Origin of the sequence: Pseudomonas sp. AE27 (assembly GCF_037113495.1) — a bacterium.
Classification (GTDB): domain Bacteria; phylum Pseudomonadota; class Gammaproteobacteria; order Pseudomonadales; family Pseudomonadaceae; genus Aquipseudomonas; species Aquipseudomonas palmensis.
The window spans coordinates 1,085,911-1,141,733 of record NZ_CP146966.1 but is presented as its reverse complement, the minus strand read 5'-3'; the positions used below and the strand labels follow the sequence as shown (position 1 = coordinate 1,141,733).

52 protein-coding genes and 2 pseudogenes (1 of these 54 running past the window's edge) are annotated in these 55,823 nt (G+C 65.6%); 32 read left to right on the top strand and 22 right to left on the bottom strand.

Features of this window, described 5'->3' with window-relative positions:
* Positions 1-34: 34 nt before the first annotated feature.
* A complete protein-coding gene (locus V9K84_RS05390) occupies positions 35-2,356 on the bottom strand; it encodes an acylase (RefSeq protein ID WP_338794228.1) in 2,322 nt (773 codons plus the stop codon).
* Positions 2,357-2,564: 208 nt separating this feature from the next.
* Between V9K84_RS05390 and V9K84_RS05385 the strand changes: the two genes are divergently transcribed.
* Positions 2,565-2,951, top strand: a complete 387-nt coding sequence (locus tag V9K84_RS05385) for a fe2+ zn2+ uptake regulation protein (RefSeq protein ID WP_088515161.1) — start codon at positions 2,565-2,567, stop codon at positions 2,949-2,951.
* 40 nt (positions 2,952-2,991) lie between these two features.
* Here the strand turns inward: V9K84_RS05385 and V9K84_RS05380 are convergent, their stop codons facing one another.
* Positions 2,992-3,180 carry a hypothetical protein gene (locus tag V9K84_RS05380; RefSeq protein ID WP_043860879.1) on the bottom strand — a complete coding sequence of 63 codons (189 nt, stop codon included), beginning with the start codon at positions 3,178-3,180 and terminating at the stop codon, positions 2,992-2,994.
* Between the two features lie 455 nt (positions 3,181-3,635).
* Between V9K84_RS05380 and V9K84_RS05375 the strand changes: the two genes are divergently transcribed.
* Positions 3,636-4,016: a Mor transcription activator family protein gene (locus V9K84_RS05375; protein WP_043860880.1), complete on the top strand. Its 381-nt coding sequence runs from the start codon at positions 3,636-3,638 to the stop codon at positions 4,014-4,016.
* A 79-nt stretch (positions 4,017-4,095) separates the two neighbouring features.
* Here the strand turns inward: V9K84_RS05375 and V9K84_RS05370 are convergent, their stop codons facing one another.
* The 3 genes from V9K84_RS05370 to V9K84_RS05360 all read right to left on the bottom strand — a co-directional run bounded on the left by V9K84_RS05370 (position 4,096) and on the right by V9K84_RS05360 (position 10,223).
* A complete protein-coding gene (locus V9K84_RS05370) occupies positions 4,096-7,770 on the bottom strand; it encodes a translocation/assembly module TamB domain-containing protein (protein ID WP_088515162.1) in 3,675 nt (1,224 codons plus the stop codon).
* Entirely contained in the window at positions 7,767-9,506 is a 1,740-nt protein-coding gene (locus V9K84_RS05365) for an autotransporter assembly complex family protein (RefSeq protein ID WP_043860882.1), read from the bottom strand. Before V9K84_RS05365 ends, V9K84_RS05370 begins: the two co-directional genes overlap by 4 nt.
* A gap of 66 nt (positions 9,507-9,572) precedes the next feature.
* A complete protein-coding gene (locus tag V9K84_RS05360; RefSeq protein ID WP_088515163.1) occupies positions 9,573-10,223 on the bottom strand; it encodes a GNAT family N-acetyltransferase in 651 nt (216 codons plus the stop codon).
* A gap of 148 nt (positions 10,224-10,371) precedes the next feature.
* Here V9K84_RS05360 and xthA point away from each other — a divergent pair, with 148 nt between their 5' ends.
* From xthA to V9K84_RS05345, 3 genes are all read left to right on the top strand, one after another.
* A complete protein-coding gene (gene xthA, locus V9K84_RS05355; RefSeq protein ID WP_043860884.1) occupies positions 10,372-11,184 on the top strand; it encodes an exodeoxyribonuclease III in 813 nt (270 codons plus the stop codon).
* Positions 11,185-11,269: 85 nt separating this feature from the next.
* Positions 11,270-12,580 (top strand): phosphate ABC transporter substrate-binding/OmpA family protein, encoded by a 1,311-nt coding sequence (locus V9K84_RS05350; protein ID WP_088515164.1) that lies wholly within the window; start codon positions 11,270-11,272, stop codon positions 12,578-12,580.
* Positions 12,581-12,740: 160 nt separating this feature from the next.
* Positions 12,741-13,739 carry a TerC family protein gene (locus tag V9K84_RS05345; protein WP_058541225.1) on the top strand — a complete coding sequence of 333 codons (999 nt, stop codon included), beginning with the start codon at positions 12,741-12,743 and terminating at the stop codon, positions 13,737-13,739.
* An 84-nt stretch (positions 13,740-13,823) separates the two neighbouring features.
* On the opposite strand, the gene V9K84_RS05340 is transcribed toward V9K84_RS05345, so the two are convergent.
* Positions 13,824-15,053 carry an acyl-CoA dehydrogenase gene (locus tag V9K84_RS05340; RefSeq protein WP_043860887.1) on the bottom strand — a complete coding sequence of 410 codons (1,230 nt, stop codon included), beginning with the start codon at positions 15,051-15,053 and terminating at the stop codon, positions 13,824-13,826.
* Positions 15,054-15,203: 150 nt separating this feature from the next.
* On the opposite strand from V9K84_RS05340, the gene V9K84_RS05335 reads away from it, so the two are divergent.
* The 3 genes from V9K84_RS05335 to V9K84_RS05325 all read left to right on the top strand — a co-directional run bounded on the left by V9K84_RS05335 (position 15,204) and on the right by V9K84_RS05325 (position 17,613).
* The gene (locus V9K84_RS05335; RefSeq protein ID WP_043860888.1) at positions 15,204-16,130 is read left to right on the top strand and encodes a LysR family transcriptional regulator; all 927 of its coding nucleotides are present in this window, start codon (positions 15,204-15,206) and stop codon (positions 16,128-16,130) included.
* Positions 16,131-16,291: 161 nt separating this feature from the next.
* Positions 16,292-16,693 (top strand): MerR family DNA-binding transcriptional regulator, encoded by a 402-nt coding sequence (locus V9K84_RS05330; protein WP_043860889.1) that lies wholly within the window; start codon positions 16,292-16,294, stop codon positions 16,691-16,693.
* 20 nt (positions 16,694-16,713) lie between these two features.
* Positions 16,714-17,613 carry a hydroxymethylglutaryl-CoA lyase gene (locus tag V9K84_RS05325; RefSeq protein WP_088515165.1) on the top strand — a complete coding sequence of 300 codons (900 nt, stop codon included), beginning with the start codon at positions 16,714-16,716 and terminating at the stop codon, positions 17,611-17,613.
* 551 nt (positions 17,614-18,164) lie between these two features.
* Here the strand turns inward: V9K84_RS05325 and V9K84_RS05320 are convergent.
* Complete coding sequence (locus V9K84_RS05320; protein WP_043860891.1) at positions 18,165-18,683, bottom strand: MgtC/SapB family protein; 519 nt, start codon at positions 18,681-18,683, stop codon at positions 18,165-18,167.
* A gap of 139 nt (positions 18,684-18,822) precedes the next feature.
* Between V9K84_RS05320 and V9K84_RS05315 the strand changes: the two genes are divergently transcribed.
* From V9K84_RS05315 to V9K84_RS05300, 4 genes are all read left to right on the top strand, one after another.
* Positions 18,823-19,062, top strand: a complete 240-nt coding sequence (locus V9K84_RS05315; protein WP_088515166.1) for a DUF3203 family protein — start codon at positions 18,823-18,825, stop codon at positions 19,060-19,062.
* A 121-nt stretch (positions 19,063-19,183) separates the two neighbouring features.
* Positions 19,184-20,596, top strand: a complete 1,413-nt coding sequence (ccoG, locus tag V9K84_RS05310) for a cytochrome c oxidase accessory protein CcoG (protein WP_043860893.1) — start codon at positions 19,184-19,186, stop codon at positions 20,594-20,596.
* A 39-nt stretch (positions 20,597-20,635) separates the two neighbouring features.
* Complete coding sequence (gene mapR, locus V9K84_RS05305; RefSeq protein WP_043860894.1) at positions 20,636-22,045, top strand: GntR family transcriptional regulator MpaR; 1,410 nt, start codon at positions 20,636-20,638, stop codon at positions 22,043-22,045.
* Positions 22,046-22,153: 108 nt separating this feature from the next.
* Entirely contained in the window at positions 22,154-22,987 is an 834-nt protein-coding gene (locus V9K84_RS05300) for a hypothetical protein (RefSeq protein ID WP_088515167.1), read from the top strand.
* Between the two features lie 14 nt (positions 22,988-23,001).
* Here V9K84_RS05300 and V9K84_RS05295 read toward each other — a convergent pair whose 3' ends face one another.
* From V9K84_RS05295 to V9K84_RS05275, 5 genes are all read right to left on the bottom strand, one after another.
* A complete protein-coding gene (locus tag V9K84_RS05295; RefSeq protein ID WP_168186851.1) occupies positions 23,002-23,430 on the bottom strand; it encodes an actin depolymerization factor/cofilin-like domain-containing protein in 429 nt (142 codons plus the stop codon).
* 150 nt (positions 23,431-23,580) lie between these two features.
* The gene (locus V9K84_RS05290) at positions 23,581-24,201 is read right to left on the bottom strand and encodes a cell wall hydrolase (RefSeq protein ID WP_054915118.1); all 621 of its coding nucleotides are present in this window, start codon (positions 24,199-24,201) and stop codon (positions 23,581-23,583) included.
* Between the two features lie 64 nt (positions 24,202-24,265).
* Positions 24,266-25,570 carry an FAD-binding oxidoreductase gene (locus V9K84_RS05285; protein ID WP_088515169.1) on the bottom strand — a complete coding sequence of 435 codons (1,305 nt, stop codon included), beginning with the start codon at positions 25,568-25,570 and terminating at the stop codon, positions 24,266-24,268.
* Positions 25,567-26,655: a polyamine ABC transporter substrate-binding protein gene (locus tag V9K84_RS05280; protein WP_043860898.1), complete on the bottom strand. Its 1,089-nt coding sequence runs from the start codon at positions 26,653-26,655 to the stop codon at positions 25,567-25,569. The genes V9K84_RS05285 and V9K84_RS05280 overlap by 4 nt, the downstream gene beginning before the upstream one ends.
* A gap of 48 nt (positions 26,656-26,703) precedes the next feature.
* A complete protein-coding gene (locus tag V9K84_RS05275; RefSeq protein WP_043860899.1) occupies positions 26,704-28,062 on the bottom strand; it encodes a glutamine synthetase family protein in 1,359 nt (452 codons plus the stop codon).
* A 173-nt stretch (positions 28,063-28,235) separates the two neighbouring features.
* Between V9K84_RS05275 and V9K84_RS05270 the strand changes: the two genes are divergently transcribed.
* The 4 genes and pseudogenes from V9K84_RS05270 to V9K84_RS05255 form a co-directional block, all read left to right on the top strand.
* Positions 28,236-29,150 carry a helix-turn-helix domain-containing protein gene (locus V9K84_RS05270; RefSeq protein ID WP_088515170.1) on the top strand — a complete coding sequence of 305 codons (915 nt, stop codon included), beginning with the start codon at positions 28,236-28,238 and terminating at the stop codon, positions 29,148-29,150.
* Positions 29,140-29,349, top strand: a complete 210-nt coding sequence (locus tag V9K84_RS05265) for a DUF6434 domain-containing protein (protein ID WP_043860901.1) — start codon at positions 29,140-29,142, stop codon at positions 29,347-29,349. The genes V9K84_RS05270 and V9K84_RS05265 overlap by 11 nt, the downstream gene beginning before the upstream one ends.
* Positions 29,350-29,446: 97 nt before the next feature.
* On the top strand, positions 29,447-29,878 hold the full coding sequence (locus tag V9K84_RS05260) for a hypothetical protein (protein WP_173925090.1): 432 nt from the start codon (positions 29,447-29,449) through the stop codon (positions 29,876-29,878).
* A 9-nt stretch (positions 29,879-29,887) separates the two neighbouring features.
* Positions 29,888-30,081, top strand: a pseudogene (locus V9K84_RS05255) (hypothetical protein); the annotation flags it as partial.
* Positions 30,082-30,205: 124 nt separating this feature from the next.
* Here V9K84_RS05255 and V9K84_RS05250 read toward each other — a convergent pair.
* Complete coding sequence (locus V9K84_RS05250) at positions 30,206-30,667, bottom strand: GNAT family N-acetyltransferase (RefSeq protein ID WP_058541365.1); 462 nt, start codon at positions 30,665-30,667, stop codon at positions 30,206-30,208.
* Between the two features lie 79 nt (positions 30,668-30,746).
* On the opposite strand from V9K84_RS05250, the gene V9K84_RS05245 reads away from it, so the two are divergent.
* Positions 30,747-31,685 (top strand): AraC family transcriptional regulator, encoded by a 939-nt coding sequence (locus V9K84_RS05245; RefSeq protein WP_168186852.1) that lies wholly within the window; start codon positions 30,747-30,749, stop codon positions 31,683-31,685.
* Positions 31,686-31,809: 124 nt separating this feature from the next.
* Positions 31,810-34,002, top strand: coding sequence for a TonB-dependent siderophore receptor (locus V9K84_RS05240; protein ID WP_088515172.1), 2,193 nt, complete (start codon positions 31,810-31,812; stop codon positions 34,000-34,002).
* A 74-nt stretch (positions 34,003-34,076) separates the two neighbouring features.
* On the opposite strand, the gene V9K84_RS05235 is transcribed toward V9K84_RS05240, so the two are convergent.
* A complete protein-coding gene (locus V9K84_RS05235; protein ID WP_088515173.1) occupies positions 34,077-34,640 on the bottom strand; it encodes a GNAT family protein in 564 nt (187 codons plus the stop codon).
* A 159-nt stretch (positions 34,641-34,799) separates the two neighbouring features.
* Between V9K84_RS05235 and V9K84_RS05230 the strand changes: the two genes are divergently transcribed.
* The 3 genes and pseudogenes from V9K84_RS05230 (at position 34,800) to V9K84_RS05220 (ending at position 37,855) form a co-directional block, all read left to right on the top strand.
* The gene (locus tag V9K84_RS05230; RefSeq protein ID WP_088515174.1) at positions 34,800-37,214 is read left to right on the top strand and encodes a membrane-bound PQQ-dependent dehydrogenase, glucose/quinate/shikimate family; all 2,415 of its coding nucleotides are present in this window, start codon (positions 34,800-34,802) and stop codon (positions 37,212-37,214) included.
* Positions 37,201-37,432: pseudogene (locus V9K84_RS05225) on the top strand (TetR/AcrR family transcriptional regulator); the annotation flags it as partial. The gene V9K84_RS05230 and the pseudogene V9K84_RS05225, both read left to right, overlap by 14 nt.
* Positions 37,415-37,855, top strand: a complete 441-nt coding sequence (locus V9K84_RS05220; RefSeq protein WP_236177151.1) for a TetR/AcrR family transcriptional regulator C-terminal domain-containing protein — start codon at positions 37,415-37,417, stop codon at positions 37,853-37,855. The pseudogene V9K84_RS05225 and the gene V9K84_RS05220, both read left to right, overlap by 18 nt.
* 81 nt (positions 37,856-37,936) lie before the next feature.
* Here V9K84_RS05220 and ppnN read toward each other — a convergent pair whose 3' ends face one another.
* Both ppnN and V9K84_RS05210 read right to left on the bottom strand, forming a co-directional pair.
* Positions 37,937-39,310, bottom strand: a complete 1,374-nt coding sequence (ppnN, locus tag V9K84_RS05215) for a nucleotide 5'-monophosphate nucleosidase PpnN (protein WP_043860910.1) — start codon at positions 39,308-39,310, stop codon at positions 37,937-37,939.
* Positions 39,311-39,459: 149 nt separating this feature from the next.
* The gene (locus V9K84_RS05210) at positions 39,460-40,302 is read right to left on the bottom strand and encodes an SDR family oxidoreductase (RefSeq protein WP_043860911.1); all 843 of its coding nucleotides are present in this window, start codon (positions 40,300-40,302) and stop codon (positions 39,460-39,462) included.
* A 113-nt stretch (positions 40,303-40,415) separates the two neighbouring features.
* Here V9K84_RS05210 and V9K84_RS05205 point away from each other — a divergent pair, with 113 nt between their 5' ends.
* On the top strand, positions 40,416-41,354 hold the full coding sequence (locus V9K84_RS05205) for a LysR substrate-binding domain-containing protein (protein WP_088515175.1): 939 nt from the start codon (positions 40,416-40,418) through the stop codon (positions 41,352-41,354).
* On the opposite strand, the gene V9K84_RS05200 is transcribed toward V9K84_RS05205, so the two are convergent.
* Positions 41,293-42,045 carry an anti-sigma factor gene (locus tag V9K84_RS05200; protein WP_088515176.1) on the bottom strand — a complete coding sequence of 251 codons (753 nt, stop codon included), beginning with the start codon at positions 42,043-42,045 and terminating at the stop codon, positions 41,293-41,295. The genes V9K84_RS05205 and V9K84_RS05200 overlap by 62 nt on opposite strands.
* A complete protein-coding gene (locus V9K84_RS05195; protein WP_088515177.1) occupies positions 42,042-42,551 on the bottom strand; it encodes a sigma-70 family RNA polymerase sigma factor in 510 nt (169 codons plus the stop codon). The genes V9K84_RS05200 and V9K84_RS05195 overlap by 4 nt, the downstream gene beginning before the upstream one ends.
* Before the next feature lie 131 nt (positions 42,552-42,682).
* On the opposite strand from V9K84_RS05195, the gene V9K84_RS05190 reads away from it, so the two are divergent.
* The 8 genes from V9K84_RS05190 (at position 42,683) to V9K84_RS05155 (ending at position 51,849) form a co-directional block, all read left to right on the top strand.
* Positions 42,683-43,726 carry a catalase family peroxidase gene (locus tag V9K84_RS05190; RefSeq protein WP_054915135.1) on the top strand — a complete coding sequence of 348 codons (1,044 nt, stop codon included), beginning with the start codon at positions 42,683-42,685 and terminating at the stop codon, positions 43,724-43,726.
* Positions 43,723-44,250 carry a cytochrome b gene (locus V9K84_RS05185; protein ID WP_088515178.1) on the top strand — a complete coding sequence of 176 codons (528 nt, stop codon included), beginning with the start codon at positions 43,723-43,725 and terminating at the stop codon, positions 44,248-44,250. The genes V9K84_RS05190 and V9K84_RS05185 overlap by 4 nt, the downstream gene beginning before the upstream one ends.
* Before the next feature lie 172 nt (positions 44,251-44,422).
* A complete protein-coding gene (locus V9K84_RS05180; protein ID WP_088515179.1) occupies positions 44,423-45,679 on the top strand; it encodes an OprD family porin in 1,257 nt (418 codons plus the stop codon).
* Positions 45,680-45,812: 133 nt separating this feature from the next.
* Complete coding sequence (locus V9K84_RS05175; protein ID WP_088515180.1) at positions 45,813-46,343, top strand: sigma-70 family RNA polymerase sigma factor; 531 nt, start codon at positions 45,813-45,815, stop codon at positions 46,341-46,343.
* A complete protein-coding gene (locus V9K84_RS05170; RefSeq protein WP_088515181.1) occupies positions 46,340-47,290 on the top strand; it encodes a FecR domain-containing protein in 951 nt (316 codons plus the stop codon). Before V9K84_RS05175 ends, V9K84_RS05170 begins: the two co-directional genes overlap by 4 nt.
* 205 nt (positions 47,291-47,495) lie before the next feature.
* A complete protein-coding gene (locus tag V9K84_RS05165; RefSeq protein ID WP_256582857.1) occupies positions 47,496-49,928 on the top strand; it encodes a TonB-dependent siderophore receptor in 2,433 nt (810 codons plus the stop codon).
* A gap of 113 nt (positions 49,929-50,041) precedes the next feature.
* Positions 50,042-51,238: an MFS transporter gene (locus V9K84_RS05160; RefSeq protein WP_058541248.1), complete on the top strand. Its 1,197-nt coding sequence runs from the start codon at positions 50,042-50,044 to the stop codon at positions 51,236-51,238.
* A 62-nt stretch (positions 51,239-51,300) separates the two neighbouring features.
* The gene (locus V9K84_RS05155; RefSeq protein ID WP_043859772.1) at positions 51,301-51,849 is read left to right on the top strand and encodes a cupin domain-containing protein; all 549 of its coding nucleotides are present in this window, start codon (positions 51,301-51,303) and stop codon (positions 51,847-51,849) included.
* A gap of 66 nt (positions 51,850-51,915) precedes the next feature.
* Here the strand turns inward: V9K84_RS05155 and V9K84_RS05150 are convergent, their stop codons facing one another.
* Positions 51,916-53,406, bottom strand: a complete 1,491-nt coding sequence (locus V9K84_RS05150) for a DASS family sodium-coupled anion symporter (RefSeq protein WP_088515183.1) — start codon at positions 53,404-53,406, stop codon at positions 51,916-51,918.
* A 439-nt stretch (positions 53,407-53,845) separates the two neighbouring features.
* Here V9K84_RS05150 and V9K84_RS05145 point away from each other — a divergent pair, with 439 nt between their 5' ends.
* Positions 53,846-54,175: a hypothetical protein gene (locus tag V9K84_RS05145; protein ID WP_043859774.1), complete on the top strand. Its 330-nt coding sequence runs from the start codon at positions 53,846-53,848 to the stop codon at positions 54,173-54,175.
* Positions 54,176-54,307: 132 nt separating this feature from the next.
* Here V9K84_RS05145 and V9K84_RS05140 read toward each other — a convergent pair whose 3' ends face one another.
* The 3 genes from V9K84_RS05140 to V9K84_RS05130 all read right to left on the bottom strand — a co-directional run bounded on the left by V9K84_RS05140 (position 54,308) and on the right by V9K84_RS05130 (position 55,474).
* Positions 54,308-54,610, bottom strand: a complete 303-nt coding sequence (locus tag V9K84_RS05140; protein ID WP_043859775.1) for a hypothetical protein — start codon at positions 54,608-54,610, stop codon at positions 54,308-54,310.
* Between the two features lie 216 nt (positions 54,611-54,826).
* Entirely contained in the window at positions 54,827-55,015 is a 189-nt protein-coding gene (locus V9K84_RS05135) for a hypothetical protein (RefSeq protein ID WP_043859776.1), read from the bottom strand.
* A 138-nt stretch (positions 55,016-55,153) separates the two neighbouring features.
* Positions 55,154-55,474, bottom strand: coding sequence for a YbjQ family protein (locus V9K84_RS05130; protein WP_043859777.1), 321 nt, complete (start codon positions 55,472-55,474; stop codon positions 55,154-55,156).
* Between the two features lie 118 nt (positions 55,475-55,592).
* Between V9K84_RS05130 and V9K84_RS05125 the strand changes: the two genes are divergently transcribed.
* On the top strand, positions 55,593-55,823 hold the 5' portion of the coding sequence (locus V9K84_RS05125) for a hypothetical protein (protein WP_054915143.1). Its footprint extends 30 nt past the window's final position; 231 of the gene's 261 nt are visible here — the first part of the coding sequence; it begins with the start codon at positions 55,593-55,595; its stop codon lies beyond the right edge, outside the window.

Genomic DNA, 55,823 nt, shown 5'->3' with positions numbered 1-55,823 from the left:
TGGGAGCGGGCTTGACCCGCGATGCAGCCGACGCTCAACGTGCGCTGCTGACTACAGCTGCAGTATCCGTCTCACGTATCACCTGCACCTGGTACTGCGGGTCCGCCTTGATCTGCGCCTCGGTGAATGGAATGGTGTGCCAGTGCCCGGCCGAGAACGCACGGGTCTGGTCACTGGCATGCACCGACCCCGCCTCGCTGGACTGGGAAAACGCCAGCAGCCCCTGCGCGTGCGGCCCCTTGTCATCGAAACTGACCACCTGCAGGTAACTGGTGCCGCTGATCACGGTGCGCTTGCCCCCCTCGCCCGGCACGCTCTGCATGGCGTTGTACACCCCAAGGCTCGACGGCCCGCCATGCATCGGCGTGCCGTCGCCCGCCTGCTGGATCTGCCCCCACTGCACATTCGCACTCAGCCCGGCCTCGGCCACCTGCGCCTGCGACGCCAATGCCGCCTCACGCACGGCCCTGGCCACCTCGGCACGCTCCAGCGCAAGGCCGCGTGGGGTGTGCTGGGGGTCGGCCGGATCGAATGCCACGCGCCAGAATTCACCGTGCTCCTGCAACGCCTGCAGGATGTTCTGGAAGTGCACCAGGCCGATGCCACTGGCCAGACCGGCCTTGCCATCCCACGCCGCCAGGCTGTCGCATACGGCCTTGAGCTGCGGATCGGCCGTCGCGCCCGTGCACCACTGCAGCAGGTCGGGCAGCGCCAGCTCGGCCAGGTACACCTTGTCGTCCATGACCATGTGGTGCAGGTCCTGCGCGCTGATCTTGCCGGGGCGGTTCAACCGCTGCAGGGCAAAGCGGCTGCGCGGGCCCAGGGGCACGTCTTCGCGGCTGATGATCGGCGAGTAGCCGCGCAGCGGCTGCGCCGGGTTGACCATCCAGGCCGAATCGTTGGAGTGCTGTACGAAGTCGCCACGCAGCAGGCTGGGCTGCAGTTGCGCGGGGAAGATACCGGGCTGCGCCGCTCGCGCATCGACCTTCCAGTTGCAGGCGCTGCGCGAACCGTCGAGCACGATCAGTTCCAGGCCCGCCGCCGGGTCGCTGCACTGCGCCAGCAGCGGCGCATCCACATAGGGCACCACCGACTGGTTCAGGTACAACGCCTGCCCCCTGGCATCCACCGCCAGGGTGTTGACCCAGGGTATGCCCTGCAGGCGCTGCACCGACTGCTGCAGGGCCTGCAGGCTGTCGGCCTGGTTCATGCTGTACCACTGCTGCAGCACGCGGGTGTTGCCCAGGTTGGCATCACGCAGGCTGAAGGCCACCTGCCCGGTCCAGTCCAGCCGCCCGGGCCACTGTACCAGCGGGCCGTAGATCGTGCCGTACAGCTCGCGGGTGACCACCTGCTGCTGGCCGTCCTCAGCCTTGACCGACACGCTCACCGGCTGGCGGGTCATGGGGGTGGACACGCCGTCGAGCAGGTAGCGGGTCGAGTCTTTCGGGTCCAGTTGCAAGCGGTGCAAGGTGAAGTGCCGGGAGGTGTCGACGGTGTGAGTCCAGGCCAGATGCCGGTTGAAACCGATATTGATCAGCGGCAGGCCGGGCAACGCGGCGCCCATCACGTTCAGCTTGCCGGGGATGCTCAACTGCATCTGGTAGAAGCGCATGCCACCCACCCACGGGAAATGCGGGTTGGCCAGCAACAGGCCACGGCCATTGGCCGAACGCTCGTGCCCTATCGCCACCGCGTTGCTGCCGCGCTCAAGCGCAAAGTTGGCCTGACGCGCCTGGGCCACACTGAAGGCCGCAGCCGGCAACCCCGCCGCTGCACCGGGGGGCGCGGCACCGGCCACGGCTTCGACGAACTGCCCGGCCCCACCCTCGACCAGCAGGCGACGGGTCAGCTTGACCAGGTCCAGGGCGGTGATGGGGCGCAGCCACTCGGCCTGCTGGCACTGGGCAGGCAGGCCCTGGGCAGTGCGCTCGGCCAGCGCGCGGTTGTAGCCCAGCGCGTAGCCTTCGAGCAATGAACGGATCGGCGCCGGTTGCGCCTGCCAGTACGCAGACACCGCCGCCGGCGTGTTCAGCCAGGTGAAAAACACGTCGCTGGCCAGGTTTTCACGCTGCTCCAGGGTCAGCGCCTGCGGCCCGAAGAACCGCGAGCGCTCACCGTTGACGGTCACCACTTCGTTGGCCAGCAGGCACAGGTTGTCCTGCGCGTAGGCATACCCGATGCCATAGCCCAGGCCACGCTCATCGCGGGCCACGATGTGCGGCACACCGAAGCTGGTGCGGCGGATCTCGGCCCGGGCCTCGCCCGGCGGCGCCTCGCGGGCGTGGGCTGAACAACTCAGAGCAACCAGCAGGGCCGTCAGGCAGAACGAGGGGATCGAGCGATTGGCAAACACGCGGACTCCGGCAGCATCAGGGTGAACGAACATCCTGACTAGACGAATTTCATCATGAAAATTTACCGCTTTTGCGCCGCTCGTTCGTCTCTCTCTACATAAAGGCAATATTTTTTGCCTTGCCGATGCAGATTTGCCGTGCTCGTTCGTCTTATAGAGTGAGAGCACCACACGCAAACTGGACAGGCTCGGGAAAGGGAGTTTTCACATGTACAACCAGCAACAGCCAATCACACCGCTGCGTTTCAGACGCAAAGCCCACGCGCCGCTGCCGGAAAAGCCCGAAGCGGCTGAACCGGACCGCGCCGGCAACGAACATATCCGCGAACTGCTCAAGGCATTCGGCCTGCGCACCAGCCTGATCCGGCTGAAGGTCATCGATGCGCTGCACGCGGCCGCCAGAGAGGGGCGCAGTATCGGGGTGCGCGGGGTGCACAGCCAGCTCGAGCAGCTGGATATTCCGCTGTCGTTCCTGAGCGTTCGCGAAGTGCTCAAGCGCCTGTGCGTCGAGGGTGTGATCAGCCTGGGCAGCGACAAGTGCTACAGCCTCAACCCCGAGGCTCGCGCGGTGCTGGAACAGCCGGTTTCACGCTAGGCCAACGGCCGGGTGACGCCGGCCGCAGCCTCGCAAGCGGTCAGAACTTGACCTTGCGCCGCATGATGCCGTTCACGATCACGGCCAATACGGCTACGCCGATGGCGATGTACTGGAACACCTTTTCGCTGATCACGCCGGCGTTCTGCAGGTACGAGCCGCCCAGCATGATTGCCAGCACCACCAGGGCAACCAGGATCGAGTATTTCAGGCGTTGAGCTTGAGTCATTGAAAAATCCTTACGACAACGGGTTTGAGGGCCCTACTGCGGCCGGCGGCCATGATACAACGCCACGTCACGCAGGAGGATGTTTCCCGGTTTTTCCCGACGCGACAACCTGAAATCATCCGCCAGGTGTGCCCGTGCCCTGCGTTCAGGGTTGAGCAACCTGAACCACAGTGCTGGAGCAGGCTCGCCGTAGACACGGGGCCACGCCCTCCCTGACGCCGCTGGTTCCTACAACAGACCACCGACTTCCTCACGCAATGTGTACGGAAAGACTACCTCCCCTGACCCGCTTGCTGCCTAGATCTCCCCTTGGCGGTTGACCGAGAATTCCTTCAGGCCACTTGGCAGTTCAACGCTGTCGACGTGGGGCGCGCCGCACCTGGCAAGGATGCTCAGGCACGGACGGCACCCGATGAAGTGGCCCCTTCGCTCATACCGCCAACAAGGAAGTCATCATGGAACTGTGTGACCTGAACAAGATCGACATCGAACAACTGCCCCAGTCACTGCAGATGCTCATCGAATGCATCGGGCTGGAGCATGCCTACCGCCTGACCACCATCTACGGCGGCCGCCCCAAGTACATTCCCAAGCACCGCGAGCGCACCACGCTGGCCGAGATCCTGCCAACCGAAGCGCTGGATGCATTGATCAAGCGCTACGCCGGCATGGCGCTGGAAATTCCCAAGGCCGACCACTTCAATCGCCAGCTGCGCAACCAGCAGATCCAGCAGGAAAGCTCCAATGGCCAGTCACGCAGCGTACTGGCCGACAAGTACGGGTTGAGCCTGCGCCAGATCGGCAACATCCGTCGCCAGGAAGCGCACACGCGCTAGACACACCCTGCACACAACAACGCCAGGCGCGAGCGGTCGCGCCTGGCGTTGTTGTGTGCGCAGCCCTTGACGGGCCGTATCAGAAGTCGCGCTTGTAGAAGATATCCAGCGAGCTGGCGATACCGCTGGCAGCCTCCAGGTAGACCTTCTTGCTGAGCAGGTAGCGCAAGGCGATGGTGTTGGCCGGCTCGAACACCCCTACGCCGTAGCGCAGGCTCAGGCGCTCGGTCAGCTTGCCGCTGGCCACCACGCTGGTGTTGTCGCCGCTGCCCTGGGTGTCGAGCTGGAAGTCCTCGATGCCCAGGCTCGATGCCAGGCTGCCGGTAATCCCCGCGCTGCCCGCCAGGCCCAGGCCCAGGGCCGCCTCCGCCAGCATGTTGTTGTCTTCGCCGGTATTGCCCAGCGGACGCCCCAGCACCAGGTACGACAAGGCCTGCTCCTGGCTCATCGCCGGCTCGGAAAACACCTGGGTGGTGGGCTGTTCGGCGCTGCCGCTGAGGCGGATGCCGGCAATCACGTCGTCGGTCTGGCGAATGGCCTCGATGTCCAGGTAGGGCTGGTCGATCGGCCCGGCAAACAGCAGGCGCGCACGGCGGATGGTCAGGCGCTGGCCATAGGCGCGGTAGCGCCCATCGGCCAGGCTGAGCTCGCCACGGGTATCGAGGTTGTCGCCAATGTGCACGCGCCCCAGCAGGTTGGCGGTCAGGCCGAAGCCGCTGAATGCCAGCTTGTCCTGCCCCACCTCCACGTCGATGTCCATGGCCACGGCCATCGGCGCCTTGCCCTGCTCGGTCTGGTGGCCGATGATGACCGTGTCATCCGACACCTTGACGGTCGAAGGCGGCAGTTCGCGCACGGTGATCTTGCCCTTGGGCACCAGCACCTTGCCGGTGACCGCGAGCTTTTCGCCGATCATGTGGATCTTCAGGTCCGGCGCCACCTCCAGGTTGGCGTAGGGTTCGACGGTGACCGGCAGGCGCTGCCCCTGCAGTTGCAACTCCACCGCCAGGCCCTGGGCCCAGCCGATCTGGCCACTCAGGCGGCCCTGGCCGACCGGGCCGCTCTTCCACTCGCCGCCCAGTTGCACCTGCTCGCCTGCGATCTGTGCCCGCAGGCTGAGGTCGCTGAGGCTGATGGGCAACTCGGCCCCCGACACTTCGCCATTGCTCAGCGTCAGGTTGCCGTTGACCTGGGGCGCCAGCAACGTACCGGTGATCTGTCCGCTGCCGTTGAGCTGGCCAGCCAGGCGCTCGACCATCGGCGCGAACGGCCGGCCCACCGACAGGTCCAGCCCGCTCAGGCGGAAGTCTCCGCTCAGCGGCTTGTTGCGCGCCAGTGGGTCGATACGCGCCGACAGGGTCAGCTCGCCCAGGCGCCCGCCCACGAACTCCAGGCGCGTGTCCACGCGGCGCGGGCCCAGGGTGCTGTTCAGGCGCAGCGCCTGGTACGGAAAGTCCAGCCATCGATCCTTTTCCCGCACCCGCAAGGTGCCGCCACTGGCGTCCACCACGATCGACCCCTTGGGCCCGCTGGCCGGCAGGTCGAGGTTGATGTCGGCATTGAGCATGCCCTGCCAGGCGAAGTCCTTGGGCAACCACTGCGCCAGGCTTTGCAGCGGGAACTGCTTGAGGTGGTAGCGCAGGCGCGGGTCGGGCATCAGGCGCTGGTCTTCACCACACAGGCTGGCCTGCCCGGAGCGCCAGCAATGGGCGCCGAAATCCACCTGCCCATTGGCCAGGCGCTGCAACCTGGCCGGTGCCTGCAGTTGCCAGTCCTGCCCGCCCGCCTGCACCTGGCCGCTGGCCAGGCGTCCGCGCCAGTTGCCCTTGTCGAGCTGACCGTCCAGGCCCAGGTCGAGCTTGAGCTGCGGCCCATCGAGGGCCAGTTGCAATTGCTGCTTGCCAATGTCGCCCTGGCCTTTGGCAGTCAGGGTGCCCAGGTTGGTTTCGCCCAGGCGGATCGACCCGGCCTGCAGGTCGATCAGGGCACGCTGGGCGCTGTCCAGCCGGGCGTCCAGGTCAAGGCGTTGCACGCGGTTTTCGGCCTGGCCCAGTTGCTGGCCCTGCAAGGTCAGTTGCCCCTGCGGCGCCTTGAGCGTACCGGCCACATCGAGCCGGCCCTTGAGCTGGCCTTGCAGTTGCGGCCACAGCTGGCCCAGGCGCGGCAGGTTGAGGTCAAGCTGACCGGCCAGGCGTTGCTGCACACTGGCGCTGCCGTTGATCTTGTTGTCCCCCAGCTGGATCAGCAAGGTGCCCAGGGTCCAGTTCTCGCCTGCACCGTCGGCCTTGGCCTGCAGCACGGCGGGCTGGCCGCGCAATCGCCCCTTGAGGTCCAGATCGGCATTCAGGCGCAGCGTGTCGCCCTTGAGTTCGCCCTTGCTGCGCAGCGGGCCCGCCAGGGTGCCCGGCAGCTCGGCCAGCCAGTACGCCGGGTTGAGCGCCGACAATTCCAGTGCCGCGTCCCACGCCACGCCCTCGGCAAACTGCACGGCGACGCTGCCGGCCACCTTGCCCTGGCCGGCTTCAAGGGCCAGCTGTGGCAGGCTGACCTGGCCCAGGTCGCCCTTGAACGGGCTGCTGACCTTGAAGGCACCTGCCGGCCCGTCCAGGTCGCCACTGAAATCGCCCTGGTAGTTGCCGTCGCGGTAGTTGACCTTGGCGTTCAGGCGCCGCAGCGTGACCTGCGGAGCCTCGTCCAGCGGGTACAGGCGCAGCCACGGGAAGTCCAGCCAGTCGATGCTGGCATCGGCAACCAGACCGCTCTGCCAGTCGGCAGTGGCGCTGAGCGTGACACGCTGCTGCGCGGCGGCGCTCAGGTCCAGGGCAGCGATCTGGGCGCCCTTGGCATCCACCCGGCCACGCAGGCTCAGGCTGATCGGCCCCTGCTCGGCCGGCAGGCGACCGGCGCCCACCAGTTGGTAACCTTTTGCCAGGTCGCCATAGGCACTGAGTTCCAGCTGCTCGAACTGCAGGGTGTCCGGCAATCCGGCCGATGGCTTGAAGCCGGTGGCGCTCAGGCGTACCTGGGCCGGCAGGTGCTCGGCCAGGGGCTGCAATTGACCCGCCAGGCGCCCTTGCAGGTAGCCGCTGCTGTCGGCCTGCAGGTCGAGGCTTTTCTGCAGGTCGCCTTTTATCTGCACCGCCAGTTGCCAGGGCTGGTCGTCGATGGCCGGCAGTTGCACCTGACCCTGCAGCTGCAACGGCCAGTCACCCACCGGTTGCAGCAGGCCGCTGAGGTTCAGGCTGAGGTCTTCGCGTTGCAGGTTCAGGCTGTCGATCTGCAGGCCCTGGGCGGTCCAGTGCGCAGCCAGTTGCAACTGGCTCAACTGCTCGCTGCCGTCCAGATGCAACTGGCCGACCTGTACTTCGCCCAGTTCGATCGCCACTGGCAACTGGAGGCTGGGCAACTGCAGCGGCCCGCTGTCGGGCGCTGCCTCGCTGGGGGCGAAGTCCAGGTTGACCTGCCCGGCGCGCAGCTGGTCGATGCACAAGGTCATGCGCAACAGGCAGCCGGGCGACCAGGCAAACACCGGTGCAAGCACTTCGACCCGGTCCTCGCCCTGCTGCCAGATCAGCCGATCGGCCTGCCATTGCCCGCCAAGGCGGCCTTGAAAATTGTCCAGCTGCAAGCCCGGCACCAGGCTCAAGGCCCAGCGGCTGCCGGCCTGGGTACCCAGCAGGATACCCACGGCCAGCACCAGCACGACCAGCAGCGCCAGCAGGGCCAGCCCGCCGCGTTTCAACACCTTGCTCACAACTCGGGCCCCATGGAAAAGTGCAAACGTATGCCGCCGTCATCGTCCAGCGCCTTGGCCAGGTCGAGCCGCAGCGGGCCGACCGGCGACACCCAGCGCACACCGAAGCCGACGCCGGTCTTGAGGCTGGGAAGCTCCAGGCTGTTGAACGAGTTGCCCTGGTCGACGAAGGTCGCCAGGCGCCACTTCTCGGCGATCGAGTACTGGTACTCGGCACTGGCGGCCACCAGGTAGCGCCCGCCGATACGGTCGCCATCGGCGTTCTTGGGTGAAAGGGTCTGGTAGTCGTAGCCGCGCACGCTCTGGTCGCCACCGGCAAAGAAGCGCAGCGAGGGGGGCACCGACTTGTAGCCGTTGGTGGCGCTGCCGCCGAACTGCACCCGGCCCAGGAAGCGGTGGTTCTGCGCCACGGTGGTCAGGCCCTTGAGCAGCACGTTGCCATGCAGCAGGTTGGTGTCGGACAGCAGCCCTTCCTTGGCCACCTGCGCGTCGAACTGCAAGCGGTAGCCGTTGTGCGGGTCGATGCGGTTGTCGCTGCGCAGGTAGCTGTAGCTCACACCCGGCATCAGCAGGGTGCTCAAACCCGAATCATCACCCAGACGGTACTCTTCGCGCTGCCACTTGAGCGATACCACGCGCTGCCAGCCGCTGGGCAGCTTGCTGTGCCATTCCGGGCCCACGGTGAGCAGTTTGCTGAGGCTGTCGGTGCCGGCGATCTCTTCGTTCTGGTAGCCGCCGGCAAAGCGCAGCTTGTCGGTCAGCGGCGGGTCGAGCGGTATGTCGTACCACAGGCCGACGTTCTGGCGCGGCGCCGAAAGCTCGGTTTCCAGGCCATAGCTGTGGCCTTGCGGGTTGACCCAGTGGCGGGTCCAGTTGGCCTTGCCGCGCGGCCCGACGTCGGTCGAAAAGCCCAGGCCCAGGCCCATGGTGCGGGGCTTGCGGGTTTGCAGTTGCACCTCTACCGGGATGCTCTGCGCCACGGCGGCGGTGGGCGCAGCGTCGACCCGCACGCCTTCGAAGTAGCCGCTCGATTGCAGCGCGTTGTTCAGTTCGGCGATCAGTTCGGAGTCGTAGGGGGTGCCTTGCTTGAAGGGCACCATGCGTTGCAGCAGGCTCTCGTCGAACGGCGCGTCGCCTTCGAAGCGGACCTTGCCCAGCTGGTAACGCGGGCCGCTGTCGTACACCAGCTCGATATCCGCCACACCCGCCGCCGGGTCGACCGCCAGGCGCTGGCGCAGGAAATGCCCGCTGAAGAAACCGTAGCGCGAGGCCTGGTTCTGGATCAGCCGCTTGGCGTCCTCGTAGTTGCCATGGTTGAGCACAGCCCCAGGCCGCAGCGCCTTGCTCGAAGGAACCCGGAAGGCCGTCATCTCGCTGGCCGGGCCCTCGACGCGCACGGTCACCTCGCGCAGGCGCACCGGCTCGCCCGGCTCGATGCTGAGCACCAGTTGCGGGCCCTTGTCGGCCTTGGGCGAAGGTTTGACCTGGCTGTCGATCTGCGCCTGGTAGTAGCCCAGCGCCTGGGCGGCTTTTCTGGCCTGCTCCACGGCGCCGCGGCTGAAGCGTAGCAGCGCTTCTTCATCGCGGGTGCCAAGGCTGCCGATATAGCCTTCGACGTTGGCCTTGAGCTCGTTGTTGGCGGGCTTGATGCGTACTACCAGCTCGCTCTGTGCGTACACCGCGCAGCTGGCAACCCATAAAATCAACCCGCAGGTGAATCGTCCTGAATACGTCATAGGCGCGGATGCTACCAGAGCTTGGCGGTTGCCCGCAGCTCGCCGACGGTCTGATACACCACCCCTTCAGGCCTGTGCCTGGCGCAAACGCTGGGGATTGGGATGAAAAAACACATGCTCGCGGATTGGTCCTACAGCAATTTCACCGATTTCCAGGTAGCCCTGTCGCTTGTAGAACTCGAGGTAGTGGTCATTGCCGGTATTCAGTACCACCCCTTCGGACTGTTCGTCCTCGGCGCACCAGTCATGCAGCGCCACCAGCAACTGTTCGCCATAGTGATGGCCCTGGAACTGCGGGTGAATGCCCAGTAGCGGCAGCACATGCACCGCGTCGCCCGGCACACAGGCCATGACCGCGGCCTGGTAGTCCAGGTAGCGCCGGGTACAGCGCAGGCCGGCGCTCAGCAGCATGCGCAGGCGCCACGCCCAGCTCTCGGTGATGCCCAGGCGCCGCTGCGGCGGGGCGATCAGGGCGATGCCGATCAGCCGGTCCTGCACCAGCAGGCCCAGCGCCGGCAGGTCCTGGAAGAAATGCTGACGCACCAGCTCGCGTACCGTGGCGCGCACGCGATGGTCGTAGCCGGGGCGATCGGCCTCGAACAGGTAGCGAAAGGTCGGCTCATGCCGGTAGGCCTGGTACAGCAGCGAGCGCGCCTCACGGCTGTAGCCGCTGTCGAGCTGACGAACTTCGGCCGGTACGGCAGGGGTATCGGACATGGTGGCTCTCCTGGTGGGCTTCAATGCCTCTTTCTGAGTACTGCGCGCTGGCCAACGTTCCCTTTGACTATAGGCCAGGACGCCACGCGTGCTGACACGCCGGGCGCCATCGGCTAGCATTCCCGATTTGCTCAGGATTGCGCCCCCCATGAAGATCGTCTCGTTCAACATCAATGGCCTGCGCGCCCGCCCCCATCAACTGGCCGCGCTGATCGAAAAGCACCAGCCGGACGTGATCGGCCTGCAGGAAACCAAGGTGTCCGACGAGCAGTTCCCGCTGGCCGAGGTGCAGGCGCTGGGCTACCACGTGCACTTTCACGGGCAGAAGGGCCACTACGGTGTCGCCCTGCTGTCGCGCCAGGCGCCGCTGAGCCTGGTCAAGGGCTTCAGCACCGATGAAGAGGACGCGCAGCGGCGTTTCATCTGGGGCACCTTCGCCGACGAGCACGGCAACCCCATCACCATCATGAACGGCTACTTCCCCCAGGGCGAAAGCCGTGACCACCCCACCAAGTTCCCGGCCAAGCAGCGCTTCTACGAAGACCTGCAGGCCCTGCTCGAATCCCGATTCCAGAACGACCAGCCACTGGTGGTGATGGGCGATGTGAACATCTCGCCCGAGGACTGCGACATCGGCATCGGCCCAGACAATGCCAAGCGCTGGCTGAAGACCGGCAAGTGCAGCTTCCTGCCCGAAGAGCGCGAGTGGATGGCGCGCCTGAAGAACTGGGGCCTGACCGACAGCTTCCGCCATCTGCACCCGGAAGTGGCCGACCGCTTCAGCTGGTTCGACTACCGCAGCCGCGGCTTCGAGGACGAGCCCAAGCGCGGGCTGCGCATCGACCTGATCCTGACCTCCCAGGCACTGCTGCCGCGCATCAAGGCCGCCGGGGTCGACTACGAGTTGCGTGCCATGGAGAAACCCTCCGACCATGCGCCGATCTGGCTGGAACTGAACTGAGTCATGCGCTCGATGGCAGTCATTGGACTGTCATCGATCTGTCTTAATCTGCGCTCACCATCTTGAGTGCAGAGCACCCCCGGCAATGTTGCGATCTTTCTGTCTGCTGCTTGGCCTGCTGCCGGCGCTGTGCTGCGCCGAGCCGGCCAGCCTGCGCCTGCAAGGCTCCAATACCGTGGGCAGCGTGCTCGGCCCCGCGCTGGTACGCGGCCTGCTGCAGGCCCAGGGCGCCCGGTCGATCCAGACCCTGCCCGGCGCACGGCCCAACGAGGTGTGGGTGCAGGGGGTTTCGCCACAGGGCCAGACACTGCGCGTGAGCATTGCCGCCCATGGCTCGAGCACCGGCTTTGCCGCGCTCAAAAGCGGCGACGCCGACCTGGCGGCCACCTCACGCCCGATCAACGACAGCGAGCAGCAGGCGCTGCACGCGCTGGGCGACCTGAAAAGTGCCGACGCCGAACAGGTCATCGCCCTCGATGGCGTGGCCGTCATCGTGCACCCGGACAACCCGCTGCCCCAGCTGAGCACCACGCAACTGGCGCAGATCTTCGCCGGCCGCATCACCACCTGGGATGAACTGGGCGCCGGCAGCGGGCCGATCCACCTCTACGCCCGCGATGACCGCTCGGGCACCTTCGACACCTTCAAGGCCCTGGTGCTGGACGCCCAGCAGTATTCGCTGGCCAGCCACGCCAGGCGTTTCGAGTCCGGCGAGCAGTTGGCCGACGAGGTCAGTGCCGACCGCCAGGCCATCGGTTTCAGCAGCCTGGCGTCGGTGCACGGGGCCAAGGTGCTGGCCATCGTCGACGGCACCTCCCAGGCCATGCTGCCGACCCCCGCCCTGGTGGCCAGCGAAGACTACCCGCTGTCGCGGCGACTGTACCTGTACCTGCCGCCCGCCCAGCGCAACCCGCTGGCCAGTGCCCTGGTGGAGTTCGCCCAGAGCGCAGCGGGCCAGGCCATCGTGGCCAGCAGCGGGTTCGTCGCACAGCAGGTGCGGCCGGTCCAGGTACAGGCCTTGCCGGGCATGCCGGCGCAGTACCGCCAGTTGATCGCCAACGCCAGGCGCCTGAATGTCAATTTCCGCTTTCAGGAAGGCAGCGCCAGCCTCGACAACAAGGCGCTGCGCGATGTGCAGCGCGTGCTGGCGTACCTGCGCGAACACCAGAAGCTGCAGCACAGCGTGGTGCTGGTGGGGTTCGGCGACGCCAAGGACGACCCCGACCGCGCCGCCCTGCTCTCGCGGCTGCGGGCCATGGCGGTACGCCGCGAACTGGTGCGCGAAGGGGTGAACCTGCGCGAAGTGACGGGCCTGGGCGGTCAGATGCCCGTGGCGACCAATGCCGCCGAAGAAGGCCGAATCCGCAATCGCCGCGTGGAAGTCTGGGTCTACTGACCCACCCACCCGGGAAACCATTTGTAACAGCCTCCCCCCTCACCCTTTCCAGAGGCGAGCTAGGCTTTGGCTCAGTGACACCGGGCCCCTCTGACGGCTGATCGCCGCCATGTCGGAGTCACAGTTGTTTTCATACAACTACGACGACAAGGAGGGGCTCATGAGCGCTCTGCCGTTATTTCTCTTCGACGATTTCCTGGGCACGGCCGTGTGGCTGTGGCTGGTGTTCATCACCCTGGTGGTGGCTCTGCTGGTCCTGGACCTTGGCGTGCTCCACCGTCGCCCGCACGACATCGAAATGCGCGAAAGCCTGCTGCTGTACTCGGCCTACTTCAGCGTGGGGCTGCTGTTCGGTGGCTGGGTGTGGCTGGAGCTGGGTGCGCAGAGCGCGCTGGAGTTCTACACCGGGCTGCTGGTGGAGCAGTCGCTGTCGATGGACAACGTGTTCGTCATGGCGATGATCTTCGGCTTTTTCGGCATCCCGCGCCGCTACCAGCACCGCGTGCTGTTCTGGGGCATTCTGGGCGTGGTGGTGCTGCGCGCCCTTATGATCGGCCTGGGCAGTGCGCTGGTGCAGGAATTCGACTGGATACTGTACCTGTTCGGCGCATTCTTGCTGTTTACCGGCCTCAAGATGCTGTTCACCCGCCACGAAACGCACCCGGACCTGGCACACAACCCGGTGATCAGGTTCGTGCGCCGGCACATGCGCGTGACCGATGACCTGCATGGGGCGCGCTTCTTCGTGCGCCTCAAACCGGCTGGCCAGCCCAGGGCACTGCTGTACGCCACACCGCTGTTCCTGGCCCTGGTGCTGATCGAGCTGGCCGACCTGGTGTTCGCGGTAGACAGCGTGCCGGCCATCCTGGCGATCACCCAGGACCCCTTCATCGTGTACACCTCCAACATCTTCGCCATCCTGGGCCTGCGTGCGCTGTACTTCGCCCTGGCGGCGCTGGTGCACCGCTTCGTTTACCTCAAGTACGCCCTGGCGCTGGTGCTGATATTTATCGGCGGCAAGATCTTCGCCCACGGCCTGATCGGCAAGGTGCCGCCGCTGCTGTCGCTGTGCGTGACGTTCGGGCTGCTGGCCGGTGGCGTGCTGCTGTCGCTGTTCAAGACACGAACGGCGGCCAAGGAGGTGAAACGGGTGGAGTAGCCTCGGGCAGCGTGTCGAATACCCTCGCGGATCATGCCCGCCCCACCCGGTCAGCAGGCGATCCGCGAGGGCATCGACGCGGGCTCAGTGCCCGCTGCGCAGCATCTCCCGGGGCACGTACTTGCCGATCTCGTACTTGCCGATCGCCGCGCGGTGCACTTCATCCGGCCCGTCGGCCAGGCGCAGGGTGCGTTGCATCGCGTACATGTAGGCCAGCGGGAAGTCGGCACTGACCCCTGCCCCGCCGTGAATCTGGATGGCCCGGTCGATCACCTTCAGCGCCACGTTCGGTGCCACCACCTTGATCTGCGCGATCTCGCTGCGGGCCACCTTGTTGCCGACGGTGTCCATCATGTAGGCCGCCTTGAGGGTCAGCAGCCGGGCCATGTCGATCTCCATGCGCGAGTCGGCGATCTTGTCGATGTTGCCACCCAGGCGCGCCAGCGGCTTGCCGAATGCGGTGCGCTCGGCCGAACGCTTGCACATCAGCTCAAGGGCACGCTCGGCCATGCCGATCGAACGCATGCAGTGATGGATGCGCCCCGGCCCGAGACGGCCCTGGGCGATCTCGAAGCCGCGCCCTTCGCCCAGCAGCACGTTGTCATACGGTACGCGCACGTTCTCGAACAGCACCTCGGCGTGGCCGTGGGGCGCATCGTCGTAGCCGAACACCGGCAGCGGGCGAACGATCTTCACCCCCGGTGCATCGGTAGGCACCAGGATCATCGAGTGCTGCTGGTGACGCGGCCCGTCCGGGTTGCTCAGGCCCATGAAGATCATGATCTTGCAACGCGGGTCGCAAGCGCCGGAGGTCCACCACTTGCGGCCGTTGATCACCCACTCGTCACCGTCGCGCACCGCCCGTGCGGCCATGTTGGTGGCGTCGGACGAGGCCACGTCGGGCTCGGTCATGGCGAACGCCGAACGGATCTCACCACGCAGCAGCGGCTCCAGCCACTGGCGCTTCTGCGCCTCGCTGCCGTAGCGCACCAGGACCTCCATGTTGCCGGTGTCCGGGGCCGAGCAGTTGAACGGTTCCGGCCCCAGCAGCGAGCGGCCCATGATTTCGGCCAGCGGCGCGTACTCCAGGTTGGTCAGGCCGGCGCCCAGCTGCGACTCGGGCAGGAACAGGTTCCACAGGCCCTCGGCCTTGGCCTTGTCCTTGAGTTCTTCCATGATCGCGGTCGGCTGCCAGCGATCACCTTCGGCAACCTGGCGTTCGAACACCGCCTCGGCGGGATATACATAGGCGTCCATGAACGCGGTGACGCGTTCGCGCAGTGCCTGGACCTTGGGTGAATAGGCGAAATCCATGAGCGGTACCTGCTGGGAAAGGCGAGTGATTTAAGAGATCTGGCTTGGATGCTAGATCACCGGGCAAAATCCACCTAGCCTATTCTCGGCGTGTATAAACATTCATAACCGATATATGATCGGGCCATAACTCCAACAAGAGCGGCATCCATGAACCTCAGCAAGGTCGATCTGAACCTGTTCATCGTCTTCGATGCGATCTACACCGAAGCCAACCTGACCCGTGCCGGGCAGATCGTCGGCATCACCCAGCCTGCGGTGTCCAATGCGCTGGCGCGGCTGCGCGAGACCTTCAACGACCCGCTGTTCGTGCGCACGGCCCAGGGCATGGTGCCCACGCCCATGGCCCAGAACATCATCGGCCCGGTGCGCAATGCCTTGTCGCTGCTGCGGGTGTCGGTGCAGGAGAGCCGCATCTTCAACCCCTTGCAGGCCAACAAGACCTTCCGCATCAGCATGACCGACCTTACCGAGGCGGTGGTGCTGCCATCGCTGTTCCAGCGCCTGCGCCGGCTGGCGCCGAACGTGGTGATCGAGAGCTTTCTGTGCAAGCGCCGCGAGACCACCAAGGAACTGGCCGCCGGACGCCTGGACTTTGCCGTGGATGCACCGCTGAACACCGACCCGCAGGTGCGTCACGTCAAGCTGATGCAAGACCCGTTCGTGTGCGCGATGCGCCAGGGCCACCCGCTGGCCAGGGACAGCATCAGCCTGGAGGATTACCTGAGCCTGACCCACATCCAGATCTCCAGCCGGCGCAACGGCCTGGGGTATGTGGACCTGGCGCTCGGCAAGCAGGGGCTCAAGCGCAAGATCGCGCTGCGCTCGCAGCATTACCTGATGGCCTCGCAGGTGCTGCAGCAGACCGACATGGTGATGACCGTGCCGGAGCGCTTCGCGCGGCGCCACCAACTGAACTACGTGAGCCTGCCGGTGGGCGACGTGCCGCCTTTGGAAACTCACCTGTACTGGCATGAAAGCACCGACCAGGACCCGGCCAACCGCTGGATGCGCGAGCAGATGATCGAGTTGTGCCAGGCGGTGGTGGCGCAGGACGAGCGGGAGGCACGCGCATAAGGTGCGGGATGCGTTGCAGCCTTCGCGGGTCAAGCCCCACCCGACCTGCGCTGAAGCTGTGGGAACGGGCGTGACCCGCGACAGGCATCCCGAATGCCTGCTTGACGTATACGTCAACCAGCCAGTAGCTTAGCCGCATGCCCCCTTCCCCGAGCCATGCAATGAGCAGCCAGACCTACAGCATCTCCGACCTTTCCCGCGAACTCGACATCACCACCCGGGCCATCCGCTTCTATGAGGAGCAGGGCTTGCTCAGCCCCGAACGTCGTGGCCTGGAGCGTGTGTATTCGGCCCGCGACAAGGTCAGCCTCAAGCTCATCCTGCGCGGCAAGCGCATCGGTTTCTCGCTGGCCGAGTGCCGCGAGCTGATCGAACTCTACGACCCCACCAGCGGCAATCAGAAACAGCTGCACAGCATGCTGGCGAAGATCGCCGAGCGCCGCGCCCAACTCGAACAGCAACTGCTCGACATCCAGCAGATGCAGCTGGAACTCGACACCGCCGAGGAGCGCTGCCAGCAGGCGCTGGCCACCACCCTGAACAATCAGAAAAACGGCCATTGAGGCCCACAGGAATCCTAGCCATGTCATTGCCTACCCATGTGCGTCTGGTAGAAGTCGGCCCCCGCGACGGCCTGCAGAACGAAGCCCAACCCATCAGCGTGGCGGACAAGGTCCGCCTGGTGGATGACCTGACCGACGCCGGCGTGTCCTATATCGAGGTGGGCAGCTTCGTCTCGCCCAAGTGGGTACCGCAGATGGCCGGTTCGGCCGACGTGTTCGCCAGCATCCGCCAGCAGCCCGGCATCACCTATGCGGCGCTGGCCCCCAACCTGCGCGGTTTCGAAGACGCACTGGCCGCAGGCGTCAAGGAGGTGGCCGTGTTCGCCGCCGCGTCCGAGGCGTTTTCGCAGCGCAACATCAACTGCTCGATCAGCGAAAGCCTGCAGCGCTTCGCGCCCATCATGCAGGCGGCGCGCGAACACGGGGTGAAGGTACGCGGCTATATCTCGTGCGTGCTGGGCTGCCCCTATGAAGGCCAGGTAGATGCCGAGCAGGTCGCCCCCATCGCCCGCGAGCTGCGCGACATGGGCTGCTATGAAGTGTCGCTGGGCGACACCATCGGCACCGGCACCCCGGGCGCCACCCGCCGCCTGTTCGAAGTGGTCGGCGCGCAGGTGCCACGTGCCGAGCTGGCCGGGCACTTCCACGATACCTACGGCCAGGCGCTGGCCAACGTGTACGCCAGCCTGCTGGAGGGAATCAACGTGTTCGACAGTTCGGTCGCCGGCCTGGGCGGCTGCCCGTATGCCAAGGGCGCCAGTGGCAACGTGGCCAGTGAAGACCTGCTGTACCTGCTGCAGGGCCTGGGTATCGAGACCGGCATCGACCTGGACAAGCTGATCGACGCCGGCCAGCGCATCAGTGCCGTGCTGGGCCGCGCCAGCGGTTCGCGTGTGGCCAGGGCACGCGCTGCCCGGTAACGGTGCGCAGCAACAGGGCCAATGGGGGGGTGAGTGTTACCGCCCCCACACCCGACAGGGAAAATCCGGGTAACACGGAAACAAATCAGCACAATTTCCCGTGACGATTTTTCCACCAAACCAGCAAACCATTGATTTTATTGGGTTTTAAAAAGTTGGCACGGCACCTGCTATATCTTTCGTACAACAACAATAAAAAATGCGACAACCCAATAAAAATAAGACGTACCGGCTCTGACATAACAAGAACAACACGGCAGAGGCGCAGCTAACAGATTTTTTTGAAGTGGATGGCTTTTCGGGGGCGTGCCCCGCGACCTGACAGAGAACAATAAAACTACCCCAAGGTAGCGCCCGTCTCGGTTGGATCAGCAATGATAAAGGTCGATCAGCGCTCAAAAAAATACGTTTGCTCTTGATCCCGGATGGGGATCGCAACGCAACAAGAGGCAAGGGTCGCCAAAAACAACAATAGACCACCCTCCAATAATAAAAAGAGCACACGCAACAAAATTTGAGGGGAGCCCAGGCTCCCCTCAGTGCTTGCTGCCCTACTCGTTCTGCTGGTCATCCTCTGGCTTGCGCTTCTCCAGGCGGTCGACCACCCACGGCATCACCCCCAGCACCAGCAACGCCAGCACCGTGCTCACCAGCGCAGTGGCTTCGCGCCCCATGCCTGCGGCCACGCCGATGGCGGCGGTCATCCACAGGCCCGCAGCGGTGGTCAGGCCTTTCACATGGCCCGCATCGTCCTCCTTGCCCTTGAGTATGGTGCCCGCCCCCAGAAAGCCGATGCCGGCGACGATCCCCTGCACCACCCGACTCAACGCTGCGTCGTCCGCCCCGGCCATGCGCGGCACCAGCACGAACAGCGCCGCACCGATGGCCACCAGCATGTGCGTGCGCACTCCCGCCGCCTTGCCCTTGAGCTCGCGCTCGAAGCCCAGCACCGCCCCCAGCAGCGCAGCCATCAACAGGCGCACCGTCACCTGCGTCAGTTGCTTGGCATCGGTGATATCGGCGAATTCGGCAATCAGTGTCGACCAGACTTGGTGCCACCAGGCGTCCATGAGCAGCGTCCATCAGCAAGGGGATACTGGATGGACAACAGCCTGGCGCGCGAGTGCTGTCGACCGCTGATCGGCCACGCTCAGCAACCCGGCCGGCAACGGGGTCACAGCTGTAAGCCCCCCGTTCGAGGACACCGCCATGCCCATTGAAATCAACGAAACCACCAAGCGTTGCACCCTGATAGCCGACGACCTGAACATCGAAGGTGAAGCGGCAGAGGTGCAGATCATCACCGATGCCGACCTGCGCATGTCGGTCGCGACCCTGGCCGGGCAACGGGTGCCGATCACCGAGGCAGAGGCTGACGCGCTCACCGTGGCAGGTGCGGTGGATAGTCGCAGGCATTTGAAGACCTCCGAGGAGGGCTCGATCATATAAGGGCTGCAGGGTTTCAAGGGATAATCTGATACGGTTTTTATCCAGATATCTGCACCTGTTATGCAAACAGATGGGACGCCATAGTGCTCTGGCCTGATCGAGGCCTGATGAGCGACGAACCATGAGCGAACGAATTCCCGTCCAGATCGTTGAAATTGCCGAGCCCTCCACGTTCAAGAAGAAGGCCGCCAGCAGCGACAGACACATCCACACCCGTAGCTTCACCGGCTTTTTCCGAAACCTGCGCCTGGGTGGCGCGGGTTTTCTGTTTCTGCTGTTTTTCGGCACCGTCTGGCTGAACTGGGACGGGCGCCAGGCGGTCCTCTGGGACCTGGCCGACAGCAAGTTCCACATCTTCGGCGCCACCTTCTGGCCGCAGGACTTCATCCTGCTGTCGGCGCTGCTGATCATCTGCGCCTTCGGCCTGTTCGCCATCACCGTGTTCGCCGGGCGCGTCTGGTGCGGCTACACCTGCCCGCAAAGCACCTGGACCTGGGTGTTCATGTGGTGCGAAAAGGTCACCGAGGGCGAACGCAACCAGCGCATCAAGCTCGATGCGGCGCCCTGGGGCCCCAACAAGCTGGCGCGCCGCGCAGCCAAGCACACCCTGTGGCTGGGCGTCAGCCTGCTGACCGCACTGACCTTCGTCGGCTACTTCACCCCCATCCGGCCACTGACCCAGGAGCTGTTCACCCTGCAGCTGGGTGGCGTCAGCCTGTTCTGGATCCTGTTCTTCACCGGTGCCACCTACATCAACGCAGGCTGGCTGCGCGAGGCGGTGTGCATGCACATGTGCCCGTATGCCCGGTTCCAGAGCGTGATGTTCGACAGGGACACCCTCACCATCGCCTATGACCCGCAGCGCGGCGAGTCGCGCGGGCCGCGCAAGAAGGACGCCAACCACAAGGCCCAGGGCCTGGGCGACTGCATCGACTGCCACATGTGCGTGCAGGTATGCCCCACCGGTATCGACATCCGCGACGGCCTGCAGATGGAGTGCATCGGCTGCGCCGCCTGCATCGACGCCTGCGACAGCATCATGGACAAGATGAGCTACCCACGCGGGCTGATCGGCTACAAGTCCGAGCACACCCTGCAAGGCGGCACCACCCAGTGGATGCGTCCGCGCCTGCTGGGCTACGTGACCGTGCTGGTGGTGATGATCGGCGCCCTGGTGATCGCCCTGCAGCAACGCCCGATGGTGTCGATGGACGTGATCAAGGACCGCGGCCTGTTCCGCGAGAACGCCCTGGGGCAGATCGAGAACATCTACACCCTCAAGGTCATCAACAAGACCCAGCAGCCGCAGACCTACCGCCTGCGCCTGGTGGACGCAGAGGGCTTCGAACTGCATGGCAAGACCGAGTTCACCCTGGCGGCCAGCGAAATGAGCGATATACCGGTCTCGGTGGCGATGCTGGCCGACCGTGCGCCCAGCAGCTCCCAGGAGATCAGCTTCGAACTCATCGACACCGACCAGCCGAACGTGCGCAGCCTTGCGCGCAGCCGTTTTGTCGCGCCTTTGAACCGCTGATCACATACACTCCGCTGAGTCAGACCGCCCAGAGCCATGATGAAACGCTACGAGAAATTCGCCGACGACATTGCCGAACTGATTCGCTCCGGGGTACTCGGCCCCGGCCAGCGCGTGCCGTCGGTGCGTTACGCCAGCCAGACCCACGGGGTCAGCCCGTCCACGGTGTTCCAGGCCTACTACCTGCTGGAGCGTCGCGGGCTGATCCGGGCCCGGCCGCGCTCGGGCTACTTCGTCAACACCCACGCCCCGCGCCAGTTCAACGAGCCGCAGATCATCGAGCAGGCCAGCGAATCGACCGAGGTGGACGTCAGTGAGCTGGTGTTCTCGATCCTCGACTCGATCAAGGACCCGCAGACAGTGGCCTTCGGTTCGGCGTTCCCCAGCCCCAACCTGTTCCCGCTGCCGCGCCTGGCGCGCTCGCTGGCCAGCGCCAGCCGCGAGATGGACCCGCGCATGGTGGTCACCGACCTGTCGCCGGGCAACCCCCAACTGCGCCGCCAGATCGCCCTGCGCTACATGGTCGGCGGCTTGATGCTGCCGATGGAAGAACTGCTGATCACCAACGGTGCGCTGGAGGCGTTGAACCTGTGCCTTCAGGCGGTAACCGAGCCGGGTGACCTGGTGGCCATCGAGGCACCGGCGTTCTATGCCTGCCTGCAGATTCTGGAGCGGCTCAAGCTCAAGGCGGTGGAGATTCCGGTGCACCCGCGCGAAGGCATCGACCTGGGGGTGCTGGCGCAGACGCTGGAGCGGCATCCGGTCAAGGCCGTGTGGTGCATGACCAACTTCCAGAACCCGGTGGGCGCGAGCATGCCGGAAGACAAGAAGAAGCAGCTGGTCGAGCTGCTGAGCGTGCACCAGGTGCCGCTGATCGAAGACGACGTGTATGCCGAGCTGTACTACGCGCAGCAGGCGCCCAAGCCGGCCAAGGCATTCGACACCGAAGGGCTGGTGATGCATTGCGGTTCGTTCTCCAAGAGCCTGGCGCCGGGCTACCGGATCGGCTGGGTGGCGGCCGGGCGCTATGCGCAGAAGATCGAGCGGCTCAAGCTGATGACCTCGCTGTGTGCATCGATGCCGGCGCAGGCGGCGATTGCCGACTACCTGCAGCATGGTGGCTACGACCGCCACCTGCGGCGCCTGCGCTATGCGCTGGAAGAGCAGCAGAACGCCATGCTGGCGGCGATTGCCCGGCACTTCCCGGCGCAGACGCGGGTCAGCCACCCCAGCGGCGGGTACTTCCTGTGGTTGGAGCTGCCGGAGCAGATGGACTCGCTGAAGCTGTTCCAGATGGCATTGGCCCAGGGCATCAGCATTGCGCCGGGGCCGATCTTTTCGCCGACGCGTCGGTTTCGCAACTGCATCCGCCTCAATTACGGCAGCCCCTGGACCGAGCAGTCGGAGCAGGCGATGGAGACGCTGGGTCGGATTGTGCGGTCGTTCTGAGGGGCTGGCATGACGGCCAACGACCCATCGCGGGTCGGTGCAGCCTCTTGCCCACACCCGCACAATCGCGCACCATCCCCTCCCGCACTTGCCCACGGATGGCCCCGGATGAAACCGCTGTACCTGCTACTGGCCCTGCCCCTGCTGCCCGCCTGCAGCCTGATCGGTTTCGTCGCCAAGGAAAGCGCCGTGGGCGCCACCAGCCACTACGGCTTGAGCAGCACCACGCTGATCGCCGAACTCCCGCCTAACCACGGCGTCACCTACAACGCCAGCTACGCCCCGCTCGACCCGTACCGCTGCACCGTGGCCTCCCCCGCCACCGGCGGCATGCGCTCGCGCCCCAACCAGTACCGCACCGACCAGGCCGATGCGCACCCCGACGCGCGCACCGTCACGTTCAGGATCCCGCTGACCTACACCATCGGCAGTTGCACCCAGCAACTGGACAACATCACCGTGAGCATCAAGTCCCCCAGCGGGCGGTACAGCCTGGCGGGGGTCAAGGTATTGCCGGCACTGCCCGACGGCACTGGGCCGGTGCGCGACGCAGACCCCGAGCTGGTCGTGCGCCGCCTGTGCGGCACGGCCTACCACATCGTGCCCGGGCATGAGCGCCACGTGCTGGCCAGGGACATCGACTGCCTCGCCGCCGACAGCCAGTGGCAACCCCTGGAGCGGACCTCCAGGCACCCCGGCCCGGTCGCCAACATCGCCTACACCCAGCTGAACAAGACCGACCTGCGCTTCGTGTACCGCCTCATCGACAAGGAGTGGCCGCTTTATCCCGAGAACTGGTCACCGGTCGGCAATGGCATGAAGCCCTGCGCTTCACAATGGAAGTGGGTTGGCGAAGCCTCCTGCAGTTATCGTGACCCGACATTTTCGACTTTCCAGATGGACGGTCGTGAATGCACTCTTTATCCAGGCTGTACAGAGTAAGCCCGAATGGATATTCACCGAATTGCAAGGCCTTTACTAACCTTAGCCAGAACCAAGTCGTATTCAAGCTCATCTTTTTCAGTTGCCTGAATCTCTAAAGAAATACCAGTTAAAGCAACTTTAAGTGCATCCTTACTGGAGGCATACACCATCCTTTTTCTTTGGGAGACTGAATCAGTTATGTATGCAATAAACAAAATTTTATTTCGCCTCCCCTCAGCGGTTTCAAACTCAAAGTCGACGACAGCATATCGCGCGTCACGCGGGGTCAGCGCGCTCAGAAAATCCTCGTAGGTTGCGGACCTATCGCCTGTTGACTCAACAACAACCTCCTTGTAATCATCCGAAACCTTGAAAACAATATACCTAAGCGCTTTACTTAATTTGAGCGAATTGTAAGCATTCCGACACTCATCCGCCACTAACACACCAGTGCTTGCCATGGCCATCATCCTCGTCCAGATCAATCGCGTACCACTCCAACTCACCGCGAAGTCAGGCATCAACATACAACAGCGCCTAATCAACCGACACTGGCAAAGTTATCAGGTTACATACTGCTGAAAACATGCTGCGCCCTGCTTACCGGCCAATCACCGCGCCTCCCCGTCACGCGGTTTGTAGAAAATAAACTTCGAACTTTCGGCTGTCTTTCTATAGGCCTTCGCCCACGCGGGATGCACATGGCGGTCATGAAAGTACATCGCGCCATCGGTGCTGTCGGTCAGTTGCTGATTCAGCGCCTTGCGCGCGATTTCCTTGGCCACGGTGTACTGCACCGGCTCTTCCACATCGTCCGAGCGCCCGTCGCACCACCACGAGAACTGGCATGTGCGCTCCTTGATGCCCTGCTTGACCACCTCGCACACGGTGCCCGGAAACCCTTCGTGCCCCAGCCGGTTCATCACCACGCTGGCCACACCCTGCATGTCCGCCGCCTCACCGCCCTTGGCCTCCCAGTAGAGGGTGCGCGCCAGGCAGGTGATCGCGTCATCCAGCGCGGCCTCGCCCTTGGGGTCGACCGCCTGCACTTCGCTGCGGGTGATGGCCTGGTCGCTGGGTACGCTGGCCTCGCGCCCCTGTTCGGCAGCCTTCTGCTCCAGCACCTGGGCCTTGTCTTCGGCTACCGCCGCAGGCGGCGCCGCGGCGGCAGAGCCCGGCAGAACAGCGATCAACCACACGGCAAGACAGCAAACTGCAGCGAATGAGCGCATGACCGAGCCTTCTTGTGAGCCTCTGATAGATGCACAGTAGCTGCAACCGGCGATTTGCGCCGCCCTACCCCAGCAGCTCGCGCAGGCGGTACCACAACATGCCCAGCGCCAGCAGTGGCGAGCGCAGGGCCGGGCCGCCGGGGAAGGTCATGTGCGGCACCTTGCTGAAGATATCCAGGCCCTGGCTATGCCCGGCGTGGATCGCCTCGGCCAGCAACTTCGCCGTCCAGTGGGTGACGTTCACCCCGTGCCCCGAATAGCCCTGGGCGTAGAACACGTTGGGGTGCTGCTGCAGGCGTCCCACCTGCGGAAAGCGATTGGCGGTAATGCCGATCTTGCCGCCCCATTGAAAGTCGATGCGCACATCCGCCAGCTGCGGGAACACCTTGAGCAGCTTGGGCAGCATGTAGCCGGCGATATCCGCCGGGTCGCGCCCGGAATAATGGCAGGCCCCGCCGAACAGCAGGCGCCGGTCGGCAGTAAGGCGGTAGTAGTCCAGGCCGACCTTCTGGTCGCACAGCGCCAGGTTCTGCGGGATCAGCCCAGCGGCGCGCGGTGCCGACAGCGGCTCGGTGGTGATGATGTAGCTGCCGGCCGGCAGCACCTTGCCGCTCAGGCGTGGCTCCAGGTCGTCCAGGTGCGCATTGCACGCCAGCACCAGGCTGCCGGCCCGCACGCTGCCGCGCGCGCAGCGCACCTGCACGGTGGGGCCATGCACCAGTTCGAGCACCGTGCTGTGCTCGAACACCTGCCCCCCCAGCGACGCCGCCAGGCGCGCCTCGCCCTGCACCAGATCGAGCGGGTGCAGGTGGCCGGACCCCATGTCCAGCAGCCCGCCGGCATACACCTTCGAGGCCACCACCTCGTGCATCTGCTGCGGCCCGTAGAGTCGGGTCTGGTGCCGATAGCCCAACCCCTCCAGGCTCTGCTGTTCAGCCTGGAACGCTGCGTACTGCGCCGGGGTATTGGCCAGCTCGCAGAAGCCCCAGCGCAGGTCGCAGTCGATGCCGTCCTCCTGCACCCGGCGGCCCACCACCTCCACCGACTCGATGCCGGCGCGTTGCAGGTAGGCCACCCCTTCCTGCCCCACATAGCGGGCAAACCCCGACACCTCGTGGCCGATGCCGCGAATCAGTTGCCCGCCGTTGCGCCCGCTGGCGCCCCAGCCGATGCGCCGCCCCTCCAGCAACACCACCGAAAGCCCGCGGCGAGCCAGTTCGATGGCGGTGTTGACCCCCGTGAAGCCACCGCCGATCACGCACACATCGGCGATCAGGTCCTGCTCCAGCGTCGGGTAGTCGGCCTGGCTTCTGGCCGTCGCTGCGTAGTACGAACGGGCGTGTTGCGCATTGCCATTCACGTTGTTCATTTGTTCGATTTCACTTTGCTCCACGAGCGGGTCATCAAACGCATGATGGCCGGCGTGGGGGTGCTGGAGATATACAGTTTGTCGAGCACCGCCTGGGGCGGATACACCTCGGGGTTGTCGACCAGGTCGGCGGCCATGTACTGGCGCGAAGCCGGCGTCGGGTTGGCGTAGCCCACCAGGGTGCTGACCTTGGCGATCACCTGCGGGTCCATCAGGTAGTTGATGAAGGCGTGCGCCTCCTTGGGGTTGGTGGCGTCGGCCGGGATCGCCAGCAGGTCGAACCACAGGTTGCTGCCCTCCTTGGGAATCGAATAGGCGATGTTCACGCCGTTGTGGGCTTCCCTGGCGCGGTTGGCCGCCTGGAACACGTCGCCGGAGTAACCGAAGGCGATGCAGATATCGCCGTTGGCCAGGTCCGTGACGTACTTGGAGGAATGGAAGTAGGTGATGTACGGGCGCAGCGCCAGCAACTTGGCCTCGGCCTTCTTGTAGTCCTGCGGGTTTTCGCTGCGCGGGTCCAGGCCCATGTAGTTGAGCACTGCCGGGAACAGCTCGTCGGCCGAATCCATGAACGACACGCCGCACTGGCTGAGTTTTTTCAGGTTCTCGGGCTCGAACAGCACCGCCCACGAATCGATATGGTCGATGCCCAGCACCTGCTTGACCTTGTCGACGTTGTAGCCGATGCCATTGGTGCCCCACAGGTAGGGCACCGAGTGGCGGTTGCCGGGGTCGTTGTCCTCCAGTTTCCTGAGCAGCACCGGGTCGAGGTTCTTCCAGTTGGGCAGTTGCGAGCGGTCCAGCTCCAGAAACGCCCCGGCCTTGATCTGGCGCGCCAGGAAGTGGTTGGACGGCACCACCACGTCGTAGCCGGTGCGCCCCGCCAGCAGCTTGCCCTCCAGGGTTTCGTTGGAGTCGAACACGTCGTAGATCACCTTGATCCCGGTCGCCCCCTGAAAGTCGGCCAGGGTGGTGGGGCCGATGTAATCGGTCCAGTTGTACACGCTGACGCTCGGCTGGGCCTGTGCGGCGGCCCCCCACAGCAACCCCAGGGCCACCGGCAACACGGATTTCAACAGACGCATATCGACACCTCTTCTGATTGTTTTATCGATGATCGGCAGGTCAGCGCATCACACGCTCAGCAGCAGGAACTCGCGCTCCCACGAACTGATCACGCGCTTGAAGTTCTCGTGCTCGGCGCGCTTGACCGCCACGTAGCCACGCACGAACTTGCTGCCCAGGTAGCGTTCGATGGTCGGGCAGTCTTCCATGTGCGCCAGCGCGTCCTCGATGGTGATCGGCAGGCGCAGGTTGCGCCGCTCATACGCACGCCCCTGCACCGGGGCGCTGGGCGCGATGCCCTCGACCATGCCCAGGTAGCCGCACAGCAGGCTGGCGGCAATCGCCAGGTACGGGTTGGCATCGGCGCCGGGCAGGCGGTTCTCAACGCGCATCGACTCGGGGCTGGAGGTGGGCACGCGCAGGCCCACGGTGCGGTTCTCTTCGCCCCACTCCACGTTCACCGGTGCCGAGGTGTCGGGCAGAAAGCGGCGGAACGAGTTGACGTTGGGCGCGAACATCGGCAACACCTTGGGGATGTACTTCTGCAGGCCGCCGATGTGCTGCAGGAATAGCTCGCTCATGCTGCCGTCGTCATTGACGAAGATCGGCTTGCCGGTGGCGCTGTCGACCACGCTCTGGTGCAGGTGCATGGCGCTGCCCGGCTCGTCGCCCACCGGCTTGGCCATGAAGGTGGCGGTGACGTTGTGCTTGAGCGCGGCCTCGCGCATGGTGCGTTTGAACACGGTGATCTGGTCGGCCAGGTCCAGGGCGTCGCCGTGGCGGAAGTTGATTTCCATCTGCGCCGGGCCGTCTTCGTGAATCAGCGTGTCCAGGTCCAGGCCCTGGGCCTCGCACCAGTCGTAGACGTCCTCGAACAGCGGGTCGAACTCGTTGGCGGCATCGATGGAGAACGACTGGCGGCCACTTTCGGCGCGGCCCGAACGGCCCAGTGGCGCCTGCAACGGCAGGTCCGGGTCTTCGCAGCGCTGGGTCAGGTAGAACTCCATCTCCGGTGCCACGATCGGTTGCCAGCCCTTGTCGGCGTACAGCTTGAGGACTTTCTTGAGCACGTTGCGCGGCGACAGCTCGATGGGGTTGCCCTGCTTGTCGAAGGTGTCGTGGATCACGATCGCGGTGGGCTCCAGCGCCCAGGGTACCGGGTAGATGGCCGTCGAGTCGGGGCGGCAGAGCATGTCGATGTCGGCCGGGTCGAGCAGGTCGTAGTAGATCTCGTCCTCGACGAAGTCGCCGGTCACGGTCTGCAGCAGCACACTTTCCGGCAGGCGCATGCCTCGCTCATGCAGGAACTTGTTGGTGGGGGCGATCTTGCCGCGGGCGATACCGGTCAGGTCGGTGACCACGCATTCCACTTCAGTGATCTTGTGTTCTTTCAGCCAGGTGGACAGCTGATCGAAGGGGGTATTCATGAGAACCTCGTTGTCGTGATGCAGGGCATGCGCAAGGGTGTGTGTGGCGCGGGCGGGCAAGGCCTGGCTTCCCCTGCGCCGCGTTGAGGTCTATCTTGGTGCCGCAGCTGCGGCTGCATCTATCCACTTTGAGCAGAAGAAAATGCACCAAAGCAGTGCATTCAGAGGTTCTCATGACAACCCCGTCGCCCTTGCGGGTACAGGCCTTCACCAGTGCCGATGTGGCCGAACAGGTACGCGCCACGCCAGGCTGGGCACAGCACTACCAGCAGATGTCACCCGGGCACTTTGCCGGGATGGTGCGCTGCCTCGACCTGCAGGGCGTGGAGGTGTACGAAGAGCGCATGAACACCCGGGTGGAGCAGAGCTTCAGCGCCCCCGGCGGTTCGCTGTCGTTCTGCTTCGACCGCAGTGACAACAGCCTGTACGTGCTCAATGGCGAAAGCCGCAACATCTGGATCACCCCCGAGAACTACCAGGAAGTGGCCGTCGTGTTCGGCCCTGCGTTCGTGCGTGAGCACGGCGTGGACGTTGCGGCGCTCGAAGGTCTGTTCATGGCACCGCTCAATTCCCAGCGCAATGCCTTGTTCAGCGGCTGGCTGAGCAGTACCCTGACGCGCCTCTCGCAGAGCGAGGACGCGCCGTGCCAGCAGGTGCTGGCCAGGCAGTTGCTGGACGATTGTCTGTACATTCTCGACACCGCCTCGGTGTGCCTGGACCGCGGCGAGCTGTGGCGGCGCACCGAGGAGCGCACCATCATGCGCAAGGTCAGCGAATGGGCGGCAGATTCGCCGGAGGAGTCATTGAACCTGGTGCAACTGGCGCAGGTGGCCGGCAGCTCGGTGCGTCAGTTGCAGCATGCGTTCAAGGCGTACACCGGCATCACGCCCAGCCACTGGCTGCGCCTGCGCCGCCTCAATGGCGCGCACCGCGAGCTGCTGACCGCGCGCGGCCACACCGTGGCGGAAGTGGCAATGCGCTGGTCGTTCTGGCACCTGGGGCGGTTTTCCAGCAGTTATCAGGCGCTGTTCAAGGAGTTGCCCAGTGAAACCCTCAAACGACGCAAGGAGACACGGTATGGCTTTTGACTGGCATGGCGGGGTGATTACCCGGGATACACCGGTGGGCGAGGATTACCGCAACACGCAGAACGTGCGGCGGTTCATGCGTGAGCAGTGTGGCGAGGATTTCAGGTTCGACCGGCCGTTGATGGCGTGGATAGTCGATGGTACGGCGCGGACGATGGGGGATGTGGTGGATGAGTGGGCCAGACGTCGTAGTGCTTAGCTGAACCCGCGACATCCCTGCGCAAGTACCCACTGGCAGCCCAGGCTGGTATTGTGCCGCCCTGCAAACCCAACTGGATGACTGTGAGGAAATGACGTTGAACGCTGATGCGAACATGACCGGGGACCTGTTCGAAGTCGACAAGCGCCTGGGCCTCAAACCCGTGGTGGACTTCAACACCTACCTGCGCGCCGCATTCGCCGACGGCGCCTGCGCATGCAGCCGCTGCCTGGAAAACAAGGGCGACGAGAGCGGCTACGCCTTCGCCCATACCTTCGACTTCCAGGGCCAGGTCACCCATCGCCGCTTCGCCACCACCACCGCAAGCGATGTGCTGATGGTCCTGAAAAAAGCCTGGCTGTCCTACACCAAGGCCGAACTGGATGTCAGCGGCAACCTGGACCTGGACGCCATCAAGGCCTTCGTCGAGCCACAGCTGCACAAACGCCTGGTGCCACTGTTCGTCGCCAGCGGGCTGGTTGTCGAGGTCGACGGGCAACTGGTGCTGCAAGCCCAGGCCGCCGCCTGACGGCCATGCCTGGGGCGCAAGCGCGGGCAGCACAGACCCACCATGACCGTCACCGGCAAGGCCGGCTCCTGGGACCACTACGGCCTGCAACTGGACGCAGGCGGCCCACTGAACCAGCAAGGCACCGTGCGCGGCGCTTCGTCGCCGACGAAGACCCGAGCCCGTCGTTCATCGACTACGCATGGAGCAGTACATATTCGCTGTAGGGCGCGCTGCACGTCGACCTGAGCCCCGTCACCACCGTGGCGTGGGGATGAGGTGCTGGGGTCGCGGGCGCGATGATCCTTGTGGGAGCGGGCTTGACCCGCGATTGCAGGCGACGCGGTGTCACCTGCCCAGCGCCCTGGCCATCACGATGGTGCGCTCTTCCCCCTCCACCACCTCGCGTACCACCGCATACCCCAACCGCGCATAGAACGCCTGCGCCGTCAGCGAGGACGGTACCCGCAGCGCCTGCACCCCCGACGCACCGGCCAGCTCTTCAACATGCAGCATCAAGGCCCGACCGATGCCCAGCCCCTGCCGGTCCGGCGCCACGAACACCGTGCGCACCACGTCCCCCTCCAGGCTCGCGGTACCCACCACCTGCCCGCCCAACTGCGCCACCACCACCTGCCGGCGCGCCATCAACCCCAGCAGCGCCTCGGGGGAAAAACTCTGCTCCACCCGCGCAATCACCGCCGGCGAATAATCCTGGCTGTTGCTCGTGCGCAAGGCCTGGACAATCACCCGGCTGATCGCCGGCGCATCCGTTTCCAGTGCTTGGCGCACCTGACATGTTTCGCTCATCACCGCCCCACTCCAGCCACCCTGCATTTGAGAATGAATGCTATTATCGCCTTCCTTTTTTCGACACCCGAGCCCTGTCTTGTCCGCGCCCACCCGCTACCTGCTGAGCGACTTCCATGCCCTGGGCCAGCGCTACGACGTGCACTATAGCCTGCCCGAAGGCGACGGCGGCGAGGACGATCCGTGCCTGATGCAGGGCCATATCAGCGAACATCGCCTGGCCCCCGGCTTCAGCCTGGTGAACTCCGACGTGCAGGCCTTCCACACCTACCGCGCCGATTCGCTGGACATGCCCGACCTGACCCTCGCGCTGGTACTCCAGGGTCAGGCTTCGATCACCTACACCCGCACCCAGCCCCTGCAACCAGGCGCCTGCATCACCGCGCTGTGCGGCGATGGCCGGCCGATGTCGGCACTGCACCGCGGTGGCGCGCACCTGCGCGGGCTCAACCTGTCGCTGCGCCGCCCGCAGGATGTGGGCGAAGAGGCCTTGGCCGAGCTGATCGAGGCCCGCCTGCGCGGTCACGGCTCGGCCCTGAGTTGCTGGGCCCTGCCCGCGCACTTGCTGGCGGGCATCGAAGACATGTTGTCCGGTCGCTGGCAAGGCACCCTGCAGCATCTGTTGTGCCAGGGCCTGAGCCTGCAACTGCTCAGCCACGGCCTGGCCAGTTTCGACAGCCTGCCGGCCCCTTCGTCGGGCCTGTGCCCACGCGACCGGCTGATGCTCGAACGGGTGCGCGAGCACCTGCACCAGCAGCCCGGCGACGAGCACGACCTCACCGAACTGGCGCGCCTGGCCTGCATGAGCAGCAGCTCGCTGCGCAGCAAGTTCCGCGCGCTGTACGGCGAAACGGTGTTCGGCTACCTGCGCAACCGGCGCCTCGACCAGGCCCGCCAGTTGCTCGAACAGGGCTGGCAGATCCAGCAGGCCGCCCACCATGTCGGCTACCGCCACGCCAGCAATTTCGCCACCGCGTTTCGCCAGCGCTTTGGCCACGCCCCCCGCGAAACCGCCTGAAGTTCCCCACCCGACGCACGCTTTGGCAGCGCCCATAAGCAGTCTGGCATCTGCCAAACGTGGCCCCGCAAGCAACTGTGAATAATACGCAGACGATAACGATACTCTGCGGAGAACGATTCCCATGCAGCGCCGCCTTGCCCCCTCTACCCGACCGATCAGCAGTGTGCGTATCGCCCTGCTGGGCGGGGCCTTTGTCTCCCTGATGGCCAGTGCCGAGGAGGCCGCCGAAAAGCCGGTGCTGACACTGCAGGCCACCGACGTACAGGGCGAGGCGTACCGGCCGCAGACCACCGAAGGCAGCGCCAGCTACACCACCGGCGCGATGTCCACCGCCATCGGCTTGCCGATGTCGATCCGCGAAACCCCGCAGTCGGTCAGCGTGGTGACCCGCCAGCAGATCGAGGACGAGGGTCTGAGCAACACCGCGCAGATTCTCGACAGCGCGCCGGGCATTTCCCATGTGCGCAACGACAGCAATCGCCTTTCGTTCTCGGCGCGTGGTTTCACCATCGACAACTTCCAGTTCGACGGCCTGGCCTCGCCGATCAACGGCTTCTGGAACTTCGGCGCCACCGAGATGGACTCGGCCATCTATGATCGCGTCGAGATCGTGCGCGGCTCCACCGGCCTGCTGACCGGCGCCGGCAGCCCGTCGGCGGCGGTCAACTTCGTGCGCAAGCGCCCGCTGCCCGAGTTCGCCGCCAGCGGCTCGGCGGGCATCGGGCGCTGGGACGAGCGACGGGGTGATATGGACGTGTCGGCCCCGCTGACCGAGGACGGGCGCATCGCCGCGCGGGTGGTGGCCGCCTATTCGCAGAAGGACAGCCACGTCAGCTACCTGGACTACGGCTCGCGCACCTTGTACGGCGTGGTCAGCAGCGAACTGGGCCCGCGCACCCGGCTGACCACCAGCCTGGAGTACCAGAAGAACGAAACCGACGGCATGGGCAGCGGCTTTCCGCTGTTCTACAAGGACGGCGGGCGTACCGACTTCGGCCGCTCGGCGGCCAACAACACCAAGTGGGGCTACTTCGGCACCGAGTCCACCACCGCCTTCGTCGACCTCGAGCACCAGCTGGAAAACGACTGGAAGCTGCGCGCCGCCTACAGCCGCTTCGAAGGCAACTACCGCATGCGCTACCTGTACCGCGGCGGCTACCCGGACCGCGAAACCGGGCGCGGCATGTCGGCCAGCTTCCTCAAGTACGAGGGCGAACGCACCCGTGACGACTGGCACCTGACCGCCAGCGGGCCGTTCCAGCTGCTGGGCCGCAGCCACGAGCTGGCGTTCGGTGCGATGAGCATCGACGACGACCTGACCATCGACCAGTTCAGGCCGCTGGGCACGGTACCGGATACCGGCAACTTCATGGACTGGAACAGCAACCACATTGCCGAGCCCGCCTGGTCCAACGTGCGTGCCTCGGGCGATGCCACCCACACCCGGCAGAACGGCGGCTACGCGGTAACGCGCCTGTCGCTGGCCGACCCGCTGCACCTGATACTCGGCGCACGGGTCAGCAACTGGGAAATCGACCAGGACTACTACGGCAGCCTGCGCCAGTACCGCTACCGCAACGAAGTGACGCCCTACGCGGGGCTGGTGTATGACCTGAACTCGACCTACAGCCTGTACACCAGCTACACCAGCATCTTCAACCAGCAGAACGCGCGCGGGCCGGACGGCAGCATCCTCGACCCGGTGACCGGTGACAGCTACGAGGCCGGCATCAAGGCCGGCTACCTGGACGGTCGCCTGAACGCAGCGCTGGCGGTGTACCGCACCCAGCAGGAGGGTTTGGCCGAAGCGATCCCGGGGGTGAACGTGGAGGGGCGCCCCAATGAGCAGGCGTACAAGGCCGGCACCGGGGCGCGGGTCGACGGCTTCGACCTGGAACTGGCCGGACAGCTCACCGAGCAGTGGAACCTGTCGGCCAGCTACACCCACTTCATTGCCCGCAATGCTGACGACAAGGCGATCAACACCAACCACCCGCGCACCCAGGCCAAGCTGTTCAGCACCTACCGTCTGGGCGGTGTGCTGGACAAGCTGACCGTGGGCGGTGGCGCGACGTGGCGCAGTGGCGTGTCACGCAGCGACGTGGCGATGCCGGGCGGTTTCACCGACCTGGAGCAAGGCGGCTACACGCTGGTCAGCCTGATGAGCCGTTACGCCCTCAACGACCACCTGAGTGTCAGTGCGCATGTCGACAACCTGTTCGACAAGCGTTACTACGAGCAGATCGGCTTCTACAGCCAGGGCTGGTACGGCGAGCCGCGCAACCTGCGCCTGAGCGTGCGCGCCACCTTCTGATGTGGCCAGCCATTCTGGCTCCTGCAGGCACGGACCTGTAGGAGCCGGCATTGCCGGCGAAGAGGCCGGCCCGGTCATGCCTCAACCCTGCGCTCGAATATCCAGGTGTCATGCACCCCATGCCACGGTGTATCGCGCACACCCTCCACCACCCGCACCACCTCGAACCCCAGCGCCCTGGCCAGCCCATGGCTGGCGCCGTTCACCGACGCCGCGGTCAGGCGCAAGGTGCCGAAATCCTGCGCCGCCAGCAGCGCGCCGATGCCTTCGCTCATCAACCCCTGCCCGCTGTACCCGACGTTGGCCCAGTACCCCAGCACATGCGCATGCTCGCCCGCAGGGTCCGGGTGCAGTCCCGCACAGCCAATCACCGCGGTCTGATCGGCCGTGAGAATGAAGTAACGTTTCTCGGCCTCCACCCGCGCGTGGTCCAGCAACGCCTGGCGCAGGTTGTTGCGCGTGTCCTGCAACGCCGGTGCGGCCTTGGCCCACGGCAAAAACGGCTGGTGCAGCACAAAGCTGTCGATCAACGCCTGGTTCACCCACGGCGCCAACACCGCATCCGGCATCACCACCAACGTCCTGGGCGTACTCGCCACCACCTGCAACACCATGCCTGCACTCCCCTTGCTGTTCATCCTGATCCCGATGATTGTCACAAAAAATTTCACCGGTGCGACATTTTGTCTTTCATTGCCGCCTGAACAGGTTCAAAATAAAACTGTACCGTACAGTACTAAACATGAATCCACGCCTCCATGCCCGCGCAGCTGGGGTCGTGTCATGGACAAACAGGAATGAAAAACACAGATAACCCGGGGGCCCCTGCCCCTGCTTCAACTCGCCTTGCCTTTTATATCTTCGGTACCCTGCTCGGCCTCAGTGGCCTGGCCCTGGCGGTCGGCGGTGTGCGCCTGGCCACCCTCGGCGGCTCGTGGTACTACCTGCTGGCCGGCCTGGGCATGCTGCTGGCCGGTGTGCTCTATGCCCGGCGCAAGCCGCTGGGCGCCGGCCTGATGGCGCTGGTGTTCGGCGCCACCGTCATCTGGTCGCTGTGGGAAGTCGGCCTGCGCTTCTGGCCACTGGTGCCGCGCCTGGCGCCGTTCCTGGTGATCGGCCTGGTGGCGGCGGTGTTGCATCCGTACCTGGGCGGCGGCCGTCAACGTGGCCTCAGCCATGCCTGCGCCGCCCTGTTCGGGCTGGCCCTGGTGGCCGGCGGCGCCTCGACCTTCGTGCCGCACGGGGTCATGCACGCCACCACGGAACCTGTGCTCGACACCCCGGCCACCACGGCCGGCGCCCCCCAGGACTGGCAGCACTACAGCAACGGCCCGCAGGGCACGCGCTTCACGCCGCTGGACCAGATCAACAAGGGCAACATCGACAAGCTCCAGGTGGCCTGGACCTACCGCACCGGCGAGATCGCCGAAGGCGCCTCCGAGTCGCAGAACACGCCGATCCAGATCGCCGACACGGTGTACACCTGCACCCCGTTGAGCAAGGTCATCGCGCTGGATGCCGACACCGGCAAGGAGCGCTGGACCTTCGACTCCAAGCCCGCCAACGACAAGACCTGGAACCGCTGCCGCGGCCTTGGCTACTACGAGCCGGCCAAGGTCCAGAAGCCATTCCAGTTCGCTGACCTGGCACCCGCCCCACGCGCCACGGGTGGTGTGTGCGCCAAGCGCATCGTGCAGGTCACCATGGATGCACGGCTGATCGAGATCGACGCCGACACCGGCAAGCCGTGCGAAGACTTCGGCGACAAGGGCTCGGTCGACCTGACCCAGGGCCTGGGCCTGGTGGATGAAGGCGTGCCGTACTACGCCTACACCTCCGCGCCCACCGTTGCACGCAACCTGATCATCCTCGGCGGCTGGGTCTTCGATGGCCGCTCCACCGACGAACCGTCAGGCGTGGTGCGTGCCTTCAGCGCCGACACCGGCGAACTGGTGTGGGCGTGGGACCTGGGCAACCCGGCCATCACCAAGCTGCCACCGGAGGGCGAAACCTATACCCGCAGCACGCCGAACATGTGGTCCACCCCGGCGTTCGATGACGAACTGGGCCTGGTCTACCTGCCTACCGGCAACCAGCAGCCCGATTTCTGGGGTGGCGATCGCCCGGCGCTGACCGAGAAATACTCGTCTGCCGTGGTTGCCCTGGACATGGCCACCGGCCGCGAGCGCTGGACCTTCCAGACCGTGCACCACGACATCTGGGACTACGACGTGGCTGCCCAGCCGGCGCTGTACGACGTGCCGGACGGCAAGGGCGGCAAGATCCCCGCGCTGATCCAGCTGACCAAGCGCGGGCAGATCTTCCTGCTCGACCGTCGCACCGGCAAGCCGATTGCCGACGTGGTCGAAAAACCCGTGCCCCAGGCCCATGCCGAAGGCGACTGGGTAGCCAAGACCCAACCCTACTCGGTAGGCATGCCGGCGCTGGGCGCCGAACCGCTGACCGAACAGGACATGTGGGGCGCGACCTTCTTCGACCAGCTGATGTGCCGCATCAACTTCCGCGAACTCAACTACGAGGGTGAATTCACCGCACCGAGCACCCGCGACACCCTGATCTACCCGGGCTACTACGGTGGCTTCAACTGGGGCGGCGCGGCCATCGACGAGCGCAACGGCTACCTGTTCCTCAACGACATCCGCATCCCGCAGGTGGTCAAGCTGGTCAAGCGTGAAAACGTCGACCTGTCGCACCTCAAGTCCGGGCACGGCGTGGGCAGTACCTACCCGATGGACGGCACGCCGTTCGTGATCGACCACAAGGCCTTCAACTCGCCACTGGGCATCCCCTGCCAGAGCCCGCCATGGGGCGTGTTCGCCGCCATCGACCTGAAAACCCGCAAGCAGGTCTGGGAACGTCCGGCCGGTACGGTGCAGGACGCGGTGATCAATGGCGTGCGTGCCAACCTGCCGATCCCGCTGGGCATGCCCACCCTGGGCGGCGGCGTGAGCACCGGTGCCGGGCTGGTGTTCTATGCCGGTACCCAGGACTACTACCTGCGGGCGCTGGACATCGCCACGGGCGAGGAAGTGTGGAAGGGTCGCCTGCCGGTCGGCGGCCAGGCCACACCGATGAGCTACGTGTCGCCGCGCTCGGGCCGTCAGTACGTGGTGGTGGTGGCCGGCGGTGCGCGCCAGTCTCCAGATCGCGGGGATTACGTGATAGCGTACGCGCTCCCTGACAAAGAGTAGCGCCCATGACCCCGTTGCACCGTGCCCCGACTTCCCCTACGAGCCGAAGTGTGGAGCGCAGGCGCAACCTGCTGGTGACCGCCAGCGAGCTGTTTCTGGAGCACGGTTACGATGGCGTCAGCATGGACGCCATCGTCGCCGCGGCAGGCGGTTCCAAGGCCACCATCTACCGCTACTTCGGCAGCAAGAACGAGCTGCTGGTGGCGGTGGTGGAGTACCTGTGCGACGACTTCATCATCGACCTGCGCCAGCTGGACACCAGCACCGTGGGCCTGGCCGAGGGGCTGCGGCTGATCCTCGACCAGTTGGTGGCGGTGGTCACCAGCCCGCGGCACGTGGCGTTCTACCGCCTGGTGGTCAATGGCACGGCGCATGTGCCCGAAGTGGGCCAGACCTGGTACGAGCATGGCCCGCAGGTGTGGCATTCGCTGATTCTGCGCTTGCTCGAAGGCCAGCGCGGGCAAGGGGCAGTGGCCGCGGATGCATCGCTGTCGGAACTGCCGCACGTGCTGTTCGATGCGCTGTTCTCGCACCTCACCACACGCACCGTGATGCTCGGGCAGCACTGCACGGCCGAAGCGTTCCGGCCGATGATCGATGAGCTGACCGGGTTGGTGCTCAGGCGCTTGCAGCAGGGCTGATCGTTTTGGCCCCATTCGCCGGCAAGGCCGGCTCCTACAGGTCGTGCACCGTCTGTAGGAGCCGGCCTTGCCGGCGAAGCTTCAGCTCACCACGCGGTAGCACGGCTCATACGCCGCCCCACCCGGCAGCTTCATCCGATGCTGCTCCACGAACGCCTGCAACAGCTTGTCCAGTGGCTGCATGATCGCGGTATCGCCATGGATCTCGTACGGCCCATGCTCCTCGATCAGGCGAATGCCCTTGTCCTTCACGTTGCCCGCCACGATCCCGGAGAACGCACGGCGCAGGTTCGCCGCCAGCTCGTGCGCCGGCAAGTCGCGGCTCAGCTGCAGGCTGGCCATGTTGGCGTGGGTCGGGTCGAACGGGCGCTGGAAGCCCTCTTCGATCTTCAGCATCCAGTTGAAGTGGAACGCATCGTTGCGCTCGCGGCGGAACTGCTTGACCTGCCTGAGCCCCTCGGTCATCTGCCGCGCCACCTGGGCCGGGTCGTCGATGATGATCTCGTACAGCGCATGGGCCGCCTCGCCCAGGGTGGCGCCGACAAAATCATGCAACTGCTGCAGGTACGCCTCGGCGCTGCGCGGGCCGGTGAGGATCACCGGGAACGGCAGGTCGCGGTTTTCCGGGTGCATCAGGATGCCCAGCAGGTACAGGAACTCCTCGGCCGTGCCTGCGCCACCAGGGAAGATGATGATGCCGTGGCCCACGCGCACGAAGGCTTCCAGGCGCTTTTCGATGTCCGGCAGAATCACCAGCTCGTTGACGATCGGGTTCGGCGCCTCGGCGGCGATGATGCCCGGCTCGGTCAGGCCCAGGTAGCGACCGATGCTCATGCGCTGCTTGGCGTGGGCGATGGTGGCGCCCTTCATAGGCCCCTTCATCACGCCCGGCCCGCAGCCGGTGCAGATGTCCAGCTTGCGCAGGCCCAGCTCGTGGCCGACCTTCTTGGTGTACTGGTATTCCTCGGTGCTGATCGAGTGGCCGCCCCAGCACACCACCATCTTCGGCTCCACGCCCGGGCGCAGGGTGCGCGCGTTGCGCAGCAGCTGGAAGACGTAGTCGGTGATGCCCTGGGAGCTTTCCAGGTCGATGCCCATGCGGTCCAGCTCGCTTTCGGTGTAGACGATGTCGCGCAGGGCGCTGAACAGCATTTCGCGGGTGCTGGCGATCATTTCGCCATCGACGAAGGCGTCGGCCGGCGCGTTCAGCAGCTCAAGGCGCACGCCGCGGTCCTGCTGGTGGATACGGACTTCGAAGTCCTTGTAGGCGTCGAGAATGGTCTTGGCGTTGTCGACGTGGGCGCCGGTATTGAGGATGGCCAGGGCGCACTGGCGGAACAGGGTGTAGATGCTGCCGGAACCGGCTTCGCTCAGTTGCTGCACTTCACGTTGGGAGAGTGTCTCCAGGCTGCCTTTGGGGCTGACAGATGCGTTGATTACGTGTCTTGGGGTCATTCTGGATTCCATATGTACGACGCCAGCGAACGGCTGTGGCATCGGGGTATTAACGCCTGACGCAATGCTGCATACAGGTTTTATCAGGTGGCCGGTCGCAATGGCAAACGGTCTGCCTGAAAGAGTAGGCGCGATCCCCCGGCGATGCCTCAGATTCCGTGCGCCGCCCAGCACTGCGCCACCTGCTCGGGCTGCTGCGCCTCGACCCCGCGCAGATCCCTCGGGTAGGTGACCCCCGCCTGCTCCTCGAAGCGCGTGGCCACGAACTGCCCGTTGCTGGCGCGCAGCACCTGCCCCGTCACCTGGCACGCGTCCGACACCAGGTACACCACCCCCGGCACCACCCACTCGGGCTTGAGGTCATCCGGCTCGCCCTCCTCGCCCCACATGCGCGTGCGCGCCACCGGCGAAACCGCGTTGACCAGAATGCCGTGTGCGGCGCCCTCTTCGCTCAAGGCATTCATGATGCCCAACTGCGCCATCTTGCCGGCGGCATAGGCCGCCAGCCCGGTCTGCGCGTAGCACGCATACATCGCCCGGTCGGAGGTCGTCAGCACCACCCGCGGCGCGGCGCTGGCCTTCAGGTGCGGCCAGGCGTGCTTGCACAGCCACAAGGGCGCCTGCACGTTGATCGCCAGGGCGCGCTCGACAAAGCCTGCATCCACCTGCTCGATTGGCTGGTACCCCACCCAGCCGGCGTTGTGGATCACCCCGTCGAGACCGCCGAACTGCTCCACAGTGCGTGCCACCAGCGCCTCACAGGCCGATTCATCGGCCAGCTCGGCGCAGTGCCCGAGTACCTGGTGCCCCGCCGCCCGCAGGGCCTGGGCCGCCTGTTCGACCGGGCCGGGGTCGGTGCCGCAGCCGGCGCGGTCGGCGCCGCGGTCGGTAATGACCACCCGCGCGCCGCGTTCGGCCAGGGCCCTGGCGTAGGCAAGCCCCAGGCCGCGGGCGGCGCCGGTGACGAGAAAGGTGCGATGGGTGAAGTTCATGGGCGCTCTCCTGTAAAGTCGTCGAGCCTATCGAGCGCGCCGCGCAAAGTTGAATATTATCGAAGGCCGGTTCCGATACCCGTCAGATATCGCACCGCGCCAGGGACGCCGCCATGATCGAGACCCGCCTGTTACGCCAGTTCATCGTCGTTGCCGAAGAACTGCACATCCACCGCGCCGCCGAACGCCTGCACATGGCCCAGCCACCGCTGAGCCAGGCGATTGCGCGGCTGGAACAGAAGCTAGGTTGCACGCTGCTGGTACGTCACTCGCGCGGGGTGTGCCTGACCGGCGCCGGCCAGGCCTTCGTCGAGACCGCGCGCGCCACCCTGAGCCTGCTGGACCAGGGCGCCGAACACGCCCGCGAGGTGGCCGACGGGGTCAGCGGGCACCTGCGCATCGGCAGCCTGGCACTGGCCGGCTACCCGCCGCTGCTCGAGGCCCTGCGCCGGTTTCGCACGCAGTGGCCCAAGGTGCGCCTGAGCCTGCAGCAGCAACCCTCGGCGCAACTGGCCGAGGGCGTGCTGGGTGGTGAACTGGACGTGGCTTTCATGCGCCAGTTGCCGGGGCTGAGCGAGCGCCTGCACAGCCGGCTGATCCTCGACGAGCCGCTGCTGCTGGCGGTGCCTGCCGGGCACCGACTGGCCCACGGTGGCCCGGTGCACCTGAGCGAGGCCGCAGACGAAGACTTCGTGTTCACCCCGCCGGCCCTGGGCAGCGGCTTTCACCAGCAGATGCTGAGCCTGTGCGAACGCGCCGGCTTCACCCCGCGCATCAGCCAGCAGGCGGCGCAGATGCAGACACTGGTCAGCCTGGTGGGCTGCGGGTTCGGCGTGGCCCTGGTGCCGCAGGCGGCGGCGCGGGCCAACCGCCAGGACGGCGTGCACTTCTGTGCCCTGCACGACACCCCGCCGCTGGGCCTGTACATGGTGTGCCCGGGGGAGCAGAGCACCCCGCAGGCACGCCACTTCATGGACCTGTTCGCACCGGCTACAGGGCAATCCCCAGTGCCTGGCGCAACTGCGCGGCACGCGGCTCTGCTGCCGGGCTGACCAGCGCGTAGTTGTAGGCGCCCTGCGACCAGTAGCGGGCCTGCAACTCGCCGTCCACCCGCTCGCCACTGGGCATGCGCGCATAGTGCTCGCCGGGCGAGCGCAGGAACAGGCTGACCCGCTCGCCGCTGGCATCCTGAAACAGCAGCAGCGCCGCCGGCCCCTGCTCGTTGCTGAGCAACCGCGCGCCCACCGGCGTGAAGCCATAGGCCGAGAGGTCCGGCAACTGCCCTGCCTGGGCAAAGTGCTCGCCCAGCCAGGCCTGCAATTGCCCCGGCCGCTGCACGTTCAGGTCCAATGTGCCCGACTGGGCAAACAGGCGGTGCGCCTGCACGGCATCGGCCATCGGTGCAAGGCCCGCCTGCAGGCTCGACTCGCGCGCCTGCCAGCCGCCCAGGCCACCGATGCCCAGTGCCACCAGCAGCATCGCCGCGCTGGCCCATTGGCGGCGATGGCGCTGGCGCACGGCGCGGCGCACGGCTGCCGGGTCGAGCCGCGGGTTCGCGGGCTGCTCGGCCAGCCCGGCCAGGGCGGTGCGCAGCAGGCGTGCATCGGCGCGCCAGCCCTCGACCCGCGCCGCCTGCTCGGGGTGGGCTGCCAGGTACAGTTCCACCTCGCGGCGGCGCGCCGTCTCGAGGCGTTCGTCGACATAGGCGTGCAACTCGTCTTCGGACGGGATCAGCCGGCTCATTTCAACCTCCGCAATGCCGGGGGCGGCGTATTGCCCTCGGCCAGTTCTCGCATTGCCGCACGCGCCCGCGACAGGCGCGACATCACCGTGCCGATGGGCACGTCCAGGGCCTGGGCGGCCTCCTTGTAGCTCAGGCCCTCGACACTCACCAGCAGCAACAGCGCCCGTTGCTCGGTGGGCAGGCGCGCGAATGCGGCCAGGCCCGACTCGGCGAGCACGATATCCTCGGTGCTGCTGCCCACCGCCTCGTCGCGCCCGAACCACGCCAGCCAACGGGCATGCCGGCGCTCGCGGCGCTTGGCGTCGATGAACAGCCGGTACAGGATCGCGAACAGCCAGGCGCGCAGGCTGTCACCGCCACGCTGCTGGCCGCGCCGGCTCAGGGCGCGCTCCACCGTGGCCTGCACCAGGTCGTCGGCGCTGCTGGCCTCGCGGGTCAGCCACAAGGCAAAGCGGCGCAGGCGCTGGAGCATGTCGCGCAACTGTTCGTCATCAAGATCGTTCATGGTCGGGGTTCTGGGCGGCTGGCAGTCAGTGTACGAGGCAGACGCTCGCCGCCGAAATTTATTCCCGCCGGCGTGGAATAAAACCTGGTGCGGTGCGTCGTACCGGCTCATTCACTGACCGGATCGCCGCCATGAGCACTCCGTTAAACGGTCGCGCCCGCACCCTGCGCCTGGCCGTCATCGGCCTGGGTATCGCCGCCCTGGGCGCAAGCTTTGCCTACGCTGCCGGCTGGATCGGCCCGCAGCGCCTGACCCCGCAACGTATCATCGACACCTTCGAGGCCCAGGCCGGGCACTACCCCGGCTATCGAAAGAACCACGCCAAGGGCCTGTGCGTGAGCGGCTATTTCGACAGCAGCGGCCAGGCTGCCAGCTGGTCGCGGGCCCGGGTGTTCAGCCAATCCAGAGTGCCGGTGATCGGACGTTTCGCCATCGGCGGCGCCAACCCGTTCAGCGCCGACGCCAGTGTCGCCACCCGCAGCCTGGCGCTGCAGTTCAGCAGCGACGACGGTCAGCGCTGGCGTACCGGCATGAACACCCCGCCAGTGCTGGCCGTCAGCGATGCCGCAGGGTTCTACGAACAGGTGCTGGCCTCGACGCCCGACCCGGCCACCGGCAAGCCGGACCCGGCGGCCCTGCAGGCGTTTTTCGCCAGGCATCCCGAAAGCGCCGCCTTCCGCCAGTGGGCCAGGGACTACAAGCCCTCCGACAGCTTTGCCAGCTCGGCCTTCAACAGCATCAACGCGTTTCGCCTGGTGGATGCGGCGGGCAAGGTGCAGTACGTGCGCTGGAGCCTGCAGCCGCACAGCGACTTCGCCCCGTTGCCAGCCCAGGTCGACGACAGGAACTTCCTTCAGCACGACCTGCAGCAACGCCTGGCCAAGGGCCCGCTGCGCTGGACCCTGCGCCTGACCCTGGCCGGCGCCGACGACCCGGTGGACGACCCCGCGCGCCCCTGGCCCGTCACCCGCCAGCAGGTCGATGCCGGCACCCTGGTGATCGACCACGTCGATGCGCCCGAGCAGGGCGAATGCCGTGACCTGAACTTCGACCCGCTGATACTGCCCGACGGCATCCAGGCCTCGGCCGACCCGATCCTGGCCGCCCGCTCGGCCGCCTATGCCGAATCCTTCAACCGGCGCAGCCGCGAAACCGCCCTGGGGGCCCACCCATGAACCTGCACCCGTCCACCCGCTTCCACCCGTTGGCGCGCCTGCTGCACTGGCTGATGGCCGTGTTGATCCTGGCGATGCTGTTTGTCGGCGTGAGCATGGTCGCCGACCTCTCGCCCCGCCACCCCTGGCTGGTCAGCCTGCACAAGGCCATCGGCCTGGCCCTGCTGGTGCTGGTGGTGGTGCGCATCGCCACACGCCTGCGTTACGCCACCCCGCCCCTGCCCAGCGACCTGCCACGCCTGCAGCAGTGGGCCGCCAAGGCTTCGCACCTGCTGCTGTACGGGTTGATGCTGGGCATGCCGCTGATCGGCTGGGGCATGCAATCGGCCGGTGGCTACCCGCTGCCGTGGCAACTGCCGGCCATCGCGCCCCACGACCTGCGCCTGTACGCCCTGCTGCGCGCCCTGCACGGCTGGCTGGCGTACCTGCTGTTTGCCACGGTGCTGGTGCATATCGCCGCCGCACTGGTGCACGGTTTTGTCCGCCGCGATGGCGTGTTGCGCAGCATGTGGCCGGGGCGCTGAGCGCGCCGGCGCAGCAACAAGCAACCTACCTGGCAAAGGGCATAACGTTAACACGTTAACTTTTTTCGCTCGCAAGCCTGCAAAGGCTTTCGGGGCAAAAAGATAATATGTTAATTATATGCCCGCACCGCAGCAGCGGCTGCCGCCAGAACAACAACAAAAGGTAGATTGCATGTCGTTATCCCGCCGTCCCCTGACGGCCAGCGCCGGCCTGTGCGCCGCGCTTGCGCCGTTGCTTGTGCAGGCCGATTTCATCCAGGACAGCAAGGCCAGCCTGGAGGCCCGCAACTTCTATTTCAGCCGCGACTTTCGCCAGCACGCCGCGCCCCAGAGCCAGGCGCGGGAGTGGGCCCAGGGCTTCATCCTGCGCATGGAATCGGGTTACACCGAAGGCACTCTGGGCGTTGGCCTGGATGCGCTGGGCGAGCTGGGCCTGAAGCTCGACTCCAGCAAGGCGCGCCGGGGCACCGGCCTGCTGCCGTTCGGCGCCAGCCAGGAGCCGGCGCACGACTACAGCGAACTGGGCCTGACCGCCAAGCTGCGCCTGGGCAAGAGCGTGCTCAAGCTCGGCACCTTGCAGCCCACCTTGCCGGTTGCCTCGATCAACGACGTGCGCCTGCTGCCCTCGACCTACAACGGCAGCCTGCTGACCTCGCAGGACATAGACGGCCTGACCCTGAACGTGGGCCGCCTGGAAAAACAGAACCTGCGCGACTCCTCGAGCAACGACCAGATGAGCTATGCCGGTGTCCAGAGCAGCCACCTGGACCTGGCAGGCGGCACCTACGCGCTGCGCCCCAATCTGGCGCTGAGCTACTACTACGCACAGATGCACGACCTCTACCGCCAGCACTACGCCGGGCTGGTGCATGACCTGCCGCTGGCCGAAGGCGTGAGCCTGCGCAGCGACCTGCGCTACTTCGACACCCGCGAACAAGGCAGCGCCAACCTGCGTTCCGCTGCGCGGGTGGACGGCGGGCGCATCGACAACCGCTTCTTCAACGGCATACTGACCCTGGGCGTGGGCGCGCACAAATTCGGCCTGGGCTACCAGAACCTCTCGGGGGACGGCGACTTCGCCTACCCGGGGCTGGACCCGTACTCGGTCAACCTGGTGACGGTGAATGTGTTCACCAAGGCCGAAACCGATGCGTGGCAGGCGCGCTACGACTACAACTTCGCCGCGCTGGGGCTGCCGGGGCTGAGCTTCATGACCCGCTATGTGAATGGCAGCCATATCCAGACCGCGACGGTGAGCGGCGGCAAGGAATGGGAGCGCGACACCGACATCGCCTATGTGGTGCAGAGCGGGCCGCTGAAGAACGTGAGCGTGCGATTGCGCAATGCGACGTTCCGTTCCAGTGGCGGGTTGACCAGCGATATCGACGAGAACCGCTTGATCGTGGGGTATACGCTGGCGTTGTGGTAACCGCCAAGGGGCCGCGTGGCGGCCCTTTCGCGGGGCAAGCCCGCGATGCGCCCAGCGCTATTTCACCTGCCCTCTTCCTAACATTCTTGGGAATGCTTATCATCTGCATCCTTTTTCCCCGGAAGTCGCCAGGATGAGCGCCCCCACCTCACCCGCCAACGCCGAAGTCGGCCAGCTCTACCAGCACCATCACCTGTGGTTGCAGCATTGGCTGCGCCGGCGCCTGAGCTGCCCGCAGCGCGCCGCCGACCTGATGCAGGACACCTTCGTGCGCATCCTCGCCTCGTCCGAGTCGCTGGAGCTGGTGCGCCTGCTGCGCGAGCCGCGCAGCTACCTGGCGACCGTGGCGCGGCGGGTGATGATCGACCACTTCCGGCGCCAGAAGCTCGAACAGGCTTACCTCCAAGCCCTGGCCGCCCAGCCGGTGTACGAGGAGATCTCGCTGGAAGAGCGCCTGCTGATTCTCGAGACCCTGCGCGAAGTCGACCGTCTGCTGGCCGGGTGCGGCGCCAAGGCGCGCCAGGCGTTCCTGATGGCCAACTGGCTGGGCATGACCTATGGCGAAATCGCCACGACGCTGGGCGTTTCGCTCAGTTCGGTGAAGAAGTACATGTACAAGACCACCGAGCGCTGCCTGCTGCTCGCCTTCGACGAGCAGCCATGAGCAACGACCGCGAAGCGCAGCGCCAGGCGCTCAAGGAAGCCGCCCGCTGGCATGTGCAGCGCATGGCCGGCGATGCCAGCCCCGGCCTGGAACGGGCCTGGCGGGCATGGTTGGACAGTGCCCCGCAGAACGGCTGGGCCTGGGCCCGGGTCGAGCAGTTGCATGGGCAACTGGCCAGTGTGCCGGGTGGGCTGGCGTTCGATGCCTTCAAGCGTGCCGAAGCCCAGGGCCTGACCCGCCGCGGCGTGGTCAAGGGGCTGCTGCTGGCGACCGGGCTGGGGCTGGGTGGCTGGGCCAGCTACCGCAGTACTCCGGCGCAGGCGTTGCTGGCGGACGTGCACAGTGGCACGGGTGAAATTCGCAGCGTCACCCTGGCCGACGGTAGCCAGCTGGTGCTCGATACGACGTCGGCGGTGAACATTCGCTTCGATAGCCGGCAACGGCTGATTCAGCTGGTGCGCGGGCGGATCCTGCTTACCAGTGGCAAGGATGTGCAGCAGCGGCCGTTGCGGGTGCAGACCGCGCAGGGCGTGGTGCAGGCGTTGGGCACGCGCTTCAGCGTGGCGCAGCAGGCCGGGCGCAGCGAGGTCGAGGTGTTCGAGCATGCGGTGCGGGTCAGCCCCTTGCTGGGGGAGGCGCAGCGCCTGGAGAGCGGGCAGGCGTGCGGGTTCAGTGATCAGCGGGTGGATAGCCCGCAGCTGGCATCGGCCGCCCAGGCGGCGTGGAGCCTGGGGCAACTGGTGGTGGAGAACTGGCGGCTGGGTGATCTGCTCGACGAGCTGGGGCGGTACCGGCCGGGGTTGCTGACCTATGCGCCGCAGCTGGCAGAGCAGCGTGTGTCGGGCAACTTCTCGTTGACCGACAGTGATGCGGCGCTGTCGGCGCTGGCGCGCTCGTTCGATTTGCGAATCGAGCGGCATGGTCGGTACTGGGTGCGGGTGATGTAGGCGCCGGCCTTGTCTGGCCGGCTCTTGACCTGCACAGCTCAGTGTTTGATGCAGCAAAAAAAATTCCTCCCCCCGCGGTACCTTTTCTCATTCTCATCCGCCTTGTCTGAAACACCCCCTTTCGCGCATCCCTTCTGCATCCGACGAGGCCCCCATGTCACCCCGTTCCCCCCGCTTGCTCCCCGCCCACCTGCTGGCCGCCGCCATGGCCGCCAGCGTGCTGCCAGCCCCCTCGGCGATGGCCGATGAAGTCAGCAGCAGCCGCACGGCCTACAACATTCCGGCCGGTTCGCTGGCCAGCGTGCTCGGCGCCTTCGCCGCCGCCAGCAGCCTCAACCTGTCCTACGACGCCGCCCTCACCCGCGGCAAGCAGAGCCCCGGCCTGCAAGGCCAGTACGCCACCCTCGACGGCCTCGGCCGCATCCTGGCCGGCAGCGGGCTGCAAGCCTTCCCACAAGGCGACGGCAGCTACTCGCTGCGCCCGGCCCCCAGCAGCAACGGCGCCCTGGAACTGGGCGCCACCAATGTCGACGGCACCCGCACCAGCAGCACCGGCGACAGCACCGACAGCTACACCGTGCGCAGCGTCAGCATCGGCAAGGGTCAGCATTCGCTGCGCGAAACCCCGCAGTCGGTCACGGTCATCACGCGCAAGATGATGGACGAACAGAACCTCACCAGCCTCGAACAGGTGATGGAGAAAACCCCCGGCATCACCGTTCACGACTCGCCCATGGGCGGCAAGTACTTCTACTCGCGCGGCTTCATGATCGCCGGCCAGTACCAGTACGACGGCGTACCGCTGGATGTGGGCGGCAACTACGTGCAGGCCAACAGCTTCTCCAGCGACATGGCCTATTACGACCGCGTCGAGATCATGCGCGGCGCCGCCGGCATGATGAAAGGCGCCGGCAGCTCGGCCGGCGGGGTCAACTTCATTCGCAAGCGCGGCCAGGACAAGGCCGCCACCCACGTCACGCTGTCGGCCGGCACCTGGGACAACTACCGCGCCCAGGTCGACACCGGCGGCCCGCTCAACGACGCCGGCACCCTGCGCGGGCGCGCCGTGGTCGCCCAGCAGGACCGCAAGTACTTCTACGACATCGGCGAGCGCGAAGACCAGGTGGTGTACGGCGCACTGGACTACGACCTGAACGAGGACACCACCCTGGGCCTGGGCCTGGCCTACGAAAAGCTCGACGCCAAGCCCTGCTGGCAGGGCCTGCCGCGCTACAGCGACGGCAGCGACCTGAAGCTGTCGCGCTCCACCTGCCTGGGCGCGTCGTGGAACCACTGGGACAGCGAGCGAACCAGCCTGTTCGCCGACCTTACCCACCGTTTCAACGCAGACTGGGCGCTCAAGGTCGCCTCGATGTACACCCACAACGACCAGAACATGCAATACGCCATGGGCGAAGGCACCGTGCCGGTGGGCAGTACCCAGGGCGCCTCGAAGCTGTACTCCGGGCTGTTCGACTACGACCAGGACGACTACGGCTTCGACGCCAACCTGGACGGCCATTTCCAGGCCTGGGGCCTGGAGCACGAGATCATCGTCGGCGCCAACGCCAGCCGCTCCAAGGGCCGCGACCGCTACGAACTGATCAACCTGACCGAGCTGTACGGCGTCACCCAGAACCCGTTCAACCCCAACCCGCACATCCCCAAGCCGGGTGACTCGGTCTACGAGAAGGAGTCCTACCGCGGCGGGCCGATTCCGGTGACCTCCGACACCCGTCAGTTCGGCACCTACGCCACCCTGCGCCTGAAGCTGGCCGAGCCCCTCACCGCCGTGCTCGGCAGCCGCGTCAGCTGGTACCGCAACAGCAGCGACAGCTACACCCAGGCCTGGGACTACTGGCAGCGCAACCGCAGCCAGGAAAACGGCCAGGTGACGCCGTTCGCCGCGTTGATCTACGACCTGGACGACACCTGGTCGGTGTACGCCAGCTACGCCGACATCTTCCAGCCGCAAAGCACCTACACCAAGGCCGACGGCAGCTCGCTCAAGCCCAAGACCGGTGCCAGCTATGAGGTGGGGGTCAAGGCCGAGTGGTACCAGGGTCGCCTCAATGGCGCCTTCAACCTGTTCCGCAACACCGAGCAGGGTCGCGCCGAGGCTGACTACAACACGGTATGCGGCGGGTCGTCCGACGGTTTCTGCTACACCGACAGCGGCAAGGTGCGCGCCCAGGGCTTCGAGGCCGAGCTGAGCGGTGAGCTGATCGAGCGCCTGCAGGTGCTGGCCGGCTACACCTACACCCAGGTCGAATACCTCAAGCGCATCGACGACGAACGCCAGGACGCCACCTTCACCGCCAGCTACGTGCCCAGGCACATGGCGCGTGTATGGACCAACTACGACCTGGACGGCGCCCTGCAGCGCTGGAGCGTGGGCGGCGGGGTCAGCGCGCAGAGTGCCAACCACTTCGTGGACCGCAACACCAAGATGGTGCAGCCCGGCTACGCCCTGTGGAGCGCCCGCATCGGCTATCGCCTGGATGACAACTGGAGCCTGGCCCTCAACGGCAACAACCTGTTCGACAAGCACTACTACAGCAGCGTCGGCGCCGCTGGCTGGGGCAACTTCTATGGCGAGCCGCGCAACCTGATGGTGACCCTGCAAGGCGACTTCTAACCCACAGCAACAAGGCTGAAGTCAATTAAATGATTATTACTATCGTTTACAGACTTTAGCCTTGGGGACAGCTGCGGCACAATGGCCGCCCTGCTCCTCTGCCTTGGATAGCCATGAACACCGCCCAGCAACCCCCGCTGCTCAAAACCCCCGCCTTCGACCTGCGTCCGCTGATGGTGGTCAACATGGCCTGCACCATGGCGATGATGGCCTTCGTCGCCCTGATCGGCCCCATCGCCCGCGTGCTGGGCCTGGCAGCCTGGCAGGCGGGGGCGGCGGTCACGGTAGCCGGGGTGGTGTGGATGCTGCTGGCGCGCCCCTGGGGCCGGGCCAGCGACCGCTTCGGTCGCCGCCGGGTGCTGCTGGTGGGCACCGCGGGGTTCACCCTGGCCTATTGGGCCCTGTGCCTGTTCATCGATGGCGCGCTGCGCTACCTGCCGGCCACCTCCCTGGCCTTTGCCGCGCTGGTGATCGGCCGCGGCCTGATCGGTGCGTTCTATGCCGCCCTGCCGGTCGGCTGCGCCGCGCTGATTGCCGACAACATGCAACCGCAACAGCGCGCCCGCGCCATGGCCTCGCTGGGTGCGGCGAACGCCGTGGGCCTGGTGATGGGCCCGGCACTGGCCGCGCTGCTGGCGCGCCACAGCCTGAGCCTGCCGTTCTATGCGATGTCGGTGCTGCCACTGCTGGCATTGCTGGTACTGCAGTTCAAGCTCAAGGGTCAGGAGCTGCACCTGAGGCAACCGCCCCGCCCCGTCAGCCTGACCGACCCGCGCCTGCTTCGCCCGCTCACGGTGGCCTTCGTGGCGATGCTGTGCGTGTCGCTGGCGCAGATCACCGTAGGCTTCTTTGCCCTTGACCGCCTGGGCCTGGCGCCTGCCGATGCCGCCCAGGCGGCGGGCATTGCCCTGACCATGGTGGGTGCGGCGCTGATCTTCTCGCAGGTGCTGGTGAGCAAGCTGCAATGGCCGCCGCTGCGCATGATCCGCGTGGGCGGCTGCATCAGTGCGCTGGGTTTTGCCAGCGGCGCCCTGGCCGACAGCGTGGGCATGCTGTGGGCGTGCTACTTCGTCGCTGCGGCCGGCATGGGCTGGGTGTTCCCGGCGTTCCAGGCGCTGGCGGCGAACGCGGTGGATGCCGGTGAACAGGGCGCGACCGCAGGCTCTGTGGGCGCGGCACAGGCCCTGGGCACGGTGATCGGGCCGCTGGCCGGCACCCTGATCTACGCCCTGGACCCGCGCCTGCCGTACCTGATGGCCGCCTTGCTGCTGCTGTTGATCGCCTTGTGGCCGGTGCCTGCACGCCAGTAGGCGGGTTCGGCGACGGAATGTGTTTTAATGCGTCGCCCATTATTTTTGACATCAAGGCGGCTATGGACACGGGGACACGACTCAAACTGGTACGTGAACGCACCAAGCTCTCGCAACGGGAGCTGGCCAGGCGCAGCGGCCTGACCAACTCGACGATTTCACAGATCGAGCAGAACCGCGTCAGCCCATCGGTGAGCTCGTTGAAAAAGCTGCTGGAAGGCATCCCGATGTCGTTGGCGGAGTTCTTCAGTTTCGATGAACCGCCGCGCGAAGAACGCTTCGTGTTCCGCGCCAACGAGCAGCCCGACCTGGGCAGTGGTGGCTTGCGCATGCTGCTGGTCGGCGCCAGTGTCGAAGGTCGGCAGATGCGCATGCTGCGCGAGCTGTATGCGCCGGGCGCCGACTCCGGCGAAGAGCCGATCGTGCACACCGAGGGCGAGGAATGCGGCCTGGTGACCCGTGGCACCATCGAGTTGCGGGTAGACGGCCAGGTCAGCGTGCTGAACTCCGGCGACGGCTACTACTTCCCCACCACTCTGCCCCACAGCTTCAAGAACATCGGCCAGGACGAAGCCGAGATCATCAGCGCCAACACCCCGGCGAACTTCTGATGAGCATCGCTGCAAGCGGCAAGCTGGCTCGGCCTCGCTTGCCGCTTGCCGCTTGCAACGGCCCTTCTACATCCAGCCCAGCCAGTGCCACCATGTTGCGGCGAACACCAGCATCAACCCGTACCCCACCAGCGTCACCACGATCCCGACCTTGGCAAACTGCCGCGCGTTGAAGGTTTCGGTACCCAGGCACACCATGTTCTGCGGTGCGTTGATCGGCAGGATGAACCCGTAGCTGACCACAAACCCCAGCACCATGGTCATGCCCAGGCGGCTGAAATCCCCCGGCAAGGTCTGCAGCACCGCGATCAGTATCGGCAGCAGCGCTGAGGTCAGCGCCGTGGCACTGGCAAAGCCCAGGTGGATCACGATCAGAAACGCCGCCAGAATCGAGAACACCCCCAGCGTGCCCAATTGATCCAGCCCGGTATTGGCCACCACCTGCCCGCCCAGCCATTGCCCGGCCTGGGTGGTCAACAGGGTGGTGCCCAGGCTGATGCCGACGCCGAACACGATCACCGTGCCCCACGGAATACGCGCCTGCACATCCTTCCAGGTCATCACCCCGAAGCGCGGCAGCAACAGCAGCACCAACCCGGCGTAGGTGGTCGAGGTGGTGTCGAAGTGATGCAGCTTGCCCTCAGTGGCCCAGGCCAGCAGCAACAGCAGCGACACCCCCAGCAGACGCTTCTGCGCCCCGCTCATCGGCCCCAGCGCCTGCAACTGCTCGGCTACCGCCGCCTTGCCGCCGGGAATGCTGTCGCTCTCGGGGGGCAGCATCCTGAGCACCAGCACGATCAGCACCACCGACATGATCAACGCCCACGGCGCCCCGGCGATCAGCCAGTCGATCCATGACACCCGTGCACCGAGCATCCTGTCCATGAAGCCGACCGTCAGCAGGTTCTGCGCGGCAGCGGTCTGGATACCGATGTTCCAGATGCTGGTGCCCTGGGCCACGATGATCATGATGCCGGCGGCGATATTGGAGCGCTTGTTCACGCCGAACGCGGCGATCACGCCCATCATGATCGGCACCACGCAGGCACTGCGCGCCGTGGCACTGGGCACCACCAGGCTGAGCAGGATGATCACCACCATCGCCCCCAGCAGAATGCGTCGGGTGCTCACGCCCACCCGGTTGAGCGTGACCAGCGCGATGCGCCGGTCCAGCCCGGTGTGGGTCATCGCCGCCGCAATGAACAGGGCCCCCACCACCAGTGCCAATGCCGGGTTGGCAAAGCCCGTCAGGGCCATGCTCACGGCTGCCGACGAGCCGTAGATCACCGACGGGTCGGCAAGGGTCGGTGCGGTGCCCAGCAAAAATGCCAGCAGCGAGGTGATCATGATCGCACTGGCTTCGTACGACACCGCCTCGGTGATCCAGATCACCACCGCAAAGGCCAGGATCGCCAGCACGCGGTGACCGGCCACCGGCAGGTCGGCCGGCAGCGGCAACAGCAGCACGCCGACCAGCGCGACGATGCCCAGCAGCAGGCCCACGGGCAACAGGGGTTGAGCGCCAGGCGCTGCGGGAGGATTGGCGGGGGTACTCATGGGCAGGACTTCTTTGGCAACAAAACAGGCCCCTATCATCCCCAGCGCCTGGCCGGTACGCGCTGACCCGGGTCAATACATGGCCAAGACGCCCTGACCAGAGCGCTTTGTAGGACATTCCAACAGCCTGTGGCGCGGCGACCCGTAAGCTCGAAAAAGACTGACCGGTCATTTGTAGTGAATAAAAAAAATCACTACAAAACCTATTGACGGCATTCGTTGCCCCTTGCATGATGAGGCCGTCTCCCTGATCGGGAGCGCTGGCAAAGGGTGTTCCAGACAGTTCGAGCGGTTTCGGGCTGTCCGTGGAGAGGGACTGTCCAAAAGGCAGAGTGAAGAAAGCCCCTGTTGCGACGCTGCTGTAGCAGCCTTGGTAGATCGCTACATGAAGTAGCGCAGGTTTGAACTCACCAACGACGAATAGGTAATAGGGGGCTTTATGATCAACTTGAACAACCAACCCACCATCGACCAATTGGCTCAGCTGTTCGCTGCCCGCAAGGACAGCCTCGATGACCACCTGCTGTGGGTCAGTGCCACAGGTGACGTGCACATCGACAAGATGCCGCCGCACACTGTCGAAGAGGCGATCGATGCGAAGCGTGAAATGCGCGCCCGTTTCAGGATGTTCCGCCGTGGCAAGGGCTACGTCGGTAAGAAGGCAGCGGCAGACACCGCGTTTGTCGCCAAGGTGCTGGAGACCCTGCAACAGGAATGGCCCGCCATCCGCGAGCGCCAGGACGTGAAGGTGATCGACCGGCTGTGCTGAGCCAGGCGAATTGAAAAAGGCGACCTTCGGGTCGCCTTTTTCATGCGTGCCTTATCGCCTCATCGCGGCTCTGGCTCGCCCCACCGTCTGCGCACATTCCCTGTGCGCCACGACAGGGCGTAACCGCAGGCATCAGGCCTGACGACGAAACCGCGGGTGCTCCATCGGCACGGCGTCGGTGGCCAACGCCCGGGCCCGGTCCACACCGCGCACCAGCGCACGGCTCATGGTTTCACCCGGGCACGAGGGGTAGTACTCCTCGAACAGCGCCTTGCCCCGGCGCCCGTACACCCCCAGGAACATCTGCGTGGCCCCGGTGCGCGACAACCGCACCTGCACGTCGATGCTGGTGCCATCGCTGAGTTCTTCGTCATGGCTGCGGCTGTGCAGCTGAGAGTCGGCCCACGCCCAATAAGTCTCTTCCCTGATGCGCATCGCACTGCTCCTTGTTCGTTCGAACCGACAGTAAGGCATACAACCGCCAAGGGGGCTAGCGACAGCCGTCGCCCCATTGAGCGAGGTCAAGAAAGCCGCATAAAACGGCAGATTCAGCGTACCGGTCGTCTGTTTGCGAAATAGCCTACAACCCGCATGAAAAAGCCCCACACACCGCAGCACAGGCTGGATGGCGGGGCCTCTTCGGCGTCGTGGCTACTTCTTGCGCAGGCCCGGCAGAAACCGGCGGCGCTCGCTGCGCGGTGGCACCGTGGAGCGCACACGTACCGGCGCGTCTTCCAGGGTCATGTTGGCAAACCCCAGCTGGAACGCTGCTTGCCCGCAACGCACCTGGCTGTTGATGGGAAACTCGTCACCATCGTCTTCGAAATACGATTCCTTCATACCCGGCTCCCCTGCTGTGGATCACTACCGGCACGCAGATGAATGCCTAGGAAATAGTGACCTGTTGCTTTCAGAGACTAGCCGGACATTTGAAGACTGCCTGGTCACTTATTGTCGCACCCGACCAGTGGCCTATGGCTACCTGAGTTTGACCGCGGTGCCGGTGACGAACACCACCACCATGCCGCCACGGGCCGACGGCATGCTGATTTCGTAATCCAGGCCGATCACTGCATCGGCCTGCAGGCTGCGGGCGCGCTGGCGGATTTCGTCGGTGGCCTGGATGCGCGCCTCTTTCAGGGCGCTTTCCAGGGTTTGCGAACGGCCGCCGAAAAAGTCGCGAAAGCTGGTGAAGATGTCGCGTACCACGTTGATGCCCTGCACCGATTCGGCGCTGACTACATCCAGGTAGGCCGCGACTTCGCGCCCTTCGACAGTGCCAGTGGTGGTGAGGATCATTGCGTACTCCTGTGCGTTGTCGGGACATGCCCCGACCCAAAAGAACGCGATGGTAACAAACCCGCACTTTCGCCGCCCTGCCTCGCTGGCAAGGCTGGCTCCTGTCAGAAGCGCAACCGTGCAGCTGGCCCCGCAGAACGCCGGCTACGGGTATGTGCTGGCGGTGGCCCTGCACGATCAGGGGCAGCGCGAGCCGGCAATGCAACAACTGTGGAGCAGCCTGCAACAACAACCGTTTAACCGTGATGTTCGGCTGGCCTTGATGCATTATCTGCAACAGGCCCGGCAGGTGGACACAGCCAATGCCCTGCTCGAGTCGCTGCGCCAGCTCAACCCCTACGACCCGATG

Bases quoted from the DNA above. Each gene is read 5' to 3' on its own strand.
- V9K84_RS05325 (WP_088515165.1), top strand. From the start codon at position 16,714: ATGTCATTGCCTACCCATGTGCGTCTGGTAGAAGTCGGCCCCCGCGAC.
- V9K84_RS05365 (WP_043860882.1), bottom strand. From the start codon at position 9,506: ATGACGTATTCAGGACGATTCACCTGCGGGTTGATTTTATGGGTTGCC.
- V9K84_RS05160 (WP_058541248.1), top strand. From the start codon at position 50,042: ATGAACACCGCCCAGCAACCCCCGCTGCTCAAAACCCCCGCCTTCGAC.
- V9K84_RS05250 (WP_058541365.1), bottom strand. From the start codon at position 30,667: ATGAGCGAAACATGTCAGGTGCGCCAAGCACTGGAAACGGATGCGCCG.
- ppnN (WP_043860910.1), bottom strand. From the start codon at position 39,310: ATGACCCCAAGACACGTAATCAACGCATCTGTCAGCCCCAAAGGCAGC.
- V9K84_RS05285 (WP_088515169.1), bottom strand. From the start codon at position 25,570: ATGAACAACGTGAATGGCAATGCGCAACACGCCCGTTCGTACTACGCA.
- V9K84_RS05335 (WP_043860888.1), top strand. From the start codon at position 15,204: ATGAACCTCAGCAAGGTCGATCTGAACCTGTTCATCGTCTTCGATGCG.
- V9K84_RS05345 (WP_058541225.1), top strand. From the start codon at position 12,741: ATGAGCGCTCTGCCGTTATTTCTCTTCGACGATTTCCTGGGCACGGCC.
- V9K84_RS05275 (WP_043860899.1), bottom strand. From the start codon at position 28,062: ATGAATACCCCCTTCGATCAGCTGTCCACCTGGCTGAAAGAACACAAG.
- V9K84_RS05140 (WP_043859775.1), bottom strand. From the start codon at position 54,610: ATGCGCATCAGGGAAGAGACTTATTGGGCGTGGGCCGACTCTCAGCTG.
- V9K84_RS05185 (WP_088515178.1), top strand. From the start codon at position 43,723: ATGAACCTGCACCCGTCCACCCGCTTCCACCCGTTGGCGCGCCTGCTG.
- V9K84_RS05360 (WP_088515163.1), bottom strand. From the start codon at position 10,223: ATGTCCGATACCCCTGCCGTACCGGCCGAAGTTCGTCAGCTCGACAGC.
- V9K84_RS05375 (WP_043860880.1), top strand. From the start codon at position 3,636: ATGGAACTGTGTGACCTGAACAAGATCGACATCGAACAACTGCCCCAG.
- V9K84_RS05155 (WP_043859772.1), top strand. From the start codon at position 51,301: ATGGACACGGGGACACGACTCAAACTGGTACGTGAACGCACCAAGCTC.
- V9K84_RS05205 (WP_088515175.1), top strand. From the start codon at position 40,416: ATGATCGAGACCCGCCTGTTACGCCAGTTCATCGTCGTTGCCGAAGAA.
- V9K84_RS05265 (WP_043860901.1), top strand. From the start codon at position 29,140: ATGGCTTTTGACTGGCATGGCGGGGTGATTACCCGGGATACACCGGTG.
- ccoG (WP_043860893.1), top strand. From the start codon at position 19,184: ATGAGCGAACGAATTCCCGTCCAGATCGTTGAAATTGCCGAGCCCTCC.
- V9K84_RS05240 (WP_088515172.1), top strand. From the start codon at position 31,810: ATGCAGCGCCGCCTTGCCCCCTCTACCCGACCGATCAGCAGTGTGCGT.
- V9K84_RS05300 (WP_088515167.1), top strand. From the start codon at position 22,154: ATGAAACCGCTGTACCTGCTACTGGCCCTGCCCCTGCTGCCCGCCTGC.
- xthA (WP_043860884.1), top strand. From the start codon at position 10,372: ATGAAGATCGTCTCGTTCAACATCAATGGCCTGCGCGCCCGCCCCCAT.
- V9K84_RS05210 (WP_043860911.1), bottom strand. From the start codon at position 40,302: ATGAACTTCACCCATCGCACCTTTCTCGTCACCGGCGCCGCCCGCGGC.
- V9K84_RS05175 (WP_088515180.1), top strand. From the start codon at position 45,813: ATGAGCGCCCCCACCTCACCCGCCAACGCCGAAGTCGGCCAGCTCTAC.
- V9K84_RS05380 (WP_043860879.1), bottom strand. From the start codon at position 3,180: ATGACTCAAGCTCAACGCCTGAAATACTCGATCCTGGTTGCCCTGGTG.
- V9K84_RS05290 (WP_054915118.1), bottom strand. From the start codon at position 24,201: ATGCGCTCATTCGCTGCAGTTTGCTGTCTTGCCGTGTGGTTGATCGCT.
- V9K84_RS05145 (WP_043859774.1), top strand. From the start codon at position 53,846: ATGATCAACTTGAACAACCAACCCACCATCGACCAATTGGCTCAGCTG.
- V9K84_RS05330 (WP_043860889.1), top strand. From the start codon at position 16,292: ATGAGCAGCCAGACCTACAGCATCTCCGACCTTTCCCGCGAACTCGAC.
- V9K84_RS05350 (WP_088515164.1), top strand. From the start codon at position 11,270: ATGTTGCGATCTTTCTGTCTGCTGCTTGGCCTGCTGCCGGCGCTGTGC.
- V9K84_RS05190 (WP_054915135.1), top strand. From the start codon at position 42,683: ATGAGCACTCCGTTAAACGGTCGCGCCCGCACCCTGCGCCTGGCCGTC.
- V9K84_RS05280 (WP_043860898.1), bottom strand. From the start codon at position 26,655: ATGCGTCTGTTGAAATCCGTGTTGCCGGTGGCCCTGGGGTTGCTGTGG.
- V9K84_RS05230 (WP_088515174.1), top strand. From the start codon at position 34,800: ATGAAAAACACAGATAACCCGGGGGCCCCTGCCCCTGCTTCAACTCGC.
- V9K84_RS05270 (WP_088515170.1), top strand. From the start codon at position 28,236: ATGACAACCCCGTCGCCCTTGCGGGTACAGGCCTTCACCAGTGCCGAT.
- V9K84_RS05315 (WP_088515166.1), top strand. From the start codon at position 18,823: ATGCCCATTGAAATCAACGAAACCACCAAGCGTTGCACCCTGATAGCC.
- V9K84_RS05320 (WP_043860891.1), bottom strand. From the start codon at position 18,683: ATGGACGCCTGGTGGCACCAAGTCTGGTCGACACTGATTGCCGAATTC.
- V9K84_RS05340 (WP_043860887.1), bottom strand. From the start codon at position 15,053: ATGGATTTCGCCTATTCACCCAAGGTCCAGGCACTGCGCGAACGCGTC.
- mapR (WP_043860894.1), top strand. From the start codon at position 20,636: ATGAAACGCTACGAGAAATTCGCCGACGACATTGCCGAACTGATTCGC.
- V9K84_RS05235 (WP_088515173.1), bottom strand. From the start codon at position 34,640: ATGAACAGCAAGGGGAGTGCAGGCATGGTGTTGCAGGTGGTGGCGAGT.
- V9K84_RS05135 (WP_043859776.1), bottom strand. From the start codon at position 55,015: ATGAAGGAATCGTATTTCGAAGACGATGGTGACGAGTTTCCCATCAAC.
- V9K84_RS05180 (WP_088515179.1), top strand. From the start codon at position 44,423: ATGTCGTTATCCCGCCGTCCCCTGACGGCCAGCGCCGGCCTGTGCGCC.
- V9K84_RS05170 (WP_088515181.1), top strand. From the start codon at position 46,340: ATGAGCAACGACCGCGAAGCGCAGCGCCAGGCGCTCAAGGAAGCCGCC.
- V9K84_RS05295 (WP_168186851.1), bottom strand. From the start codon at position 23,430: ATGGCAAGCACTGGTGTGTTAGTGGCGGATGAGTGTCGGAATGCTTAC.
- V9K84_RS05385 (WP_088515161.1), top strand. From the start codon at position 2,565: ATGTACAACCAGCAACAGCCAATCACACCGCTGCGTTTCAGACGCAAA.
- V9K84_RS05165 (WP_256582857.1), top strand. From the start codon at position 47,496: ATGGCCGCCAGCGTGCTGCCAGCCCCCTCGGCGATGGCCGATGAAGTC.
- V9K84_RS05195 (WP_088515177.1), bottom strand. From the start codon at position 42,551: ATGAACGATCTTGATGACGAACAGTTGCGCGACATGCTCCAGCGCCTG.
- V9K84_RS05200 (WP_088515176.1), bottom strand. From the start codon at position 42,045: ATGAGCCGGCTGATCCCGTCCGAAGACGAGTTGCACGCCTATGTCGAC.
- V9K84_RS05130 (WP_043859777.1), bottom strand. From the start codon at position 55,474: ATGATCCTCACCACCACTGGCACTGTCGAAGGGCGCGAAGTCGCGGCC.
- V9K84_RS05150 (WP_088515183.1), bottom strand. From the start codon at position 53,406: ATGAGTACCCCCGCCAATCCTCCCGCAGCGCCTGGCGCTCAACCCCTG.